Annotated in this window: 46 protein-coding genes and 1 pseudogene (1 of these 47 cut by a window edge); 27 read left to right on the top strand and 20 right to left on the bottom strand. The window is 70.4% G+C overall.

The annotated features are described in order from the left end of the window. From D7Y21_RS12915 to D7Y21_RS12895, 5 genes are all read left to right on the top strand, one after another. Positions 1-722, top strand: partial view of a hypothetical protein gene (locus D7Y21_RS12915; protein WP_120562476.1) — the 3' portion only. It extends 301 nt beyond the left edge of the window; only the last 722 of its 1,023 coding nucleotides appear in the window; its start codon lies beyond the left edge, outside the window; it ends in the stop codon at positions 720-722. 130 nt (positions 723-852) lie between these two features. Further along, on the top strand, positions 853-1,536 hold the full coding sequence (locus D7Y21_RS12910; RefSeq protein ID WP_158619221.1) for a DUF4142 domain-containing protein: 684 nt from the start codon (positions 853-855) through the stop codon (positions 1,534-1,536). Between the two features lie 76 nt (positions 1,537-1,612). Beyond that, positions 1,613-2,584, top strand: coding sequence for a hypothetical protein (locus D7Y21_RS12905; RefSeq protein ID WP_147469265.1), 972 nt, complete (start codon positions 1,613-1,615; stop codon positions 2,582-2,584). 15 nt (positions 2,585-2,599) lie between these two features. Continuing rightward, positions 2,600-3,349, top strand: coding sequence for an ATP-binding cassette domain-containing protein (locus tag D7Y21_RS12900; RefSeq protein WP_121713438.1), 750 nt, complete (start codon positions 2,600-2,602; stop codon positions 3,347-3,349). Beyond that, positions 3,349-4,839 (top strand): glycine betaine ABC transporter substrate-binding protein, encoded by a 1,491-nt coding sequence (locus D7Y21_RS12895; RefSeq protein ID WP_121713436.1) that lies wholly within the window; start codon positions 3,349-3,351, stop codon positions 4,837-4,839. Before D7Y21_RS12900 ends, D7Y21_RS12895 begins: the two co-directional genes overlap by 1 nt. A gap of 3 nt (positions 4,840-4,842) precedes the next feature. Here the strand turns inward: D7Y21_RS12895 and D7Y21_RS12890 are convergent, their stop codons facing one another. Further along, positions 4,843-5,817 carry a COX15/CtaA family protein gene (locus D7Y21_RS12890; RefSeq protein ID WP_121713424.1) on the bottom strand — a complete coding sequence of 325 codons (975 nt, stop codon included), beginning with the start codon at positions 5,815-5,817 and terminating at the stop codon, positions 4,843-4,845. 147 nt (positions 5,818-5,964) lie between these two features. Here D7Y21_RS12890 and D7Y21_RS12885 point away from each other — a divergent pair, with 147 nt between their 5' ends. Beyond that, positions 5,965-7,089 (top strand): hypothetical protein, encoded by a 1,125-nt coding sequence (locus tag D7Y21_RS12885; protein WP_120562471.1) that lies wholly within the window; start codon positions 5,965-5,967, stop codon positions 7,087-7,089. 14 nt (positions 7,090-7,103) lie between these two features. On the opposite strand, the gene D7Y21_RS12880 is transcribed toward D7Y21_RS12885, so the two are convergent. After that, positions 7,104-8,510: an NAD-dependent succinate-semialdehyde dehydrogenase gene (locus tag D7Y21_RS12880; protein WP_121713422.1), complete on the bottom strand. Its 1,407-nt coding sequence runs from the start codon at positions 8,508-8,510 to the stop codon at positions 7,104-7,106. 108 nt (positions 8,511-8,618) lie between these two features. After that, positions 8,619-9,083: an SMI1/KNR4 family protein gene (locus D7Y21_RS12875; protein ID WP_121713420.1), complete on the bottom strand. Its 465-nt coding sequence runs from the start codon at positions 9,081-9,083 to the stop codon at positions 8,619-8,621. 58 nt (positions 9,084-9,141) lie between these two features. Here D7Y21_RS12875 and D7Y21_RS12870 point away from each other — a divergent pair, with 58 nt between their 5' ends. The 8 genes from D7Y21_RS12870 to D7Y21_RS12835 all read left to right on the top strand — a co-directional run bounded on the left by D7Y21_RS12870 (position 9,142) and on the right by D7Y21_RS12835 (position 18,569). Continuing rightward, a complete protein-coding gene (locus D7Y21_RS12870; RefSeq protein ID WP_121713418.1) occupies positions 9,142-9,654 on the top strand; it encodes a hypothetical protein in 513 nt (170 codons plus the stop codon). 139 nt (positions 9,655-9,793) lie between these two features. After that, positions 9,794-10,204, top strand: coding sequence for a biopolymer transporter ExbD (locus D7Y21_RS12865; protein WP_121713416.1), 411 nt, complete (start codon positions 9,794-9,796; stop codon positions 10,202-10,204). Positions 10,205-10,215: 11 nt separating this feature from the next. Then, a complete protein-coding gene (locus D7Y21_RS12860; protein WP_121713414.1) occupies positions 10,216-10,653 on the top strand; it encodes a biopolymer transporter ExbD in 438 nt (145 codons plus the stop codon). A 74-nt stretch (positions 10,654-10,727) separates the two neighbouring features. Next, positions 10,728-11,456 (top strand): phosphatase PAP2 family protein, encoded by a 729-nt coding sequence (locus tag D7Y21_RS12855; protein ID WP_121713413.1) that lies wholly within the window; start codon positions 10,728-10,730, stop codon positions 11,454-11,456. 115 nt (positions 11,457-11,571) lie between these two features. Then, on the top strand, positions 11,572-13,332 hold the full coding sequence (locus D7Y21_RS12850; protein ID WP_121713411.1) for a histone deacetylase: 1,761 nt from the start codon (positions 11,572-11,574) through the stop codon (positions 13,330-13,332). A gap of 26 nt (positions 13,333-13,358) precedes the next feature. Beyond that, positions 13,359-14,027: a DapH/DapD/GlmU-related protein gene (locus D7Y21_RS12845; RefSeq protein WP_120562463.1), complete on the top strand. Its 669-nt coding sequence runs from the start codon at positions 13,359-13,361 to the stop codon at positions 14,025-14,027. Positions 14,028-14,179: 152 nt separating this feature from the next. Then, on the top strand, positions 14,180-16,276 hold the full coding sequence (locus D7Y21_RS12840) for an ATP-binding protein (protein WP_120562630.1): 2,097 nt from the start codon (positions 14,180-14,182) through the stop codon (positions 16,274-16,276). A gap of 208 nt (positions 16,277-16,484) precedes the next feature. Continuing rightward, positions 16,485-18,569, top strand: coding sequence for a neutral/alkaline ceramidase (locus D7Y21_RS12835; protein ID WP_121713409.1), 2,085 nt, complete (start codon positions 16,485-16,487; stop codon positions 18,567-18,569). Positions 18,570-18,575: 6 nt separating this feature from the next. Here the strand turns inward: D7Y21_RS12835 and D7Y21_RS12830 are convergent, their stop codons facing one another. Then, a complete protein-coding gene (locus D7Y21_RS12830) occupies positions 18,576-19,388 on the bottom strand; it encodes a cadherin-like beta sandwich domain-containing protein (RefSeq protein WP_233591473.1) in 813 nt (270 codons plus the stop codon). Positions 19,389-19,582: 194 nt separating this feature from the next. Here D7Y21_RS12830 and D7Y21_RS12825 point away from each other — a divergent pair, with 194 nt between their 5' ends. Beyond that, positions 19,583-20,080, top strand: a complete 498-nt coding sequence (locus tag D7Y21_RS12825; RefSeq protein WP_121713434.1) for a gluconokinase — start codon at positions 19,583-19,585, stop codon at positions 20,078-20,080. 7 nt (positions 20,081-20,087) lie between these two features. Here D7Y21_RS12825 and D7Y21_RS12820 read toward each other — a convergent pair whose 3' ends face one another. Continuing rightward, positions 20,088-20,714 carry a phenylalanine--tRNA ligase beta subunit-related protein gene (locus tag D7Y21_RS12820; protein ID WP_121713407.1) on the bottom strand — a complete coding sequence of 209 codons (627 nt, stop codon included), beginning with the start codon at positions 20,712-20,714 and terminating at the stop codon, positions 20,088-20,090. A gap of 75 nt (positions 20,715-20,789) precedes the next feature. Here D7Y21_RS12820 and D7Y21_RS12815 point away from each other — a divergent pair, with 75 nt between their 5' ends. After that, complete coding sequence (locus tag D7Y21_RS12815) at positions 20,790-21,152, top strand: cupin domain-containing protein (RefSeq protein WP_120562459.1); 363 nt, start codon at positions 20,790-20,792, stop codon at positions 21,150-21,152. A gap of 173 nt (positions 21,153-21,325) precedes the next feature. Beyond that, the gene (locus D7Y21_RS12810; RefSeq protein ID WP_121713405.1) at positions 21,326-22,948 is read left to right on the top strand and encodes an ABC-F family ATP-binding cassette domain-containing protein; all 1,623 of its coding nucleotides are present in this window, start codon (positions 21,326-21,328) and stop codon (positions 22,946-22,948) included. Positions 22,949-23,002: 54 nt separating this feature from the next. Here the strand turns inward: D7Y21_RS12810 and D7Y21_RS41410 are convergent, their stop codons facing one another. The 7 genes from D7Y21_RS41410 to D7Y21_RS12780 all read right to left on the bottom strand — a co-directional run bounded on the left by D7Y21_RS41410 (position 23,003) and on the right by D7Y21_RS12780 (position 34,413). Beyond that, on the bottom strand, positions 23,003-23,227 hold the full coding sequence (locus D7Y21_RS41410; RefSeq protein WP_147469264.1) for a hypothetical protein: 225 nt from the start codon (positions 23,225-23,227) through the stop codon (positions 23,003-23,005). A 297-nt stretch (positions 23,228-23,524) separates the two neighbouring features. Continuing rightward, entirely contained in the window at positions 23,525-23,938 is a 414-nt protein-coding gene (locus tag D7Y21_RS41405; RefSeq protein WP_147443145.1) for a hypothetical protein, read from the bottom strand. A 133-nt stretch (positions 23,939-24,071) separates the two neighbouring features. Further along, positions 24,072-29,936 (bottom strand): RHS repeat-associated core domain-containing protein, encoded by a 5,865-nt coding sequence (locus D7Y21_RS12800; protein WP_158627283.1) that lies wholly within the window; start codon positions 29,934-29,936, stop codon positions 24,072-24,074. A gap of 645 nt (positions 29,937-30,581) precedes the next feature. After that, positions 30,582-30,788 (bottom strand): hypothetical protein, encoded by a 207-nt coding sequence (locus tag D7Y21_RS12795; RefSeq protein ID WP_120562456.1) that lies wholly within the window; start codon positions 30,786-30,788, stop codon positions 30,582-30,584. Positions 30,789-30,790: 2 nt separating this feature from the next. Continuing rightward, a complete protein-coding gene (locus D7Y21_RS12790; RefSeq protein WP_121713399.1) occupies positions 30,791-32,230 on the bottom strand; it encodes an aldehyde dehydrogenase family protein in 1,440 nt (479 codons plus the stop codon). Between the two features lie 27 nt (positions 32,231-32,257). Then, positions 32,258-33,709, bottom strand: coding sequence for an aldehyde dehydrogenase family protein (locus D7Y21_RS12785; protein ID WP_121713397.1), 1,452 nt, complete (start codon positions 33,707-33,709; stop codon positions 32,258-32,260). 32 nt (positions 33,710-33,741) lie between these two features. Then, positions 33,742-34,413, bottom strand: coding sequence for a TetR/AcrR family transcriptional regulator (locus D7Y21_RS12780; protein WP_121713395.1), 672 nt, complete (start codon positions 34,411-34,413; stop codon positions 33,742-33,744). A gap of 125 nt (positions 34,414-34,538) precedes the next feature. On the opposite strand from D7Y21_RS12780, the gene D7Y21_RS12775 reads away from it, so the two are divergent. Next, positions 34,539-35,165: a phospholipase D-like domain-containing protein gene (locus D7Y21_RS12775; RefSeq protein ID WP_121713432.1), complete on the top strand. Its 627-nt coding sequence runs from the start codon at positions 34,539-34,541 to the stop codon at positions 35,163-35,165. 46 nt (positions 35,166-35,211) lie between these two features. Continuing rightward, positions 35,212-36,609, top strand: coding sequence for a sensor histidine kinase (locus tag D7Y21_RS12770; protein WP_120562452.1), 1,398 nt, complete (start codon positions 35,212-35,214; stop codon positions 36,607-36,609). A 14-nt stretch (positions 36,610-36,623) separates the two neighbouring features. On the opposite strand, the gene D7Y21_RS12765 is transcribed toward D7Y21_RS12770, so the two are convergent. Then, a complete protein-coding gene (locus tag D7Y21_RS12765) occupies positions 36,624-36,998 on the bottom strand; it encodes a helix-turn-helix transcriptional regulator (protein ID WP_014393392.1) in 375 nt (124 codons plus the stop codon). 423 nt (positions 36,999-37,421) lie between these two features. Continuing rightward, on the bottom strand, positions 37,422-38,303 hold the full coding sequence (locus tag D7Y21_RS12760; RefSeq protein WP_121713393.1) for a nitronate monooxygenase family protein: 882 nt from the start codon (positions 38,301-38,303) through the stop codon (positions 37,422-37,424). Between the two features lie 238 nt (positions 38,304-38,541). Here D7Y21_RS12760 and D7Y21_RS12755 point away from each other — a divergent pair, with 238 nt between their 5' ends. The 3 genes from D7Y21_RS12755 to D7Y21_RS42655 are packed head-to-tail and all read left to right on the top strand — an operon-like array spanning position 38,542 to position 43,600. After that, the gene (locus D7Y21_RS12755) at positions 38,542-40,722 is read left to right on the top strand and encodes a HEAT repeat domain-containing protein (RefSeq protein ID WP_121713391.1); all 2,181 of its coding nucleotides are present in this window, start codon (positions 38,542-38,544) and stop codon (positions 40,720-40,722) included. A gap of 49 nt (positions 40,723-40,771) precedes the next feature. After that, entirely contained in the window at positions 40,772-41,734 is a 963-nt protein-coding gene (locus D7Y21_RS12750) for a ParA family protein (protein WP_120562449.1), read from the top strand. 9 nt (positions 41,735-41,743) lie between these two features. After that, a complete protein-coding gene (locus D7Y21_RS42655; protein WP_233612079.1) occupies positions 41,744-43,600 on the top strand; it encodes a hypothetical protein in 1,857 nt (618 codons plus the stop codon). 10 nt (positions 43,601-43,610) lie between these two features. Here D7Y21_RS42655 and D7Y21_RS12740 read toward each other — a convergent pair whose 3' ends face one another. From D7Y21_RS12740 to D7Y21_RS12730, 3 genes are read right to left on the bottom strand one after another with little or no spacing between them, the layout of a single operon-like run. Next, a complete protein-coding gene (locus tag D7Y21_RS12740) occupies positions 43,611-44,588 on the bottom strand; it encodes a M48 family metallopeptidase (RefSeq protein WP_233612078.1) in 978 nt (325 codons plus the stop codon). Next, positions 44,588-45,151: an SH3 domain-containing protein gene (locus D7Y21_RS12735; RefSeq protein WP_120562626.1), complete on the bottom strand. Its 564-nt coding sequence runs from the start codon at positions 45,149-45,151 to the stop codon at positions 44,588-44,590. The genes D7Y21_RS12740 and D7Y21_RS12735 overlap by 1 nt, the downstream gene beginning before the upstream one ends. 27 nt (positions 45,152-45,178) lie before the next feature. After that, complete coding sequence (locus D7Y21_RS12730; RefSeq protein WP_121713389.1) at positions 45,179-47,494, bottom strand: CHASE2 domain-containing protein; 2,316 nt, start codon at positions 47,492-47,494, stop codon at positions 45,179-45,181. Positions 47,495-47,776: 282 nt separating this feature from the next. Here D7Y21_RS12730 and D7Y21_RS12725 point away from each other — a divergent pair, with 282 nt between their 5' ends. The 3 genes from D7Y21_RS12725 to D7Y21_RS12715 all read left to right on the top strand — a co-directional run bounded on the left by D7Y21_RS12725 (position 47,777) and on the right by D7Y21_RS12715 (position 50,376). Continuing rightward, complete coding sequence (locus D7Y21_RS12725) at positions 47,777-48,982, top strand: hypothetical protein (protein WP_121713387.1); 1,206 nt, start codon at positions 47,777-47,779, stop codon at positions 48,980-48,982. Further along, positions 48,979-49,749: a ferritin-like domain-containing protein gene (locus D7Y21_RS12720; RefSeq protein ID WP_121713385.1), complete on the top strand. Its 771-nt coding sequence runs from the start codon at positions 48,979-48,981 to the stop codon at positions 49,747-49,749. The genes D7Y21_RS12725 and D7Y21_RS12720 overlap by 4 nt, the downstream gene beginning before the upstream one ends. Positions 49,750-49,845: 96 nt before the next feature. Then, the gene (locus D7Y21_RS12715) at positions 49,846-50,376 is read left to right on the top strand and encodes a TspO/MBR family protein (RefSeq protein ID WP_121713428.1); all 531 of its coding nucleotides are present in this window, start codon (positions 49,846-49,848) and stop codon (positions 50,374-50,376) included. A 24-nt stretch (positions 50,377-50,400) separates the two neighbouring features. Here the strand turns inward: D7Y21_RS12715 and D7Y21_RS12710 are convergent, their stop codons facing one another. Further along, entirely contained in the window at positions 50,401-50,580 is a 180-nt protein-coding gene (locus tag D7Y21_RS12710; RefSeq protein WP_120562445.1) for a hypothetical protein, read from the bottom strand. A gap of 143 nt (positions 50,581-50,723) precedes the next feature. Next, positions 50,724-52,667, bottom strand: a complete 1,944-nt coding sequence (locus D7Y21_RS12705; protein ID WP_120562444.1) for a PAS domain S-box protein — start codon at positions 52,665-52,667, stop codon at positions 50,724-50,726. A gap of 225 nt (positions 52,668-52,892) precedes the next feature. Between D7Y21_RS12705 and D7Y21_RS12700 the strand changes: the two genes are divergently transcribed. Then, positions 52,893-53,621 (top strand): alpha/beta hydrolase, encoded by a 729-nt coding sequence (locus D7Y21_RS12700; RefSeq protein ID WP_121713383.1) that lies wholly within the window; start codon positions 52,893-52,895, stop codon positions 53,619-53,621. 12 nt (positions 53,622-53,633) lie between these two features. Here D7Y21_RS12700 and D7Y21_RS12695 read toward each other — a convergent pair whose 3' ends face one another. Beyond that, positions 53,634-56,240, bottom strand: coding sequence for a M1 family aminopeptidase (locus tag D7Y21_RS12695; RefSeq protein ID WP_121713381.1), 2,607 nt, complete (start codon positions 56,238-56,240; stop codon positions 53,634-53,636). 144 nt (positions 56,241-56,384) lie between these two features. On the opposite strand from D7Y21_RS12695, the pseudogene D7Y21_RS12690 reads away from it, so the two are divergent. Further along, positions 56,385-56,833: pseudogene (locus D7Y21_RS12690) on the top strand (J domain-containing protein); the annotation flags it as partial.

Raw genomic sequence — 56,833 nt, 5'->3', positions numbered from 1 at the left:
CGCTGGGGCTGGGGCCTCCCGGGGCGCGGGTGCCGTCGGCGCGCGTGGTGTGTCAGCGCGTGGAGTGGCGGCCGTACTCGGTCGCGAACGCGGCGCCGCTGGCGGCGGCCTTCGTGGACCTGTGGCGCGGCCTGGGCCGGGGCTCGCGGCTGGAGCGGCTGGGGCTGGAGGTGGACGGCACGGTGGAGGGCTGCGCGCGCGTGTCCCCCTTCGTGGAGGTGGAGCCGGACCGCAAGGGCAACCGCCGCTCCCCGACGCGCCACCCGCTGCCCTCCTTCGAGGCGGCCACGGCGGACGTGCTGCGAGACTGCCGCCTGTGGCTGCGCGCGACGGCGCACGCGCTGACCCGCGAGCCGCCCTTCCTGCGCGAGGTGTACCTGCCCTCCGGCGACGGCGAGCCCCTGCCGCTCCAGGCCAAGGCCGCGAGCGAATCGCTGAGCGCGCTGCTGGAGCGGCGGCTGCGCTGGGCGGAAGGGTGGCTTTCCCCGTCCTCGCTGCTGGAGCTGGAGGTGTCGCGCACGGTGCCCGAGGGCGTGGGCGCCGGAGCCTGCTGGCTCTCCGCGCGCTTCGAGCAGGCGCAGACGGGCGGGATGGCCACCACCGTCACGCTGCTCGACACGCCCACCTTCTCCTCGGATGTGCTGGCGCTCCTGCGCGGCTGGGCCCAGGCCACGGCGCAGGGGCGCGGCGCGGTGGTGCGCGGCCTGTTGCCGGTGGAGTGACGCGGCTTCTTCCCTCGGGCCTCGTACCCGGGGGGAGGGCGCTCAGCCAGGCGGCCCTGGCACCCGGCTTCCGCATCCACACCTTGCCCCCGTCAAACGATCATCCGCGAAGGCGGGGGAGGCAGGGACCATGCGCAAGACGAACTGGAAGACGCGGGCGGTGACGGCGGCGGTCATGACGGGGCTGATGGGCTTCGCGGCCCATGCCGATGACCCGGCCAAGCAGGAAGAGCATGAGACGAAGCGGGGCAAGGCCGTGGGTGAGGCGGCCGCCAAGCGCGTGCAGTACGTGGGCAAGCTGGCCGTCTTCAACAACCGCCAGATCAAACTGGCGCGGCTCGCGGAGCAGCAGGCGTCGGACCCGCAGGTGAAGCAGTTCGCCACCAAGCTGCGCGAGGACCACGAGCAGAGCCAGAGCCGCCTGCGCGACTGGGCCGAGCAGAAGAAGATGGAGGTCAGCGCGCTCACCGACAGCAACATCACCTCCGAGGAGCAGATGGGCACGGGCGGCTCCGGCGTGCAGGAGGGCTACCAGGAGAAGATGCGGGGCACCGGCGAGAAGCTGGGCAAGGCCGTCGACAAGACGACCGAGGAGATCAACGCGCTCCAGGCGAAGCAGGGCCCCGCGTTCGACAAGGCCTTCATGTCGCGCATCGCGGAGGACCAGAAGAAGGGCAAGAGCCTGCTCGAGGAGGGCCACAAGGAGTACAAGAACGACGCCAGCTTCCTGGCGCTCCTGGGCAACGAAGAGCGCGTCGTCAGCGGCAACGAGACGCAGGCGAAGGCGATCGAGAAGCAGCTGAAGAAGCAGTGACCGCGTGTGTAGCGCGGTGGGCGTCGGGCCGACGGGCCGGTTGACTCGGCCGGGTCCGGCGCCTATCCCCTCGCGGATGCGCACGGCACTCGCGGCGATGGGGGTGACATTCGGGGGACTGCTGAGCGCGTGTCTTGCGTCCGCGCCAGTGGCCCACGCGGTCCCGGCCGAGGGCGTGACGCCCTCGGGCCCCTTCGTGGACGACGCGCGCACCCTCTTCGACGGCTGCGTCCCAGTCCCGGACAGCGCCACGTCGCGCACGTACCGCTGCGGCGCGCTCTCCGTGTGGCTGCACGAACAGCCCGGGCTGAGCGAGGCGCAGGCCGTGGACTCCGGCCGTGCCCGCGTCCAGGCTCGGCTGGGCCCGGGCCTCACGGAAGCCCGCGGTGAGCTGCCGCTCGCGGGACAGCCACACCCCTCCCTCCGATTCGAGCAGTGCTCCCGTGAGAACGCCTGCACGGTGGGCGGCTACGTCACGGCGGTGACGCCCTCCGCGGGCCACGTGCGGCAGCTGGGCTGCGTGGTGCGCGACGACGTCCGCGCGGGGCTGGGCCGGTGCCTGGAGCTGTTCGCGTACCTGGCCACGCGGGGCAATCCGGAGGGCGACACGCTGTCGCCGTCGGCGCTCGTCACGCCGCCCCGGCTTCCGTGGCGGGTGCTGTACGTACCGGAGGGCTGCGAGGTCGCGGACGCGACGACGCGCGCGGGGAGGATCCGCTGTGCCGCGTCCACCTTCTCCTGGAGCGTCTTCCTGCCGGTGCTGCCGGGCACGGGCCAGGTGGAGCGCTGGCGCGACCGGAGCGCGGAGGAGCTGCGCGACGCGCTCCCGGGGGCCGGCCCGGTGGAGGTGCGCGACTGCTACGTGGAGGGCCTGGCCACGCGCTGCGTCCGCTTCACCGCGCCCGCACCGGAGGGGGGCGGTGACGTCCAGGTCTGGACCGGCGGCGTGAACTACAAGGGCTGGGGCCTGTTCGCGGCGTGCAGCCTCCCGGCGAGTGCGCCCTTCCTCTTTCCGACCGCCTGCAACGGCGTGTTCGCTCCGCGCTGAAGGGACGTGGCGTTCGTGTTCCTCCTGGAAGGAGTGTCCAAGCGCTTCGGTGCCGCGCAGGCCCTGCACCCGCTGGACTTGGGTCTGCCCAAGGGCGCCACCACGGTGCTCATCGGCCCCAGCGGCTGCGGGAAGTCCACGCTGCTGCGGCTGCTCAACGGCCTGCTCCGGCCCGACACGGGGCGAGTGCTCTTCGACGGACAACCCCTGCCGGAGGCCGCGGACGCATTGCTCGCCGTGCGCCAACGCGTGGGCTACGCGCTCCAGGGCGGAGGCCTGTTCCCGCACCTCACCGGCGCGCGGAACGTCACGCTGATGGCGCGGCACCTGCGCTGGCCGGAGGCGCGGATCCGCGAGCGGCTGGCGCGGTTGGTGGAACTGACGCGCTTCCCGGCGGAGGCGCTGGAGCGCTTCCCGGGAGAGCTCTCCGGAGGCCAGCGGCAGCGCGTGGCGCTGATGCGCGCGCTGATGCTGGACCCGGACGTATTGCTCCTGGATGAACCCCTGGGCGCGTTGGATCCGCTGGTGCGCCATGACCTCCAGACGGACCTGCGCGGCATCTTCGAGCGGCTGGGCAAGACGGTGGTGCTCGTCACGCACGACCTGGCGGAAGCCGCCTTCCTGGGCGACGGCATCGTGCTGATGCGCGAGGGCCAGGTGGTGCAGCAGGGCACGCTGGACGACCTGGAGGCGCGTCCCAAGGATCCGTTCGTCACGCGGTTCATCCAGGCGCAGCGCCCGCTGCCCCTGCGGAGGCAGGGATGATGCGCGCGCTGTCGCTGGCGTGGCTGCTGCTGCTCACCGTCGCGTGCACGAGCACCGAAGGAGGTGACGGGCCCCAGGTGCGCGTGGGGTCCAAGAAATTCACCGAGTCCGTCATCCTCGGGGAGATGGTGACGCAGGTGGCGGAGCACGCTGGCGCGCGGGCAACGCACCGGCGCGAGTTGGGTGGCACCACGGTGTTGTGGGAGGCGCTGCGCCGTGGCGAGCTGGACGCCTATCCCGAGTACACCGGCACGCTGCGGCAGGAACTGCTCGTGGGCCGCGCGCTGCCGGACGACGACGCGCTGAGGAAGGCGCTCGCGGACGAAGGCCTGCGGATGGGCGCGTCGCTGGGCTTCAACAACACCTACGCGCTGGGCATGAAGGAAGCGGAGGCCGAGCGGCTGGGCATCCGCCGCATCTCCGACCTGAAGGCGCACCCGGAGCTGCGCGTGGGCTTCAGCAACGAGTTCATGCAGCGGGGCGACGGCTGGCCCGCGCTGCGCGACGCGTACGGCCTGCCCCAGCGCGACGTGCGCGGCCTGGACCACGACCTGGCGTACCGGGGCATGGAGAGCGGCGCCATCCAGCTCACGGACCTGTACTCCACGGACGCGGAGATCGCCGCCTACGGGCTGCGCGTGCTGGAGGACGACCGGCACCACTTCCCCGCGTACGACGCCGTGCTCCTCTACCGCGCGGACCTGGAGACGCGAGCGCCCCGGGTGGTCCAGGCGCTGCGCCGGCTGGAGGGCTCGCTGACGGAGGCGGAGATGGTCCAGCTCAACGCCCGCGCGCGGCTGGAGCACGTGCCGGAGGCTCGGGTGGCGGCGGACTTCCTCCAGGCTTCACTGGGCCTGACGACGGAGGTGCGCACGGACGGGCGGGGTGCGCGCGTCTGGCAGCGCACGCGCGAGCATTTGTTCCTCGTGGGGCTGTCGTTGATGGCGGCCATCGCGCTGGCCATCCCGCTGGGCGTGGTGGCCGCGCGCCGTCCGCGCCTGGGGCAGGGCGTGCTGGGCCTCTCCAGCGTCATCCAGACGGTGCCGTCGCTGGCGCTGCTGGTGTTCATGATTCCGCTGCTGGGCATCGGCTCGAAGCCGGCCATCGCGGCGCTGTTCCTCTACAGCCTGCTGCCCATCGTGCGGAACACGGCGGCGGGGTTGCAGGGCATCCCGTGGGAGGTGCGCGAATCCGCGGAGGCGCTGGGTCTGCCGTCCGGCGCGAGGCTGTGGCGCATCGAGCTGCCGATGGCGGCGGCGTCCATCCTCGCGGGCATCCAGACGGCGGCGGTCATCAACGTGGGCACCGCCACGCTGGGCGCGCTGGTGGGCGCGGGCGGCTACGGCCAGCCCATCCTCACCGGCATCCGCCTGGACGACGTGGGGCTCATCCTGGAGGGCGCGGTGCCCGCGGCGGTGCTCGCGCTCGCGGTCAGCGGCCTCTTCGAAGCGGTGGCGCGCGTGCTGGTGCCCCGAGGGCTGCGCGGCTGAGCGCTACACCGGCTCCACGCGGGAGGCGGGCTCGGTCGCGGGCTCCAGGCGCGGCGCGTCCTCCGCGAGCCCCGCCGCGCACAGCCGCACCACGCACATCCACACGCAGTCCGCGAGCAGCAGGTGCACCAGCTGCATCGTCACCGGCGCCAGCAGCACCAGGTTGATGATGCCCGCGCACAGCTGCGCCACGTACATGCCGGTGAGCCACGTGGAAGCGCGCCGCACGTCCGGCGAGGGCCGCAGCCGCGCCACCTGACGGCCTCCGAACACCAGCAGCGCGCCCATGGCCACCGCGATGGCCGGGTGGAACATGCGCAGGCGCAAGAGCACGTGCGCCGTCTCCGACAGGTCCTGCTCGAAGCCGTGCGCGAGGCTGGTGGCGGGGAAGAGCGTGTCGCCCAGCGCGGCCACCGCGCCGCTGACGCCCAGCACCAGCATGCCGGCGATGCTCCCGCCGAGCAGCGCGCCCACGACGCCCTGGCCCTGGAGCACCATGCGCGCGCGGCCCTTGGATGACCACACCACCAGCGTCTGCGCGCCCACCAGGAGGAAGGTGTTGGTCAGGTGCACGCCCATCCACACCGCGCGTCCCAGGCGCGCGTCCTGCGCCACGTACTTGAGCAGCACGATGCCCGCGCCCACCAGACCCTCCGTGAGCATGAACACCAGCGCCCAGAACGCCGCGCCGCGGCCCGGGTGGCCCTTGGGGAACTCGCGGCGGGCCCAGACGTAGAGGGCGACGGCGAGCACCGTGGCCAGGCCGCTGGTGACGCGGTGGGTGTACTCGATGAGGGTCTGGATGGTGGGGGCGCGGGGTATCACCTCGCCGTTGCAGACGGGCCAGTGGTCACCGCAGCCCGCGCCGGAGCCGGTGGCGCGCACGAACGCGCCCCAGAGGATGACGCCCAGGGTGTAGAGGAGCACGCCCTGGCTGAACCACTGGAAGCGGCGGGTCGCGGCGGTGGGAAGGGTCATCGTGCCCTCCCAGTACCGCATCCGTTTACAGGGGACCACCGCGTGCCCGTGTCCGCCTGCCCGCCGCGCGCCAATGGCTCAACACCTGCGCTTATGGGGCCACCCACGGCAGTCCCCAACCCGGGGGGAAGTTGTTAGCGTCACCTCGTGCCCCGAGACCGCGAAGCGCCCCCTGCCTCCTCGACCCCTCACGATGCGGCCGAGCGCCTGCGTCGGCTGGAAGCGGCCATCGAGGAGGGACGTGCGCGCAAGGACGCGGCCCTGGAAGGCTGGGTGCGCCGGATGGGCCGCCTGCCCACCGAGAAGGAGCGCGACCGCTGGGAACGGGAGTGGGAGCGCGGCGCGGAGCGGGAGCGCCAGCGGTGGGAGAAGCAGTGGGAGCGCGAGTCGAAGGACGCCCTGCGCCGCGCGGAGCGGCAGGCCAAGCGCGACGCGTACATCTCGCAGCAGCAGGCGCACCGCGATGCGAAGCGCGCGGAGAAGGCGGCGCGGGAGGAGGCCGCGCGAAACCCGGTGGTGGGCGTGGGTCAGCTCGTCGTCGCGCTGGCGTGCGTGGCCACGGTGGTGCGATTGCCGGAGCAGTACTGGTGGCTGGTGTTCGTGGCGCTCGCGTTCTTCAAGGGCGCCGCGAAGCACCTGCGGCCGAGCAACAACCCCCTGCTGACGCGCGTGGAGGAGCCGCCCGCGCCGGTGCTGCCCCAGGCGAAGGTGCCGGAGGCGCCGGCGGATCCGCGCCTGACGCGCGTGGACGCCGTCTGCGAGAAGCTGCTCGCGGAGTTGCGAGCGGGGAAGGGCGTGTTGCAGGAGATGGTGCGCTCGCCGGAGCGCACCGTGCAGGACCTGCGCAAGAGCTGCCACGAGCTCATCCGCCGCGAACGCGAGCTGCGCACGGTGGCGCCGCCGGAGGACGTGCAGCGGCTGGCGGACGAGCGCAAGAAGCTGGAGACGCGCTGGGCCGCGGAGGAGGACGTGGTGGTGCGCGACCGGCTGCGCGCGGCGTTGCAGGTGCTGGATGAGCAGGTGCGCCAGCGCGCGGAGCTGACGAAGGCGGCGGACCGGCTGGAGGCCGAGTTCACGCGGCTCGCGTACACCCTGGAGAACCTCTACGCCCAGGTGCTGCGGGTGCGCTCGGCGGACGCGGCGGACGCGGACGTGGCCGGCGCGGGCCTGCGCCACAGCGTGGAGCAACTGGGCGCGGAGGTGGACGCGGTGACGTCCGCGCTGGAAGAGGTGCACGGCGCGCCCGTGGATGGCCGGGTGCGCACGCGCTGAAGGGCGGTGCGGGGCTATTCGCCCGCGTGCTTCGACGGCGGCGGTGCGCCGGACGCGCCGGTGATGCGGACGGTCTTCGCGTTGACGAACTCGCGGATGCCCAGGTCGGCCAGCTCGCGGCCGTGGCCGGAGTGCTTCACGCCGCCGAAGGGCAGGCGCGCATCGGAGGCGACGAGCGCGTTGACGAACACCATGCCGGCCTCGATGCCGTCGATGAGCCGGCGCTGCTCGTTCGCGTCCTGGGTCCACACGCTGGCGCCCAGGCCGAAGGGCGTCGCGTTGGCCAGCTCGATGGCGTGCTCCAGGTCGCGGGCGCGCAGCAGCGTGGCCACGGGGCCGAAGAGCTCGTCGTGGAAGGCGGGGGCCTTGGGCGGCGGATCCGCCAGGACGGTGGGCGGGTAGAAGTTGCCGGGGCCGCCCTGGGGCTTGCCGCCGAGCAGCAGCCGGGTGCCGGCCTTGACGCTCTCCTGCACCTGGGCGTGCAGCCCTTCGAGGATGCCGGGCGTGGCGAGCGGACCGACGTCGGTCTTCGGATCCATGGGGTCGCCGACCACCATGGTCTTCATGCGTTCGACGAAGCGGCGTTCGAACTCCTGGGCGATGGGTTCGGTGACGATGAAGCGCTTGGCGGCGATGCAGGACTGGCCGTTGTTGATGAGGCGCGCGGACACGGCGGTGTGCACGGCCTTGTCCAGGTCCGCGCTGGGCATGACGATGAACGGGTCGCTGCCGCCCAGCTCCAGGACGACCTTCTTGATGGCACGGCCCGCGGCGGCGCCGACCGCGCGGCCGGCGCCCTCGCTGCCGGTGAGGGTGACGGCCTTCACGCGAGGGTCTTCGATGACGCGGTTCACGTCCGACGTCTCGATGAACAGTGATTGGAAGGCGCCTTCAGGGAAGCCGGCGGTGCGGAAGATTTCTTCGATTGCGATGGCGCACTGGGGCACGTTGCTGGCGTGTTTGAGGAGGCCCACGTTGCCGGCCATGAGGGCGGGGGCGGCGAAGCGCACGACCTGCCAGAAGGGGAAGTTCCACGGCATGATGGCCAGGACGGGGCCCAGGGGCTGGTAGCGCACGAAGGCGGTGTCACCGTCCACGTCGATGGGCGTGTCGCGCAGGAGCTTCTCCGCGCGGGTGACGTAGTAGCGGCACGCGGTGGCGCTCTTGATGGACTCGGCCTTGGCGGCCTCCAGGGGCTTGCCCATCTCCTCCGTCATCATGCGGCCGAAGCGGCCGGCCTCGACTTCGAGGATCTCAGCGGCGCGGCGCATCCAGCGGGCGCGGTCAGCGAAGGACGTCTCGCGGTAGGAGCGGAACGTGTCCGCGGCCCGTTGCAGCTTGCGCTCCAGTTCCTCGGACGAGAGCACGTCGAACGTGCGCAGCGTCTTGCCGGTGGTGGGGCTGATGGTGGCGATGGCCATGTGCGGGTGCCTCCCGGTGAGAACGTCACCGGGTGATAACAGGCCACACCCCCGTGACAATGCCTCCCGGGTCCGAGCGTCCAGGGGCGTACGCCGGACGCCGGTGACTCAGGACTCCAGGACGGTAGGCGACAGCGCATCCGACTGGAGCGCAGAGATGAAGGTGTCGAGGTCTTCCGCCAGCAAATGGACGCTGTTCGTGCCCGGCCGGGCATGCGCGTCCCAATAGAACACCTGGCCCGCTGTGGCACCGGTCACGGACAGGCACACCTTGTCCGCGCCCTCCGTCGTCGCGATGGGGAGCAGCTCTGGGGGGATGCGATCCCGGAAGACCTCCAGGTTCCAGTCCAGGTTGCAGGCTTCGATGGGGTCGTTGAGCCCGAAGAAGAAGTGGACCCGGCCGAACGGATTCCCTGGCAGACCCTGGAGCTTGAAGAGGTCGCGCTCCGGCCGGCCACCATTGCTGGTCAGCAGGAACTCACGAAGCGGGAGTGGGAGCGCGAACCCATATCGCTGCTCGAACGCATCCAGGTCCGCGTTGCTCAGCAATGGTCCACCCTCAGTCGTTCGCATGACCTTGGCCTCGCCTGAGCGTCCTCACTTCTGCTCCAGGTATCCTGCCGAAGGAACCATGACCTATCAGAACGAGTGGCGACCCCGATTCTCCGTTTCACCGCACAGGTCGAGCTATGTCGTGGACGGCCGCCCGGTGGCGGTAGACAACTTGAGCGTCCGCACCATGAACTTCGGCCAGCATTGGCGGACGCCGGGCATCGTCGAGGTGCGCTACGAAGTCATCCTGCCCGGCGCCTACGCCGTGGCGCTGCTCGAACAGGACTGGGTCGAAGTGGTGGAGGATGGTCAGCGCTTTCTCTCGCCGGAACATCCATTGGATCAGGCGCTGCGTGCCCTCGGCTGGCCAGAGCCGGCACGAGCGCTCGCGGACCCTGCGACGGCCCATCTGCTCATCGACTTCTTCGCTCACGAGTTGCTGTTGCGCTGGTTCGACGACGGCGTGCCCACGGCGGCCCCTGGCTTCGTGCTCAACACCGTCGACGAGTTCCGCATGGCTGGTACCGACGTCTGGATCGCGGGCCGAGCGCGCCCCGAGCTCCCTGGAGTGAACCATGCCTTTCAGGACTGATGAGGAACGACCCATCGTCGTCTCTGCCCGGCATCCGTGACCGAATCATGACCGAACCACCGGGTGCCCACGGCCAACGGCATCCAGGCCCCGTGGTCCCATGGCTTCCGACTCGCAGGAGCTCGCGCGGAGGCTGTGCATGGGAATGGCCGTGGGAGGCAGGGGCGGAGTGAAGGCCGACATCAACGTCACCCCATTGGTGGACGTGGTGCTGGTGCTGTTGATCATCTTCATGGTCGTGACGCCGCTGGCCCAGCAGGACAAGGACGTCACCTTGCCCACCGCTCAGGGCGAGCCTCGCGAGAAGCCCGAGCCACTGGTCTTCTCCCTCACCGCCGACAAGGCGCTGTACGTCGGCAAAGAGGCCTTCCCGGACGCCGCGCGCTTCCAGGAACGCGTTCAGCAGGAGCTGCGCGCCCAGCCTGACCGCAAGCTGCTCCTCAAGGCCGATGAGACGCTGACCTGCGGCGACGTGCTCGGGGTGCTGCAACAGTCGCGGGACGCGGGTGCGCTGAAAGTGTCCCTGGGTGTCTCCATGCGGAAGAACTGAGGAGGACCGCCATGCACGCAAGACGCCCATTCGTGGTGAAACCCCCATCCGGTATCCAGTCGGACATCAACATCACGCCGCTCGTGGACGTGGTCCTCGTGCTGTTGATCATCTTCATGGTCGTGACCCCGCTCATGCGCGGGGAGTTCCAGCTCCAGCTCCCGTCCGCGCAGGCCACCCCGACCGAAGAGCCCCCGACGTCGAAGGAGCTGGCCCCCGGCCTCGTGCGCCTCACCGCGGACGGCACGCTCCTCCTGGAGGGCGAGCCCGTGAGCGAAGCCGACTTCGTGCCGCGCCTGCGCGTCTTCCTGGAGGCCCGCCCCAAGGGCCAGCGCGGCCTGTTCTTCCAGCCGGACGCGCGGGCCCCCTACACCCGGCTCATTGTGGCCCTCGACGGGGCGAAGGCCGCCGGGGCCGAGGCCCTGGGCCTGTCCGTCCAGAACCCCTGAGCACCTGGAGCCTGTCCGACACTCGCCGCGAAAAGCCCGTGGCCAGCCCGCACCCGCTGTCCTAAGTCACATCCATGTCACGAGGGCCATGGCGGTGGGTGTCGGGTTGGGACGTGATGGTGACGCGGCCCCTGGGGCTGCTCCTGCTCGTGGTCGCGTGCGTCCTGGGCTTCGTCGTCCTGTCGGACGAGGTGCATGAAGGCGAAACGCAGGACATCGACGAGCGCATCGTGCGCTCCCTGCGCCGTGACGAAGACCCCGCGCTCCCCCGAGGCCCGTGGTGGCTCGCGGAGACCGCTCGCGACGTGACGTCCCTGGGCGGCTTCCCCGTCCTGGCGCTCCTCACCGCGGCCGTGTGCGGCTTCCTCGTGGTGGCCCGCCGCTACCGCACCAGCCTCTTCGTGCTGTCCGCCATCGTCGGCGGGTGGATCCTCAACGCGCTGCTCAAGAACCTGTTCCACCGCCCGCGCCCCTCGGTGGTGCCCCACCTCACCGAGACGATGTCCACCAGCTTCCCCAGCGGCCACGCCATGCTGTCCGCCATCACCTACCTCACGCTGGGCGCGCTGCTGGCCCAGTTCGCTGAACACCGCCGCGTGAAGGTCTATCTCCTCTCCGTGGCCCTGGTGCTCTCCGTCCTCGTGGGCTGCACCCGCGTGTACCTGGGCGTGCACTACCCCACGGACGTGCTCGGCGGCTGGGTGGCCGGGCTCGCGTGGGCCCTGTTCGTCACCGTCGCCGCCCGCACCGTGCGCCGCCGCAGCCCCGCCCTTCGGGAAGAGGCCCAGCGCCCCGTGGAATGAGCCTTGCGCCCACGGCCCCCACGCAGGATGAAGGGGCCACCACCCTTTTCGACCCACCTCCCGTGTCCCTCGTCCCCGTGAACAACCGCCACTCCCTGCCGCCCGCGAGGCGCGGATGATCCAAGCGTGGCTGTGGAAGCTGGGCCTGGGACGCGGCCGGGTGCACGTCTTCTACGACGAGGCCTACCGCCTCCCCCTCACCGGCATCGAGTCCTCCGTGGGCATCGAGCCGCGCGGGACCGACTTCACCACCTGGTACCTGCTGGAGGCCGGCGTGGTGCGCGCCGCGGACGTGCGCCACCCCGTGCCCGTGTCCTACGCGCAGCTCTCGCGCGTGCACGACGCCCGCTACCTGGAGTCCCTCTCCGACCCCGCGACCCTCGCGCGCATCTACGCCACCGACCCGTCCGAGGTCCCCGTGGACGCGCTCCTGGACAGCGTGCGGCTCGTGTGCGGCGGGACGCTGGGCGCGGCCCGGCTGGCGCTCGCGCGGCAGGGGCCCGTGGTCAACATGGCCGGCGGCTTCCACCACGCGCGCCCGGACAAGGGCGGCGGCTTCTGCACCGTCAACGACATCGCCGTGGCCGTGGCGGACCTGCGCGCCTCCGGCTTCGACGGCTCCGTGGCCGTGCTGGACCTGGACGCGCACCCGCCGGATGGCACCGCGGCGTGTCTCGCCGGACAGCCCAAGGTGTGGATCGGCTCCGTGTCCGGCAGCGACTGGGGTGTGCTGCCCCCCGGCGTGGACGAAACACGCGTGCCGGACGGCTGCGACGACGTCACCTACGTGCAGAAGGTGAAGGACCTGCTCGCGCGCATGCCCCCTTCCGACATCACCTTCGTCATCGCTGGCGGGGACGTGCTGTCCGGGGACCGCTTCGGGCGCGTGGGCATCACGCTCCAGGGGGCGCGCAAGCGCGACGTGGCCATCGCCGCCGCGCTGCGGGGACAGGCCAGCGTGTGGCTGCCCGGTGGCGGCTACCACGCGGAGTCCTGGAAGCTGTTCGCGGGCACCGTGCTGGTGCTCGCGGGCCTGGGCCACCAGCGCATCACCGCGCGCTACGACCCGCTGAGCGCGCGCTTCCAGCGCATCGCGCACCTGTTGGATCCGGAGAAGGCGAACACCGCCGGGAAGGTGCCGCACTGGGAGCCCTTCTCGCTGGAGGACCTGGAGGGCCCGCTGCGGCTGGGGCCGGAGGTGCAGCCGCGCGTGCTGGGCCACTACACCGCGCAGGGCATCGAGTACGCGCTCTTCCGCTACGGCCTGCTGTCGTACGTGGAGCGCCTGGGCTACAGCCGCCTGCGCGTGCAGGTGGCCTCCACCGGCGGCACCGGCGACCGCATCATGGTGCTGGGCCACGCGGGCGGCCGCGAGCACCTGCTGTCGGACTCGGTGGTGGAGAAGAAGGAGCTCCAGGGCGAGACCTTCCTCTTCGCCAACTGGCTGTCCCTGCGCCACCCCCGCGCGCGCTTCAGCGACAAGCGCCCGCAGCTGCCCGGCCAGGAGGTGCCCGGCCTGGGCCTGTCGCGTGAGACGACGGAGGTGCTGCTCGCCATGGCCCAGCGACTGAGCCTGGCCGGCGTGGCCTTCCGGCCCATGTGGTACCACCTGGCCGTCGTCGCGCGCGGCCGCTTCCACTTCTCCACCCCGGAGCGTCAGGGCCGCTTCGAGGCGCTGATGCGCGACCTGTCCTCGCTGTCGCTCGTGGAGGCCACACGCGCCGTGGCCGAAGGGCGCGTGCGCCTGGATGGCCAGCCGTATCCGTGGGAGCCGGACGACATGCTCTGCCGCCTGTCACCCGTGTCCCTGGACGCGGAGGCCGTGGCGATGGAGCGCGAGCGCTGCCACTTCACCGTGGTGCCCGCGTCCGGTTGAAGCCGGGCCCGTGGTAGTCAGGACACGTGGACCTGGACGCGCAACGCCGTGAACAACACAAGCTGCGGCTGTCGTGGATGCCGTGGCTCTACTTCAGCCTCAAGCCGCGCCACCGCGAATGGGCGGAGGCCTGGCAGCGCGAGGTGCAGGACCGCCTGCGCGCGCTGGAGACAGTTGATATCGCCGAAGGATGTTTCATCGCCCCGGAGGCGCGCATCTTCGCGGAGCCCGGCCGCACCGTTCGCATCGGGCCGGGGTGCAGCATCGGCGCGGACGCCTTCGTGCACGGGCCGGTGGTGCTGGAACCGCGCGTCAGCCTCAACGCGCGCGTCAGCCTGGACGGCGGCACGTGCGGCATCCGCATCGGCGAGGGCAGCCGCATCGCCAGCGGCGCCACGCTCTACGCCTTCGACCACGGCCTCGCGCCGGACCGCCCCGTGCGCGAGCAGCCCGTCACCTCGAAGGGCATCGTGATCGGCCAGGACGTCTGGGTGGGCGCCAACGCGGGTATCACCGACGGTGTCACCGTGGGTGACCACGCGGTGATTGGCATGGGCGCCGTCGTCACCCGCGACGTGCCCCCGTGGGCCATCGTCGGGGGCGTGCCTGCACGCCTGCTCGGGGATCGCCGTCAACGCCCCCGTTCCGGAATTCCCGGGGGGTGGGAGCCTCCAGACTCCGAGGGAAACCCCTGAGTCCCGGGTGGGTCCATTGACTTTGAAACATTCGAGCGCCCTATGCTTCAGGTCGCGGTGAGACGGAAAGAGGGGTCGGGCCCGGACGCACCGGGTGGGTTTCCCTCCAATCCAGATTTCATTCCGTTTCATCCGTGATGAAGGAGGCCGCGGTGACGCAGGAGCAACGCGAAACGGGGAGCGCCGCTGCTCTGGGGCAGTCATCCGTGGCGGGCGACCTCGTGGACACGCGTCGCTTCCAGCGCGCCGGGTCGCTCTTGCGCGAGGCGCTCTTCGAACTGGACGCGGCGGGCCGCCTCGTCCTGGCGACCCCCGCCTGGGAGAGACTGGTCGGAGCGCCCGTGCACGCGTGGCTGGGCCGCGCGCTGGTGGAGCTGTTCCATCCGGAGGACCGGGACCAGGCGCGCGTGCTGCTGCGCACGGCGCTGGCGCGCACGGACGTGCCCTCGCGGCTGGAGCTGCGGCTGTCGGGCGGCACGCAGCCGCGCTGGGTGGAGCTGTCCGCGACGGGCGATCCGGAGCACCTGGGCGGCGTGCTGGGCACGCTGGTGGACGTCACCCCGCGCCGTCTGGCGGAGGAGGCCGCCGCCACTCGCGAGCGCTACCTGGGCGCGATGGTGGAGGTGCAGCGGCAGCTGCTCGCGCCGGAGGCCTCCGGGGATGTGTACAACTCCATCCTGGAGCCTTTGGGCCGCGTCGCGGGCGCCAGCCGCGCCTACGTCTTCGAGTTCCATCGCGACGCCTCCGGCCGGATGCTCCAGTCCCAGCGCGCGGAGTGGTGCGCGCCCGGCATCTCGCGCGAACTGGACAACCCTGACACGCAGGCGTGGCCCATCGATCAGGCCTTCACGCTGCACCAACTGGAGCAGCTCCACCGGGGCGAGGCCGTGCAGGGCTCGCCGGAGGACTTCGGCGCGGACAACGCGCCCGTGCTGCTGGCGCAGGGCATCCGTTCGCTGCTGGTGCTGCCCCTGGTGGTGCACGGCGAGCCGTTCGGCTTCATCGGCTTCGACAACTGCGACGACTCGCGGCCCTGGTCGCACGTGGAGGTGAATCTGCTCTCCGGCGCGGCCGGCGCGCTGTCGCTGGCGCTGGAGCAGCACACCACGGACGCGCTGCGCGTGCGCACGGAGACGGCACTGCGCCGCACGGAGGCCGGCTTCCACCTGCTCATCGAAGGGTTCCCGGACCCCGTGGTGGTGCACACGACGGACGGCATGCTCCTGTCGGTGAACCCGGCCATGGCCAACTACCTGGGCTACCAGGACCCCGCGCAGCTGTTGGGCCGGCACCTGCTGGGCCTGGTGCGGCGCGAGGACCAGGAGGTCGCACGCCGCCACCTGGAGGAGGCGCAGGACGGGGCGCTGGCGGCCCGCTCGCACGAAGTGCCGCTGGTGCGCCGCGACGGGCAGGTGGTGAGCGCGGACCTGGTGACGCTGGGTGTGCTCTTCGACGGCGTGCCCGCGCGGGTGACGGTGGCGCGCGACTTCACCGAGCGCAAGCACATGCAGGCGCAGCTCATGCTGGGGGACCGGCTGGCCTCCATGGGCATGCTGGCCGCGGGCATCGCGCATGAGCTGAACAACCCGCTGTCCTACGTGCTCTCCAACCTGGAGTTCCTGCACCGCGCGCTGGGCCCCATGCCCCGGCCCCTGGGCGCCGAGGAGCTGCTGGAGTACCAGCAGGTGCTGGATGACGCGCGCGAGGGCTCCGAGCGGATGCGCCAGATCGTCCGCCAGCTCAAGGTCTTCTCCCGCGTGGACGACGCGCACGAGGAGGCGGTGGACCTGCACCGCGTGCTGGACTCCGTGGCGCAGATGGCGGCCAGTGAAATCCGGCCGCGCGCCCGGCTGGTGAAGCAGTACGGCGTCGTGCCGACGGTGCGCGCCAACGAGGGCAAGCTGTTCCAGGTGTTCCTCAACCTGGTCATCAACGCCGCGCACGCGATTCCCGAAGGCTTCACGGACGAGCACGAAATCCGTCTCATCAGCCGCGTGGACGACGACGGCCGGGTGGTGGTGGAGGTGCGCGACACGGGCCGGGGCATCGCGCCGGAGCTGCTGCGCCGCATCTTCGACCCCTTCTTCACCACCAAGGCGCCGGGCCAGGGCACCGGCCTGGGCCTGTCCATCTGCGACACCATCGTGCGCGCGCTGGGCGGCACCATCGCCGCGGAGTCCACGCCGGGGAACGGCGCCACCTTCCGCGTCACCCTGCACGTCGCCGCGCGGCCCGCACGCGTGGCCTGAGCAGGCCCGCATTCCGCGTCCATGCGGCGGAGCGGGCCGCCCGTCCGCTGCCTCGAAATGGACTGAATCCGCCGCGCTCCCGTGTTCGAGTGTGGAGCGTCGGACGGCCTGCCCTCGCGTGCGCTGCCCTCCAGGGGGCAACGGCGACACGCTTGGGACCCGCCCCGCCGCCGGGGGCCTTCCCTTCCGAAAGGCCGTGGAGGATGTCATGCACACGCTGAACGGCCGCCTCGCTCCCGTGCTCGGGTTGCTGCTGGGCTGCGTGCTGGCGCTGGGGCCGGGCGCTTCCAGCGCGCAGGAGGGGACGCCGCAGGCTCCAGCTCCAGTGGAAGCTCCGGCGAACGGGTGCGCGGGCTCCGCGAACTTCCTCATCGGCGCGGCGCGCTCGGACATCACCGGCCCCGCGGCGGAGGTGGGGATGATGGGCTACGGGCAGGTGGGCCAGAAGACGGAGGGCATCCACCTGCGGCTGTTCTCGCGGGCGTTCGTCATCGCCTCGCCGTGCAACGGCCGCCGCGTGGCCTTCGTCAGCGCGGACCTGGGCATGGTGTTCCAGGCGGTGAAGCAGCAGGTGGTGGAGCGGCTGCGCTCGAAGCTGGGCGACACGTTCTCCGACGACAACGTGCTGCTCAGCGCCACGCACACGCACTCCGGGCCGGGCGGCTTCAGCCACTACACGTTCTACAACCTGACCACCTTCGGCTTCGTGCCCCAGAACTTCGAAGCCATCGTCTCCGGCATCACGGACTCCATCATCCGCGCCAACGCACGCCTGGCCGAGGGCTCGCTGCGGCTGTCCTCGGGCGACCTGCACGGCGCCAGCATCAACCGCTCACCGGAAGCCTACCTGCGCAACCCGGAGTCCGAGCGCGTCCGCTATCCCGACAACGTGGACAACCGCATGACGCTGCTGCGGATGACGGGAGCGGATGGGCGCGAGCTGGGGCTCGTCAACTGGTTCGCCGTGCACGCCACGTCCTTCGGCAACACGAACACGTACATCAGCGGCGACAACAAGGGGCTCGCGGCGCACACGTTCGAGGTGGAGAAGGGAGGACGGACGCCTGGAGGCCCGGACTCCTTCGTCGCGGCGTTCGCGAACTCGAATGAAGGCGACGTCACGCCCAACATCCTGGGCGGCACGAACGGCGGCGGCGCGAACGACTTCGAGGACGCGGCCCTGTCCGCGAAGAAGCAGTACGACTTCGCCGAGCACCTGTGGTCCACCGCCGGGATGCCGGTGATGGGCGGCGTGGACTACCGGCACGCCTACGTGAAGATGGACGCGGTGGACGTCGCGCCCGCGTTCGCGGACGGCAGCGCGCACCGCACCTGTCCCGCGGCCATTGGACTGTCCATGCTGGCGGGCGCGGAGGACGGGCCCGGCTTCGGTTCGGAAGGGGCCACGTGCGAGTCCGTGCACGACGTGTGGAGCCAGTTCACCTGCGCCGCCGTCACCACGCCCTGCCAGGGGGAGAAGCCCATCGTCCTGGAGATGGGCACCATGAAGCCCTACCCGTGGTCCCCGGAGGTGCTGCCCCTGCAGGTGGTGACGGTGGGGCCGCTGGCGCTGGTGGCGGTGCCCTTCGAAATGACCACCATGGCGGGCCGCCGGCTGCGCGACACGGTGCGCGCGCAGCTCCAAAGCACGGGCGTGACGGACGTGGTCATCGCGGGACCGGCCAACGCCTATTCGGGCTACGTGGCCACGCGCGAGGAGTACGCGCGCCAGGACTACGAGGGTGCGTCCACGCACTTTGGCCCGTGGACGCTGGCGGCGCTGCAGCAGTCCTTCACGGGGCTCGCGGCCAGCTTGCGCGACGGGACATCCGTGCCGCCCGGCCCCCCGCCGCGCGACCTGCGCAAGGCGGTGGTGGGGTTGCAGCCCGGCGTGGTGTTCGACGACAAGCTGCTCTGGGTGGACTTCGGCGCCGTCGCGGAGGAGGCGAAGGCGTCCTACGCGCGGGGCGACACGGCGAGCGTCACCTTCTGGGGCGGCCATCCGCGCAATGACCTGAAGCTGGGCGGCACCTTCCTTCGCGTACAGCGGCGGGAGGCGGATGGCACGTGGCGGGACGTGGCGAACGACGGGGACGGCGTCGCGCTGTACCACTGGCAGCGCGAGTACTGCGTGCCCACGCTCGCGTGCTCGCAGGTGCGAATCACGTGGCCCATTTCCAGGGACACGCAGCCGGGCACGTACCGGCTGGTGCATGAGGGGAACTGGAAGTCCGGCTGGGACGGGCGCATCCACCCGTACTCGGGAAGCTCGCGCCCGTTCACCGTGAAGTAGCGCGCGTCAGTCGCAGGAGCCGTCCGGGTTGCAGCGCTTGTCGCACTTCTTGCAGGACTCGCCGCCCTTGCCGCACTGGTTCTTGTTGGGCGCGGGGATGCAGCTGTTGCCTTCGCAGCAGCCGCCGCAGGTGGACGGGTCGCACTTGCAGAAGCCGTTGATGCACGCGAGCCCCGGTCCGCACGCGGTGCCACTGAGGCCGCAGACGCACTTGCCCCCGGCGCAGCGGCTGGCGTTGATGTCGCAGGCCGGGCCGGTGCCGCAGCCGCAGGTGCCCCGGTCGGTGCAGGTGTCCGCGCGGATCGAATCGCAGACCTCGCACGCGACGCCGCCCACGCCGCAGGTGCGGAAGGTGCGGGACGTGCACACGCCTTCGCGGCAGCAGCCGTCCGGGCAGTCCACGCAGAAGGTGCCGCCGTTCGACGCGGTCAGCCGCACGGTGACCTCCACCTCGTAGCCGTCGCGCACGGTGGCGGTGGCCTCGCCGGTGGCGACCGTGGCGTCGTCGCGCAGGCCATCCACGCGGACGGTGGCCTGGGTGCCATTGGCCGCGCCGTCCAGGAGGACGCGGAACGTCTCACCGTTCACGAGCGCGCGGCTGGAGTCCTCGGGCAGCAGCGAGGTGGGCACGGAGGCGCCGTCCGCGGTGGCGGAGATGCGCAGCCGGGTGAGGTTGAGGGAGGGCTCGAACTGGGCGGTGACGAAGAGCGCGGTGCCGGCCGCGGCGGCGGGGTCACGGCAGGCGGCCAGGGACACCAGCGCGAGCAGGCCGCTGCACAGAAGGAGCCGGGCGAGTGTCCGGCCGGGGGTTGCTCCCACGGAAGTCATGATGGCGCGGGAGGGTAATGGTTCCTCCTTCGCGAAGTGGAAGTCATGTTGGACGCGGGGGTGATGGCGTTGGACAGCGGACGCTCACGTCCGGTGTGTCACCGGCCGTGCATCTCGCGTGGCGCCCGAGGCAAGAAGGCCGCAGCATGCGGGAGCGCGCGAGACCCGAGGGAGGCGGCAACGGCATGGTGGTCATCGTCATGGGCGTTTCAGGCACCGGGAAGTCCACGGTGGGCCGGGCGCTCGCGGACCGGCTGGGGTGGACGTTCGTGGACGCGGACGACCTGCACTCGGTGGAGAACCGCCGGAAGATGGCCGCGGGCACGCCGCTGACGGACGTGGACCGGCAGCCCTGGCTGGAGCTCCTGCGCGCGAGGATGGAGAAGGCGCTGGAGGCGGACGAGGACCTGGTGCTGGCGTTCTCCGGCCTCAAGGCCTTCTACCGGGCGAGGCTCACCGTGGACTCCGCGCGCGAGCGCTGGGTGTACCTGCACGCGCCCGCGTCCGTCATCCTCGAGCGGATCCAGAAGCGCGTGGGGCACTTCATGCCGGCGTCGCTGCTCCAGAGCCAGTTGGAGACGATGGAGGTGCCCGAAGACGCGTTCACCGTGGACGTGACGCCGCCGCCCGAGGAGATCGTCGAGCGCATCGTGACGGGGCTGGCGTTGACGCCCCGGGTGTAGAGCGCTTTCAGCGCACGGGCTCGACGGTGGCGCCCAGGCGCTCCAGCAGCTCGCGGTACCAGGTGAAGGCGCGCTCGGTGTGGCCCTTCAGCTCCTTCGTGCCCCACAGCAGCGTGAGCGTGCGGCGCGTGGTGGCGTCCGTCTTGGTGCGCTGGGCGTCCTTCACCGCGTTGGCGCACGGGCCCTGCGCGTCGAAGAGGCACAGCAGGCCCTCCAGGTCGATGGTCTGCCCGGAGGCGTTGAAGACGTAGCGGTCGCCCTGGATGGCGGTGGAGACGCGGAACGGGGCCTGGGCCTTGTCCAGGTCCACCACGCTGATGGGCAGGCCGCTGTGCAGCGACACGGCGTTACAGGCGTCCACCGCGGCGTTGATGGTGCCCAGGGTGCCGTCGCCGGAGGCCCGCACCAGGTACTCGGACGCGGGCTTGCCCCGGCCCGTGGGCTTGTAGCCGCCGTGGCGGAGCAGGTCGCGCACGGCGCCCCGGACGGCGTCGTCACTCTGGACGGGCGCGGTGGCGCCGGGCTTCAGCAGGGCCTGCAGCCAGTCGGGCGCGGGCAGGTCCCCCAGGGGGGCGGGCCACGAGGAGGTGAAGGCGATGAGGTCGAGGAGGGGATGGGGGTCGACGGTCAGCACGGCGGCACTCTACGCCACGCGCTGGTAGGGTAGGGATGGCTGCTGTTCCCCTTCGTCCCCTCCTGGAGCATCCGCATGCCCACGCTCATCCCGAAGCCCATCCGTGTGACGGCCGTGGGCAACAAGCCGAAGCTCATCGACGAGTACGTGGGCCGGGTGAACTCCAAGACGTCCAACATCAGCGTGGCCCACATGCGCAGCCCCGGTGGGTGGGAGGAGCCGGGCCAGACGCCCGAGTTCCGTGAAATCACCCTGGTGCTCGCGGGCACGCTGCGGGTGGAGCACAAGGGCGGGGTGATGGACGTGCACGCCGGTCAGACGGTGGTGTGCGAGCCCGGCGAGTGGGTCCGCTACAGCACTCCCGAGGAGGACGGCGCGGAGTACGTGGCCATCTGCACCCCGGCGTTCTCCCCGGGAACCGTGCACCGGGACCACTGAGGCCCGCGTTCCAGGGTCCAGGTTCCAAGCCGGGCGGAATCCCGGGCGGGGGCCTGCCTGCCCGGCCGCGCGGAAGGACCGGAAGCCGTCGGGGGTTCGGAAGCATCCCTCCGGCGGGCGGCTCATGGCATAAGGGCGCGCCGCCTGATTCCCCGGGCCCTTTCGGTACGCACATGATCCGTCTCGACAACATCGGTAAGCAACACGGTCAGCAGATCCTCTTCATCGAGGCGTCGGCCGCGCTCCACAAGGGCGAAAAGGTGGGCCTGGTGGGCCCCAACGGCGCGGGCAAGACGACGCTGTTCCGGATGATGACCGGCCAGGAGTACCCGGACGAGGGACAGGTCTCCATCGACCGTGGCGTCACCATTGGCTACTTCAGCCAGGACGTCGGTGAGATGAACGGCCGCAGCGCGGTGTCTGAAGTGATGGACGGCGCGGGCCCGGTGAGCACCGTGGCGGCGGAGATGAAGCATCTGGAAGCCGCCATGGGTGACCCGGACCAGGCGGACAACATGGAGAAGCTCGTCGAGCGCTACGGCGTCGTGCAGGGCCGGTTCGAGGAGCTGGGCGGGTACGCGCTGGAGGGCCGCGCGCGGGAAATCCTCGCGGGCCTGGGCTTCAGCGAAGAGATGATGGACGGCGACGTGGGCAAGCTGTCGGGCGGCTGGAAGATGCGCGTGGCTTTGGCGCGCATCCTGCTGATGCGGCCGGACGCCATGTTCCTGGACGAGCCCTCCAACCACCTGGACCTGGAGTCGCTCATCTGGCTGGAGGGCTTCCTCAAGGGGTACGAGGGCGGCCTGCTGATGACGTCGCACGATCGCGAGTTCATGAACCGCATCGTGACGAAGGTGGTGGAGATCGACGGCGGTTCGCTGACGACGTACTCGGGCAACTACGACTTCTACGAGGGCCAGCGCGCGCAGAACGAGGCGCAGCAGCAGGCGCAGTACGAGCGTCAGCAGGCGATGCTCGCGAAGGAGATCAAGTTCATCGAGCGGTTCAAGGCCCGCGCGTCGCATGCGGCGCAGGTGCAGAGCCGGGTGAAGAAGCTGGAGAAGATTGAGAAGGTGGAGCCGCCGAAGCGCCGCTCCACGGTGCTCTTCGAGTTCCAGCCGCCGCCGCGTTCCGGTGACGACGTGGTGAACCTGAAGCGCGTGTCCAAGGGCTACGGCAAGCGGACCATCTACGACGGCCTGGACTTCCTGGTGCGCCGCGCGGAGCGCTGGTGCGTGATGGGCGTGAACGGCGCGGGCAAGTCCACGTTGCTGAAGCTGGTGACGGGCACGACGCAGCCGGATGAAGGCACGGTGGCGTTGGGTGGCAGCGTGAAGATGGGTTACTTCGCGCAGCACGCCATGGACCTGCTGGACGGAGAGAAGACGGTCTTCGAGCAGCTGTCGGACGCGTTCCCCCGGGCGGGGCAGGGCTCGTTGAGGGCGCTGGCGGGCTGCTTCGGCTTCAGCGGCGACGAGGTGGAGAAGAAGTGCCGGGTGTTGTCGGGTGGAGAGAAGGCGCGTCTGGTGATGGCGCAGATGCTCTACGACCCGCCGAACTTCCTGGTGCTGGACGAGCCCACGAACCACCTGGACATGGGCACGAAGGAGATGCTGATCACGGCGCTGTCGCGCTACGAGGGCACGATGTTGTTCGTGTCCCACGACCGGCACTTCCTGGGAGCGCTGTCCAACCGCGTGCTGGAGCTGACGCCGGACGGCATCCACAAGTACGGCGGCGGCTACACGGAGTACGTCGCGCGTACGGGCCAGGAAGCCCCGGGTCTGCGCAGCTGAGACGTACCGGACGCCCAGAGCGTGAAAGCGCTCTGGGCGACGCTGCCGTTGGGCTCAATCTTCGACTTGCGTCCAGTCGGCAGGGCCTACTGAAAACTCAAACTTCGCCTGCCGCATGGCTTCCTCAAGGCTTGGATGCCATGTGTCACCGAGTGGCAGTTCGTTGGCGCCCAGGCGGAACCGGTAGAAGGCGTCGTCTGCGCTGGTGATTTCAATCGACGCGACGGTTTCGCCTATTGATTTCATTGTTTGTGAAGAGATGGTGGCAGTGAGCCTCATGCGCCGGCCTCGAACTGCCGGAGCGCCTCGAGTTCTGCCGCCGTGGCCGCAAGAAGGGCGTCGAAGTCGTTCGGCTTTGACTGGATGGCCTCGTACTCCTCCGCAATGCCATGGTTCGCAAGAGCCGCGCTAGATGGCTCCTGCGAACCTTGGCCACGCGGTAGTCGTCCCCTAGCGCCGGCGCACTCGTTGTCGGTCAGCTTTCGATCTGCCTCGTCCAGGATACTCATGGCTTGCTGTTCGCGAACGTGAGGATCCTGAAGGTATCGAGTCTGGGACCGAGTTCCATCATGAATCTCAGTGAAAGCCGTTTGTGATGTCGATCATCTTGTGAGGAGAGAAGGACTTGATCGCCATCAGGAGCATCCAGCCGGTTCCTCCGTCCGATGGGGCGATTTGTCTGCAGCAGATGCGAAGCACTGAGTCACTGAGGGTCCAGTCTTCGCACTGCTTTTCTCCCACCTCGCGGTTGGTGGAGGTGGGAGAGCCAAGAACGGAAACTGCCTCATCGTGGAGGGCCTTGAACGCCGTTGCGCAGCGCGCTTCCCGGCGAACGACCGAGGCCCCAAAGTTCTCAAGCTTTTCGTCAGAGGAAAACAAGTAGGTCACCTTCGCCGGGTACCCACTCAATGTGAGGTTTTGTCCGAGCGCTTCCGCTTCGGCTCGTGTCATGCCATGGCGGAGTCGAGTCAATAGGGCAATGGATTGCATGGGCTGCGCTTGAGAGGGAGCGTTGAGTGACGCATCGGGTAATGATGCTTCTGGCGGGACTGGACTCGTCGAGTTCATCCAATGCACGGTCAAAAAACCTCCTGTGGCTCCAGCCAGGAGAAGCCAGGACGTCCTATGGGTTGGCATTGAAAACCTCGTCCAGGAAGGCCGTTGTCATGCCCTGGGCCTCCATTTCAACTTCAAGGAAGTCAAGCCCCTCGAAAGAGGCCTTGTATGGGTTTTGTGAGAACTGGGTGTCGTGCCACATCTCGTGGAACAAGACTTCCTCGACGGAGCGCCCAGACCCGAGGGCGAGGCGAGTGTCGATGGTGCTCACGAAGGCTTGAGGGGCGAGATAGCGCTGGATTCCGTCTGGCCGCGCGGAGCATGCGTTTCCCATCCGGCGTGAATGGCCCGGAGTGCGATTCCCTTCACGATCTCGCATCTGGCTCCCTTGACTGAAGCTGAACTCATGCGGGCTGTTCTCCAGCGTGTCAATGGCGAAGCTGCCCAGCTCCGTGGCCTTGATGTTGTTGAACGCGGACTGTAGCGCAGGGGCGATGGAGACGATGCGCCGTCCATCAGGATCGATGAACTGGTGGGGCTGGTTCGCGGCGTAGGCGTAGAGGTTGGAATCTCCGCCTGCGAAGCGGATGGGGTCCTTGGCCGTCCACCGACCCGTTTCAGCGTCGTAGTCCCGAGCCCCGAAGCGGGTCAGCTTCGTGTCCCGGTCATAGAGGCCGCCCGCGAAGCCAAAGGGCTGGAAGCCGGGATTTGAATCCGCGACGACGTTGCCCCAGACGTCGAACTCCATGCGCTGCACCACCGCCCCATTCCGGGTGTCGACGACGAGGCGCGGGCTTCCCAGCGGGTCCGTGAGGATGCGGTAGGTGATGCCTCCCTTGAGCATGAAGTCGGGGGAATGCCCCCGAGTGCCATGGACGAAGCGGCTGACGACATTCCCCGCACCATCGAGTTCCGCGATGACACGCCGCCCCTCGTAGAGGAAGCCCTGGATGAGCGTGCCATCCACCTTCTTGCCGACACGCCTCGACGCGGCGTCGAGCACGTACTCGAGCTGCCTGCCGCCGGCGAGCTCGACATGCACCAGCGCGCCCAGCGCGTCATATGCGTACTGGGTGGTGTACGTTCCCTCCGTGCGCATCTGAAGGTCCCCGTTGGCGCCGTAGCTGTAGGTCTTGCTCCCAAAGGACAGCAGCCGGTCCTGGGCGTCATGGGTGGCTGTCTGCAACGTGTCCCGGAGGACGGAGGTGCGGTTGCCATTGGCGTCGTAGGTGTTCGCCTCCAGCAGGACTCCGTCGCGGGTGACGGACGCCAGCCGTCCCGCCTCGTCATGGGTGAAGACGTCCGAATGGACAGTGGTTCCCTCGGTTTCAGTCCGCCGGACGATGCGGCCCATCACGTCGCGCTCCAGCTGGTAGGACAGCAGCGGGACGTTCCCGGCAGCGGCGGACCAGGACTCCAGCTCTCCGTAACCGTTGGAGGTCTCAGTGGTGGAGACCGCTCCAAGGCGTGTTCCCGCGAGCAGGCCATTGTCGTCGCGCCGTGACAGCGTCAGCGCTCCCGCTGAGACGAGCAGCCCGTCCAGGTCATAGGCATACGCCACGGGTGACCCACCATTGACGGACGCTGTCGCGATCCGGAAGTCCGTGTCATGGCTGTACTGGAGCGCCCCTGTCACGGCTCCCTTCCAGGAAACCCCGGTCAGCAGCGGACCGTCGTGGCTGAATTCGAGCCCCACCCCGGAGGTGCTCGCGAGCGAGCGGAGACGACCTGCTCCGTCATGGCCACTCGTTACGCGCGTGCCTGGGATGTCCAGGGTGGCGAGTCTGCCCGCGGCATCGTAGGCGAATGACACGGTGCCACCTGGTTGCCGGAGTTCGGTGAGGGAGTCATCCAGGTCGTAGGTGTAGCCGGATGAGAAGGCGCTCCCTCCGGGAGGTGCATAGGACGCCAGTGCCTCCATGGCCGTGTACTGGAATGCGTGTGCGGGCCGTCCGGGTGGCGTCACCGAGGCGGGGGCGTCCCCTGTCTCATAGGTGAGCCCCGTGACACGGTTTCCAGGAAGCATGCTGGACGTGATGCGACCTGCCTCGTCCCTTGTGAGGACGGTGGCGCGGTCCAGCCCATCTGTTACAGAGCGCAAGGCACCCTCCGCTCCATACGTGAACGTCCTCCTCCGGCTCCCCTGGACGACGGAACCGGGACGGCCCTCCTCGTCGTAGGTGAACTCCACCGGAAGCAGGCCCGGTGTCTCGGCCGTGTGGATGCGTCCCTGCGCGTCCAGTGTGAGGACAGACACCTTGCCCATGGGGCTGGTGGAGAGGAGACGTCTTCCAGCGGCCTCGTAGCGCAAGGTGGTGGTCCGGCCATTCACCGTCACCGTGTCCGTCTGCGTACCCACGTCCAGCAGCGTGCCCTGGGGCAGGAGGGTCACCTCCCGCTGGTGGGTGGACGTGGAGGTCAACCCGCTCGGCAGCTTCACGGTGCGCGATGCCACGAGCGGTGACTGCATGCCCAGGCGGGGCTCCGGTATCTCCACCACCGTGGTGACCCTGCCATCCGGTGCGGTGTAGACCGTGGTGCCATTGGGCGAGCGCAGCGTCGTCCACGCCGTTCCATCAGACGCGGTGGTGATGCGCCGCTGGACGCCGGACTCCAGGTCTTCCACCTGGTATCTCCGGGTGCGCCCCATCGCGGTGGTGAGCACCACCAGGTAGCCCTTGTCCAACCGCGTCCGTTCGAGGGCCTTGAATCCTCCCGAGGGCTGGGCGTCCTTCGTCAGCCAGCCTTCCGGGCTGTATTCGAACAGGTGCATCCCGCCGCGTTCGTCTCGCAGGGACGAGAGCAGTCCGCCGTCCTGGTAGGTCAATGCCACGCTCTCCCTGCCTGGCCGGGCGAGGGAGGCGAGCAATCCATCGGGCCCTGTCTGCAACACGGTGCGCTGGCCGTGGGGCGCGAGGATGGCCGTGGGTGCCCCTGTCACGTCCCGTTCAATCCGGGTGATGAGGCCGGACCCGTCCGCGACGGACACCAACCGCGCGTTCTCGTCGTAGGTGAAGCGGTGGCGGACCGAGAGCGTCCAGGCCTCCAGGGTGCAGAGGTGACGCCCCTGCCAACCAAAGCCATACAGCTCGCTGCCGTCGGGGGAGGGCACGAGGTCATCGACCTGGCCACAGGGTGTCTCCAACGTCCCTACCGGATACTGGGGCGGCGCGGGCGCGGTGACGACCGGTGCTTCGGGTCCCCCTCCGGCGAAGACAAAGAGGTTGCCGTCCAATGAGACCCTGCGGACGACGAACTGGGACGCGTCCCCCACAAGGAGGCTGCCATCGAGGGTCACGGCGAGCCCCTTGGGCGCTGTCAGACTGGCGAGGGGCCCTTCCTTGGAAGGATCTCCTCCGCATCCGCCGTTGTTGATGGCCCATGCGCTGCCATCCGGGAGGAGGCGGTGCAGAAGGCATCGGTGAGAAGACGACGTGTAGAGGCTGCCGTCAGGGCCGAGGGCCAGGCCCCAGAGCCAGCCTCGCGGTGATTCGTCGTACAGATTCTGCCTGCGGCTCCTTCTGCCGGTGCGCAGCTCCTCCTCGTCCAGTGAGTAGAGCAGCGTGAACAGTCTGCCCTCCGTATCGACACGGCGCAGACGGCGGTTGCCTGCGTCCACGAAGAAGAGGACGCCTTCAGGGCCCACGACCAGTGCACGGGGCGTATCCAGGCGCGATGCGATCGCCAGTCTGCCTTCTCCCGCGTTGCCACGAGCGCCCGTGCCCGCGACCGTGGAGATGATGCCGTCTGGCGTGACGCGACGGATGCGGTGGTTGTCGGTATCCGCGAGGTAGATGCTGCCGTCCGGCCCCACCGCGACACCCGCGGGCGCATTCAGGTTCGCCAGGGTCGCGGGACCTCCGTCGCCGCCGTCCGCCGCGAGTCCTGTGCCCGCCACCGTGGAAATGAGTCCGTCCGGCGTGACCCGGCGGATGCGGTGGTTGCCCGTGTCCGCGATGTACAGCGCTCCGTCTGGGCCCACGGCCAGCGCCTCGGGAGAGGCCAGGCTGGCGATGAGCGCCCTGCCACCATCTCCCGTCGCGCCCTTCACCCCGTTGCCCGCCACCGTGGAGATGACTCCATTGGGCTTCACCTGCCGGATGCGGTGGTTGCCCGTATCCGCGATGTAGACCGTTCCGTCCGCCGCGACGGCGACCCCCTGGGGCGCGGCGAGGCGCGCCTGCTTCGCTGGGCCGTGGTCTCCACTAAAGGTGGGCGTCGCGGTGGTCAGCACCCGGGGCGTCTTGCCCAGGGATTCCCGCCCGGGAAGGGCTCCTCCCTGGCCCGGGTAGAGGGTGCTGCGCCACGGGTCGTAGGCATGATGCGCATCCAGGCTCCAGCCTCCCAGTTGGCTGAAGTCCGGCAGGGACACCACCGTGGCGGTGTGGAACTGCCACAGCGTCAGGTCCCGGCCGTCAGGGCCCTCGAACCGGGTGCTTCTATCTCCATACCGGGCCCAGGCCTGGGACTGATCATCCGGGCTCGCGTAGTAGCTCAACCCGTAGACGTAGCCGATCCGGATGCGGGCGGTCTGTTCTCCCCAGACCTGCCGGCCAAAGGCATCCAGGCCATCCCATACGAAGCGGTAGCTCTGGTTCGGACGCGCGGGGAAGGTTCGAGCGAAGGCCTGTCCCGCGACGTTCACGATGAGGACGATGTTCTTCAGGCTCGCGGGGACGTGACCTCCGCTCAGCGGGATCCGGAGGGCCCGGTTGGCGGTGCGAGCGGCGGCCCGGTCACTGCGGTAGTAGAGCTGGAATGGCGTCCCGGGGATGGGCAGGGCCTCTCCCAGCGTCTGGTTCTGGCATTCGATGATGCTGCCGCTTTCGCAGTCGGGCTGGGCCTCCGGTGTCTCAGCATGTGGCTCGGGTTGCTGGGGCTCTTGCGCATCCGGTGGAGGCCCAAAAGGCCAGTTATAGTCATACGGAGTGAAGTGAGTGACGGGCACCCGCCACAGGCTCTTTCCCACGGCATACAGGGCAGCCAGGCGCGCACGCTCCGCATCGGTGAAGCCCAAGGCCGTCAGTTGCTCGCGGTCGTCTGGTGCGCCGTCTCCGTCCGCATCCACTTGAGCGATGCCGTCGCGTTTCCCCACGATCGCGATGACCCGCCCATTGTCCGAGGCGCGCCAGCGCCCCTGTTGCCGGTCGTAGTAGCCGGAGGGCACGACGAGCCCCGCTGGAAAGGCCAGGAAGTTGTCCACGTATCCCTGGACTGGCGGGCTGAAGCGCACCTCGGTGGCGCCTGCCTCCAGCGCTTCGTCCACACTCAGCTCCACGGCGTAGGTGTAGCCGCTGGTGGCGGGCAGCAAGCCGGGCATGGCCGCGGGGCCCTCGGTCCCGACGGTGTACTCGGTCGCGCGCACGTGAAACGGCCCCGTCAGGGGAACACGGGTCCCGTCGCGCAGGAGCATCTCCGCCTGGGTTCCGGGAGCGAACAGCAGGGTGGCCTGACGGCTGCCGGCGCTGTCCTCCACCACGCTGCCCCGCGCGACCTGGAACTCCGCTGCTCCCGGCGTGATGGCCGTGACGCTGGAGTCCAAGGCCGTCAACACCACATCTGGAAGCGGAGCGAATTCGCGCCACGGAACATCCACCTGTCGCTGGACGGGCAGGAATCCTGGCTTCTCCACTTCAATCGTGAGTGCTCCACCGCCATTCACGGCGAGCGAATACTCACCTTGAGCATTCGTGAGCGTATGGCCTTGCTCGGGGTGCGCGAGAACACCGATGCGAGCAGCCACGATGGGCTGCCCATTCCTTCCCAACACCTTCCCGCGAATGACGGCAACCCGGCGTGGATCCAAGGCACCTTCGGTCACGTCCACCTGAGCCGGGTTCGGACCCTTGTAGAGAAACTCGATGGAGGCGCCGAAGTCCGTCGGGACGGTGGGGGCAATGGCCGCGGGCGCCTGCACTTCGCCTCCATCCATGCCGGCATCGCCTGAGAGTCCGCCATCCGCTCCGCCACAAGGAGCGGAAAGGCAGGCCTCGTCGGGATGAGAGGGAGCATCCTGTCCAGAGCATCCCCATGGACCCGCTCCCAACAACAGCAAGAAGCCATGCCATGGCCATAGGACTGGCCTGGAACGAGTTTGCCTTTTCATCCATCTCCCCCCGAAAGACTGAGCCGGCCCATAGCCTGTCGGTCGTCAGCCAGGCAGGTCAACGAGGGGATGGGATGGGTTGTCTGTCCTTGCGGAGTGGCTCAACCTGCCCGCCAGTCGCACCGGGCCCCGTTCCTTCCGGGACCCGACACTTTTGGCTCTCACCGCGCGGAAAAAGCGAAGGCCTCCTGCCAGCCGGAGTGCCAGGAAATGAGAGACGAGCTGCTTCGGCGGTGACACGGAGTGCGTTGCCCGCACGGGCCACGAAAGCCCGGGCTTGCGCGGTCAGGCAATCCCAAGCTCTTCGAGGAGGGGCTGGAGGACTGGCCCCATTCCATGACGCTCGCAGCCATCGCGCAACTCAGCGACATCCAGGTGTTGCCGATTGCGTTCCAGGAAATCCCAAGAGGCCGACCATGCGCTCGGCAATCTGGAGCGTACGCTCCCGTCGCTTGGCACTGAGTGTGTCGCTCACTTGGGCGTACCCGGGCTGGGCTCATGCGTGCGCGCAGGCGTGATGTAGCGCATCCGCTCCTTGAGGCTCAGCGCGAGCAGTACGCGTTCCCGAGGAGTCATCGCGGCCAGTCGCTCGAACTGAGCCCTCCGCGCCGCATCCGCGCTCTTGCTGGGGCGCTGTCCGTAGAGGCCACGAGGCGGCGGTGTGTCGTCGGAGTTCATTCCTATTCGAACAGCTTGCTCGCGAGCCGTGCCAGGCGCTGGGCCTTGCCCCGGTAGGGCGGGAAGAAGAGGTTCGTGAAGGACGTGCGGCCCTGACGTACCACCGCGCGCTCGTGGCTGAAGGCCTTGAAGCCCGCCTCGCCGTGATACGCACCCAGGCCGCTCTGGCCCACGCCTCCGAAGGGCAGGTGCGGGTTCACGTTGTGCAACACCACGTTGTTCACCACCGTGCCGCCCGCGCTCGTCTCCTTCAGCAGGCGCTCCACCGTGGCCTCTTCGTGGCTGAAGACATACATGGCCAGCGGCTTGCCCCCCGCGCGCACCTGCGTCACCACTTCATCCAGTGACTCGAAGCGCAGCACCGGCAACAGCGGCCCGAAAATCTCCTCGTCCATCACCGCCGTCTCCGGCGTCACGTCCGCCAGCACTGTCGGCGCGATGTAGCGCGTCTCCGCGTGCACGCCGCCTCCCGCCACCACCCGCGCCCCTCCCGCCACGGACTCGTCCAGCAGCCGGCACACGCGCTTGTACGCGCCGTCATCCACCATCCGGCAGAAGTCCGGCGTCGCCCGCCGCGCCTCCTCCGTCTTCCCGTAGAAGCGCTCCAGCGCGGCCTTCATCCCGGACAGCAGCGCCTCTTCCTTCGACGCATGCACCCAGACGTGGTCTGGCGCGATGCACGTCTGCCCCGCGTTCAGGAACTTCCCCCACACAATCCGCTCCGCCGCCGCGTCCACATCCGCTGACGCATCCACGATGACCGGCGACTTCCCGCCCAGCTCCAGCGTCACTCCCGCCAGGTGCCTCGCCGCCGCCTCCATCACCCTCCGCCCCACGCGCGGCCCGCCCGTGAAGAAGAAGTGATCGAACGGCAGCCGCAACAACGCCTCGCCCACCTCCGCGCCGCCCTCCACCAGCGACACCTCGTCCTGCGGAAACACGTCCCGTAGCAGCTGCGCCAGGAAGCGCGCCGTGCCCGGCGTCTTCTCACTGGGCTTGCACAGCACCGCGTTGCCCGCCGCCACCGCCGCCACCAGCGGCGACACCAGCAGGTGGAACGGGTAGTTCCACGGCGCCAGGATGAGCACCACGCCCTTGGGCTCCGGGTGCACCTCGCTCTTCGTGCCCGCGAGCAGCAGCGGCGCCCCCACCTTGCGCGGCTTCATCCACGCCTTCAGGTGCTTCTGCACGTGAGCCAGCTCCAGCAGCACGGGCAATATCTCCGTCGCCTCCACCTCCGCGGGTGGCTTGCGGAAGTCCTCGTGCAGCGCGTCCGCCAGCTCCTCACGCCGCTCCAACAGCAGCGCCTTGAGCTTCTCCAGCCGCGCGAGGCGCTCCTTCGGCCCTGTCTTCGCCAGCTCCCAGCGGCGTGCCTGGAGGCGGTCGAACACCGCCTGCAGGTCTCCCGGGACCAGGGCTTCCTCCACTGACACCACGCGCATGCCGGTTCCTCTCTCCCACCCCGGGACCTACTCCAGCATCCGGGTCGCCTTGGAAGCCCATTCCTGGGTCTTTCCCCGATACGGCGGGAAGAACACCGCGGCCAGCGACTTCATCCACTGAACCATCACGGCCCGCTCGTGGCTGAACGTCTTGAAGCCGTAGTGCCCGTGGTAGCTCCCCAACCCGCTCATTCCCACCCCGCCGAACGGCAGGTTCGGGTTCGCTACGTGGATGAGCACGTTGTTCACCACGACTCCGCCGGACGTCGTGTGCTGGAGCACCTCCTCCACCATCTTCGAGTCCTGCGAGAACACGTAAAGCGCCAGCGGCTTCCCGCCTTCGTTGATGTGCGCGTAGACCTCCTCGCGCCGCTCGTACGTCAGCACCGGCAACACCGGCCCGAAGATTTCCGCCTCCATGATGGGCATCTTCGTCGTCACCCCGGACAACACCGTGGGTGCCACGTACCGCGACGGCCCGTCCGCCGTGCCGCCCGCCTCCACCTTCGCCCCCTCGGCGACCGTGCGGTCGAGCACCTCCTTGAGCCGCCTCCACGCCGCCGGGTCCACCACCCGAGCGAAGTCCGGGCTCGCCTGACGCTCGGCCTCCGTCGCGCCGTAGAAGCGCGTCAGCACCGCCTTGAACGCCTCCAGGAATGCCTGCTGCTTCGACGCCGGCACGTAGATGTAGTCCGGCGCCACGCACGTCTGGCCCGCGTTGACGAACTTGCCCCACGCCAGCGCCTCCGCCGCCGCCTTCAGGTTCGCCGACTCATCGATGATGACCGGCGACTTGCCACCCAGCTCCAGCGTCACGCTGGACAGGAACTTCGTCGCCGCCGCCATCACCTTGCGGCCGATGTTCGGGTTGCCCGTGAAGAAGAAGTGGTCGAACGGGTGCTGGAGCAGCACCTCCGCCACCTCCGCGCCACCCTCGAACACCGCCACCTCGTTCTCCGGATAGATGTCCCGCACCAGCTTCGCCAGGAAGCGCGACGTGTGCGGCGTCTTCTCACTGGGCTTGATCATCACCGCGTTGCCCGCGGCGATGGCCGCGATGAGCGGCGCCGCTACCAACTGGAACGGGTAGTTCCACGGCGACAGGATGACCACCACGCCCTTCGCCTCGAAGCGCACGTGGCTGGACGCGCCCTTGAGCGTCAGCGGCGTCGCCACCCGCTTGGGCTTCATCCACGACTTCAGGTGCTTCACCGTGTGGTTCAGCTCCTCCAGCGTCGGGTGGATCTCCGTCAGCTCCACCTCCATCGCCGGCTTGCGGAAGTCCTGGTGGATGGCCTCCGCCAGCTGCTCGCGCCGCGCGATGATGGCCTCGCGCAGCTTGCGCAGCCTGGCGATGCGCTCCGCGGGAGTGCTGCGCGACAGGTTCCAGCGGTTCGCGCGCTGCGACTCGAACACCGCGCGGATGCGGTCCACTTCGACCGTGGCCTGGGGGAGGAGGGACGCGACGGCTTCCAGCATGACGGGCTCCGTTTCAAGAAAGACGCAAAGGGTCAGCGGGCCTCGAGCCCGCGAAGAAGGGTGGTGATGGCCGCCGTCAGCTCGGCGGAGAAGTCCACGCGCAGGGGCGCCATGTGCGGCAGCGTCAGCACCTCGCGCGCCACGGGAGCGATGTCCGCCATCTGCCGCAGGCCCGTCATCAGCGCGTGCACATGGCGGATGAGCTGGACCGCGGACTCCGGCGTGAGGGAGGGCAGCCGCGCCTGGAGCAGCGCCGCCGTCGTCCCCATGGACACGAGCACGCGCTCCTTGAATGCCTGTGCCTGCGCCACCGTGACGTTCTGCTCCAGCACCGTCTGCGCCCGCGCGAGCAGCCGCGTGAAGGTCTCTTCACCCTCCAGCGACTCGGCCACCGTGCGCGCCAGCTGGTGGCCCGTCCACGTGCCGTCTTCGGCCAGGCGTCCGTTCAGCTTCGCGAACCACGCGGTGAGCAGGTCGTCCAGGAGCGCCAGGAACAGCGCCTCCTTCGTCGGGAAGTAGAGGAACACCGTCCCCTTCGCCAGGCCCGTGCGCGCCGCGACGTCCGCCATCTTCACCTCGGCGAACGACGTGGCCTCGAACAGCGCCCGCGCCGCGTCCAGCAGCTCGCGCCGCCGCGCTTCCTTGTCCTCGTCCCGCCGCGCCCGCAGTGGAACGACCCGCTTCGCGGCCAGTGCTTCCACCATGACCCGGAGTTAAATGACCGTCGGTCATTGGTCAAGCCGGCGCCTGGGTCTCCTTCCACCGCAGGACGTTCGCGAGGGGAGGGGGATGGTGTCGTGTAATCCCGTGTGCGACGCTGGGTGACATGATGAGGCCCATCGACGCGGAGCTGCTGTCGGGGAGCGCGCTGTACCAGGAGGTGGTGCTGCGCAAGCTGGCCCACGCGCGCGAGTCGGTGTGGATGGCCACCGCCAACGTGAAGGCCATGTATGTGGAGCGCGCGAAGGGGGCGTTCGTGCCGCTGCTGGAGGTGTTGGACGGGCTGGCCGCCCGGGGCGTGGCGCTGCGGCTGTTGCACGCGGAGCTGCCCAGCCGGCCGTTCCGGGCCGCGTTCGACGCGCGCTCCCGGCTGGTGAAGGGGGGGCTGGAACTGAAGGTGTGCCCGCGCGTCCACTTCAAGGCGGTGGTGGTGGACGGCGCCTGGGTCTACCTGGGGAGCGCCAACCTCACCGGCGCGGGCCTGGGCGCCAAGGGCGACGATGTCCGCAACTTCGAGATGGGTTTCGTGACGGAGGACTTCGACACCATCGACCGGACCACGGCCCTCTTCGAGGCCGTGTGGAGCGGCGCCGAGTGCCGGGGATGTCGGCTTCGAGCGGTGTGTCCTGACCCCATCTTGCCCTCCGGCGGCGGACAGGCGAAGAAACGGGGACGGGACGCGGTGCGCTTGGGGAAGTCCCGCCGGCTGCGACGTCCACGGGAGGACTCGACATGAAGCTGCACTTCGCGCCGCGCAACGCGCCCTGGGGGACCAGCGCGGGGTGACGCCTCCAACCTCCAGTGCGTGGGACGACGCGAACGCGGATGTCCGGGCCCGCCGTCGGGTCCGGCGGCGCACGTATTGGTGGTGCGCGCTGATCATCACGCTGGGCTCGCTCGCGCACCCGCTGATTCTCGGCGGCTTCCGCGCGGACTTCCTCGCGGCGCACCTGGCCTGGGCCGTGGCGTTCCTCGCGCTGGGGACCGCGGTCGGCGCGGGGTGGCTGCGCCCGCCCTTCAGCGGCATCGCGGCGGGCACCGTCAGCCTGACGGCGCTCACCGTGAGCATCCAGCTCACCGGTGGCCTGGAGAGCCCGCTGTTCCCCGCCTTCTACACGGTGCCCCTCCTGGTCACCGTCTTCGTCCCGGGCCAGCGCCTGCCGGTGTGGTCCGCCATCGGGGGCACGCTGGTGGCGGTGGGGCTGATGACGTGGCTGTCGCACGTGCCCTGGGCGGTGTTCGTCAGCCAGTGCCTCAGCCTCGTCTTCGTGTTCGCGGTGTCCGCGCACGGCGCGGAGGCCTTCCGCAAGCTGCGCGCGGCCGAGCGCAACGCGCACCTGGAGCGCGTGGAGGCCCTGCGCCAGCTGGCGGAGAGCGAGTCTCGCCGCGCCCGCGTGGAGCGCCAGCGCGCGGAGGTGGAGCGGCTGGTGGTGGTGGGGCAGCTGGCCGCGGGCGTGGCCCATGAGGTGAACAACCCGCTCGCGTACGTGAAGTCGAACCTGCACTACCTCCAGGAGGAATGGGCGCACGGCGCGCCCGACGACCTGGAGGACGTGCGGCGCGTGCTGGACGAGACGCAGCAGGGCGTGCTGCGCATCCAGCAGATCGTCACCGACCTGCGCCTGTTCTCCCGCGAGGCCCCCGACGAGCTGGAGTCCTGCGACGTCGCGCAGGCGCTGGCCGAGGCGCAGCGGCTGGCCTCGGTGCGCCTGCGCAGCCTGGGCCTGGTGGAGCGCGACGTGGCGCAGGAGCTCTTCCCCGCGCGCGTCACGGCCCGCCACCTGGTGCAGGTGCTGGTGAACCTGCTGCTCAACGCCGCGGACGCGCTGGAGGCCGCCCGCTCCAGCAAGCCCGCGCACGTGATGCTGCGCGCGCGCATGGAGGACGGCCGCGTGCGGGTGGAGGTGGAGGACAACGGGCCGGGCATCCCCGAGGCCGCGCTGTCGCGCCTCTTCGAGCCCTTCTTCACCACGAAGCCGCCCGGCAAGGGCACCGGCCTGGGCCTGGCGCTTTGCCGCGACTACGTGGCGCGCGCGGGCGGCACCCTGGACGCGGAGAACCGCGCGGAAGGCGGTGCGCGCTTCATCCTCCGGCTGCCCGTCGCCGGCACCGCATCCCCCCCTGTCCACCGCGAAGCGCCGGCGCCCGTGGACGCGAACGCGGAGCCCGCGGCCGAGTAGCCCCTCTCAGCGCTTCATCGCTCCAGCGCGTGCGCCACCTGCCCCAAGAGGCGCAGGCGCGGGGAGTCCAGCTTGCGCACGGTGCGCATCAGGCGCCGCACCTCCGGACGCTCGCGGTACTCCGGCGGATCCTCCGCGAGCTGCGGCGCGCCGTCCTCCGTCACCGCCGCCGTCGCGCTCAACCCGAGCAGCACGTCCGACGAGCAGCTCAGCACGAGGCAGAGCTTCCGCAGCGTCCGCACGCTGGGCAGCATGTGCCCGCGCTCCAAACGGCCGTACACCTCGGTGGCGATGCCGACGCGCTCGGCGACATCGGCCTGCGTCAGCTCCAGCCGCTGCCGGGCCACTCGCACCGCGTTTCCAATGAGGGTTGCCAGTCGCTGTTCCATGGCGTGCAAAACCTGTCGAAAGAGGAGCTTCTCCCCCCGCTTTTCAGACGGAGAGGTACCGGGGAGAAGTCGCTGCCTTGCGTGACCTCGTGAGACACAGATTACGAGTGGGGTCTGACATCCCCGGGCGTTCGGACAGGGCCCGCAAACCCTCGACAATCCGCCGTTTCCGCCGTTCTCACGCGCGCGTTTGGCAAGGCTTCCCGGGTGTTTTTTCTTGCGCGTCACGCGCGCCGAACCGGGGTGGTAGGCGCGCACGCCTCCGCCCCTCCCAAGACGTCACGGGAAGGCCGTGAGAGGTCGCCCGACGTGGCAGGTTGCTTCGTGCGATTCGCGACGACTTCGCGGGTCCGGGGAGACCGCGCGCTTCCGGCGGAGTGGGCCGGAAGCGGGGCTCGACACCCGGGCTGCTTCAGTGCTGCTTCAGGATTCGGACGGCAGCGCGGCGCGGGCTTCGGAGTACTCGCGCACCATGCGTTCGACGACGGTGGCGGCGGGCAGCACGTCCTTCACGAAGGCCACGCCCTGGCCCGCGCTCCAGGTGTCCTTCCACGCCTTGCCCTGGCCCGCGCGGAAGCGCTCCAGCGCGCTCTTGATGAAGTTGCCGTGCACGCCCGTGACCTCCTTCGTGTACTCCAGGTCCTCGGGCCCTGAGTCCACCAGTGCCTGCTTGTAGTCAGGCGCGGCGCCGGCCTCCACCGTGGCCAGGAAGCGCGTGCCCACGTACGCGCCATCCATGCCCAGCGCGAGCGTGGCGGCCAGGTGGCGCCCCGTGGACAGTGCGCCCGCGAGCACCACCGGCACGCCCAATTCCGCCTTGAGCCACGGGCCCAGCACCATGGGGCTCAGGTTGCCCGCGTGGCCGCCCGCGCCGCTGCCCACCGCGACGAGCGCGTCCACGCCGGCCTTCACGGCCTTCTCCGCGTGGCGCAGTGAAATCACGTCGCTCCACACCTTGCCGCCGTACGCGTGCACGCGCTCCACGATGGGCGTGGGGTCGCCCAGGCTGGTGATGACCAGCGGCACCTTGCGCTCCACCGTCGCGGCCACGTCCTCCTCCAGGCGCTCGGCCCACTTGAGGATGAGGTTCACGCCGAAGGGCACGTCCTTCGGGAACGTGTCGAGGAAGTTCCGGTACGCCTGCGCGGTGCGGTAGTTGAGCGACGGCACCGCCCCGATGGCGCCCGCGCGTCCGGCGGCTTCCAGCAGCGCCGCGTTGGACACCAGGAACATGGGGGCGGCGATGATGGGATAGCGGATGCCCAACATCCGGGTGACCGCGGTATCGATGCGCGAAGGGGCCATGCGCGCATTGGAGCATGCGTGCGCGCGGGCGCGAGGCCGAAAAATCGGCCTGGGCGGCGTTGTCAATCACAGCGTGCCCCGGCGGGGGAAAACCCCTGGTGTTTCCGTGGTTTACGTAGCACGTAGGGCTGACATAAGGTGCCTGCCCCGGCGGCGAGCCGGGATACCGGGGAGTCCCTTCGGTGAAGCGAACCGGGGAGCGCCGCCGAGCGCCTTCGCGGGGAGGCCAGAGCCAGTCGTGAGTGACGAGCGTCCGGACGCGCTGCTCAAGAGCGCACTCGAAAAGATCGTCTACTTCGAGGCCCGTGCGCAGCAGTTGCATGGCGAGCTGGCGTCCGCACGCGACGAGCTTTCGCACCTCAAGGAGGACCTGGCGGAGGGGCACCAGCGTGAGCTGGACCTGCGCCGGGAGGTGGCCTCGATGGAGGTGAAGAGCGCCCGCGCGCAGGCCGAGCGCGAGGAGTTGTCCCGGCTCAACCACGCGCTGCGGCTGGAGCGCGACCAGCTGATGGCGAAGCTGCTGGACGCGAGCCGGATCCACTCCTCCGGGCAGGCCCGCGCCATGGCGGAGGATGACGCCGACGAGCTGGGGTTCGACCTGGCGTCGTTCATCTCCCAGCTGCGCAGCGAGGTGATCCTCCGCGGGGACGTGCCCGCGATGCGCGCGCCCTTCAACGGGCCGGCGGTGCCGCTGAAGTCCTCCGAGCCGAGCGTGCCGTGGGCGGAGCGTCCCGCGCCGGCCATTCCGTCCCGGGCTTCGATGGTGTCGTCGGGCGCGGCGGAGTCGGGGCTGTCGCCGGTGGCGCGCGAGGCGCAGCGGCTGCAGAGCGAGGGCCGCCTGCGGGTGAGCCCGGAGCAGATGGCGGAGCTGTCCGGGCATTCGGGCAGCACCACGGACGAGACGCTGTTCGGGTTCTCCGTGCGGGAGCTGTCGGCGGCGGACGCGGCGGCCCGGGTGCGGGCGGCGGAGCGGCTGAAGGCGCTGGCGCATCCGGCGGCGGCGCCCGCGCTGGCGGCGGCCCTGCACGCGGAGACGGACGCGACGGCGCAGGTGGCGCTGGTGCAGGCGTTCGCGGGGCTGTGCCGGGAGGAGGGCGCGTCGGTGGTGTCGCCGCTCCTGTCGTCGCCGGTGCCGGAGGTGCGCATCGCGGCGTTGAAGGCGCTGCTGGTGCTGGCGCCGAAGGACGCGGCGCCGCACCTGGCGCAGGCGATGAAGGACTCGGACCGGTCGGTGCGCCGGCGCGCGTCGCTGCTGGCCCTGGGGTTGGAGGGGGAGACGGCGCGGCGGCTGGGCGAGGACGCGATCCACGACACGGATCCGGAGGTCCGCGCGCTGGCGGCGCTGGCGCTGGGCGCGGGCCGGGGCGAGAACGCCCGGACGCTGCTGTTGGGTGCGCTGGACGACGGCGAGGCGCGCGTGCGCAAGGCGGCGGCGCAGAGCCTGTCGCGCATCCTGGGGCACGACGTGTCCGCGGTGGTCGCGCTGGATGATGCGCACCGGCGCCGGGAGATCCGCCGGCTAGCGACGCTGCCCGTGAGGCCCGTGCGCGCGACGCTGGACGTGAAGCCCGTGCGCGCGGCCCCCGTGGTCGCGGAGGCTCGGCCCGTCGCGGTGAATGCCGCGCAGCCCGTCGCGGTGAATGCCGCGCAGCCCGTCGCGGTGAATGCCACACAGCCCGTGGCGGTGAATGTCGCGCAGCCCGTCGCGGTGAATGCCGCGCAGCCCGTGGCGGTGGTGCAGGTCGCGCAGTCCGTCGCGGTGAATGGTGCGCAGCCTGTGGCGGTGGCGCATGTGCAGCCTGTGGCCGCGATGGGCGCGCCGCGGGTGAGCGCCCCGGTCGCGGCGCCGCAGCCCCTCCCTTCGATTCCCGAACACATGGCCGTGCCGGTGTCTCTCGCGGACGTCGCCGCGAACACCTCGCAGTGGACCGCCACGCCGATGGCCGCCCCCGCGCTCGCGGTCGCCACCGTGGGCGCGGCCCGCTCCGCACCCGCTGTGATGCACGGTGCGGCTCCGGCGCCTGCCCGGGTCGCGAACGGTGGGCCCGTGTCCTTCGCTTCGGGCCCTGCCGCGCCGCCGTCGCGCCCGGTGGCCCCTGCTCCTCCCGCAGTGCCCGCGCAGCCCGCCGTGCGGCGGACGCCCGTGCAGGCCGCGCTGGTCGCCATGGGCGCGCCTCCTCCCGCCCGGGCTCCGGCGCCTGCCGCCCCGCCGCCGGTTCCTCCCAAGCGCGGCCCGTCTCCCGTGGAAGCGCTGTGTGGGGCGATGTTGCAGGAGGTGCGGGTCGCTGTCCGAGGACGCTCGCTCGCCGAGCTGACGTCCGGGCTGTCCGCTCCGGCGGAGCTGGCCCAGGAGGCTGTTGCCCTGCTGGTGGCCCGAGGGGCCATCGTGCGAAGGGGGCACAAATACTTCGCCGCTTGAGGCAAGGTGCAACCCGCCCAGGCCTCACACGTCATCCGAAGGGTCGTTCATGGAAGCGCCGACGTACAGCTCGAAGCAGGTAGCCGAGATGCTCGGCGTGACTCCGAAGTCCATCCCCGCGGAGCTGCGCAAGGACGCCTACGGCCCGGAAGACGTGTGGGAGCTGCGCACGACGCTCAACAAGTTCCCGCCCACCGCGGGCCTGCGCAGACAGCTCTTCCTCAACTTCAAGGGCGGCACCGGCAAGACGTCCCTGTCCACGTCCTACGCGTGGCGCCTGGCGGAGCTGGGCTACGCCGTCCTCCTCATCGACCTGGACAGCCAGGGCCACGCCACCAAGTGCCTGGGCTACGAGGGCGAGGACTTCGAGAAGACGCTGCTGGACGTGCTCGTCCGCAAGACGCCGCTCGCGCAGGTGGTGCAGAAGTCCACCCTGCCCAACCTGGACTTCATCCCGTCCAACCTGAGCATGTCCACGGTGGACCTGGCGCTGATGCCCATGGCCGGCCGTGAGTTCAAGCTGCGCAACGCGCTCAAGGACGTGGAGGCGCAGTACGACTTCATCGTCTTCGACGCGCCGCCGTCCTTCGGCCTGCTCAACCTGAACGCGCTGATGGCCGCGAACGACCTGTTCGTGCCGGTGCTCGCGGACTTCCTGTCCTTCCACGGCCTCAAGCTGCTGTTCGAAACGGTGCAGAGCCTGGAGGAGGACCTGAACCACGTGCTGGACCACGTGTTCATCGTGGTGAACTCCTTCAACGCCACCTTCAAGCTGGCGAAGGAGGCGCTGGAGGCGCTCCAGACGCACTACCCCGAGTACCTGCTGCCCACCATCATCCGGCAGTGCACCAAGTTCGCGCAGGCCTCCAGCGAGGGCCGCCCGGTGTTCGTGGCGGACCCCACGTCCAAGGGCGCCAACGACATCCAGGCCATGCTGGACAACGTGCTGCCTCGCCTGGTGGCCGCGCACGCCGCGGCGGTGAAGGCCGGCACCGCGACGAAAGCCGGCTGAGATTTCCCCATGAAGAAAGCCTTCGAACAGAACGTGTCCCGCGCGAAGCCGCGCCTCCGCCTGGGGGCGCTGACGGGTGCCCTCGACCCGGCCGACCCCACGGGGACCGCCGCCGCCACGCCGGAGCCCGCCGCGCCGGAAGCGACTGCGCCCGTCGCGGAGTCGCCGGACCTGTCCTCCGAGGTGCGCTCGCGCATCGAACGCCGCGCCGGCCCGCGCCCCACCGCCGCCGAGGCGATGGAGGCCGCGCTGAACGCCCCGCCCAGGCACACCGCGCCGCCCCAGGCCGCGCAGGGGCTGCCGGCGGTGACGGCGCCCTCGTTCTCGCCGGTGTCCCACGCGCTGTCCGCGCTGGTGTCCCCGGAGGCGCGCCGCGAGGAGGAAGAGGCTCCGCCCGCGCCGTGGCTGGACGCTGACTCGCAGGAGACCGCGCCCGGCTGGACCGTGGCGCAGGAGTCCGCGCCCGAGGAGTCCGTCTGGGACGCGGACGCGGTGTCGCCGGTGTCGCACCGCGAGGTGGCGGAGGCCGTCGCCGCGTCCGCGTGGAACGTGTCCGTCGCGCAGCAGCGGGAGGCCGCGGTGGAGGCCTTCGGCCAGGAGCCCCTGGGCGCCGAGCCGACGCCCACGCACGTGGAGCCGCCCCCGCCCGCCGCCGCGCGCTGGGATGCGCTGACGGCGCGTCCGGAAGCCGCCACGCACGTGGACGCGACGCGCGTGGCGCCCCTGGCCCACTCCGTGACGCACACCGAGGCGCTGCGCGGCGAAGTGACCCGCCTGGAGCCGCAGGCCGCGACGCACGGGGGAGCCGCCTCCGCGCCGGTGCCTCCCCAGGCTGATGCCCGCGCGCCTGTCGCGAACATGGCGCCGCACGCCGAAGCCGCTCGCGCGCCCGTCGCGGGCCCGGCTGTGTACGCCGAAGCCCCTCGCGCCGACACTCGGGGCGCGCCGGTCACGTTCGCCTCGCCGCCCCCGGTGATGGCGCAGGCGGAAGCCCCCCGGGGCGCCCCGGTCACCTTCGCGGGCCCGCCTCCCGGAGTACAGTTCGATGGACGGATGGGCGTTCAGGCCCTCCGCATGCCTTCCGAGGCCGAGCCCATGACGACGTACGCTGCCGTCCAGGCCTCCACCGTCACCACCACCGAGACGGTGGCCCGACATGAAGCCGCGCCCGCCCCCGTCGAGGTGCAGACGCCCGCGCCTCCCCGCGAGGACGACTCCGAATCCCGCCGTGAGAAGCTCAAGGCCCGCCTCAAGGCCGTGCGCGAGAACCCGCGCCCGGAGCCGCTGCCCGCCACCGTCGCGGAAGCCGGCCAGCGCGCCGTGGAGCGCATCACCCACCTCCAGGCGGAGCTCACCAAGGTCAAGGCGGCCAACCTCACGCTCACCCAGGACCTCGAGGTCGCCCGCCGTCAGGCGGAGAAGGCCACCGAGGAGGCCCGCCTGCGCATGGACGAGGCCCGCCGCCTGTCCGCGGAGATGGAGGGCCGCGTGAAGCTGCTCGCCGACCTGGAGCGCGAGCTGGCCTCCCTGGAAGGCGAGCGCGACGAAGCGCTCCTGTCCCTCCAGGAGTCCCGTCAGGCCCTCCAGGCCGCGGCGAAGGAGCACGAAGCGCTGGAGCAGGTCGTCACGAAGGGCAAGCTGGCCCTGGCCGACAGCCTGGCGGAAGAGGAGCGCCTCGCCGTGGAGCTGGAGGGCGCCAAGGACGAGTCCTCCTCCCTGCGCCGCGCAGTGGAGACGCTCCAGGGCGAGCGCGACGTGCTGGCCCAGCAGGTCGCGTCCCTCACCGCCGAGCGCGCCGAGCTGCTGGAGGCGCGCAAGGCCCTGGAGTCCGTGCACCGCGCCTTGAGCCAGGCCACGGTGCGCTGAAGGCCTTCGCCTACTTCGCGTCCTTCGCCACGCCCGTGGGCTTCTTCCCGGGCCCCACGGTGGCGGTGAAGGACGCGGGCAGGGCAGGGCGCTGGAGCGACGCGACGTCCACCCGCGCGAGCGGATCCGCGTTCTCCCGCCGCCCCTGGAGCAGGTCGGCGATCCGCTCCTGGCGCTCCTCCTTCTTCGGGTGGTTCTCCCAGAAGCCGCCGCCCCCGGACGTCCGCTCGAGCAGCCGCGAGAACTCCCTGGGGTCGTAGCCCGCGGACAGCAGCAGCTCCACCGCGAGCGTGTCCGCCGCCAGCTCCTCGTCCTTGCGGTTGCCCTTGCCGAAGGCGTCCACGGTCCCTTCGACCATCTCCCCCATCAGCCCCGTGTCCGAGTCCAGGTCCAGCCGGCCGTCCAGCTGGCTCGCGCTCTTCAGCTTCGACACCACGGCGCCCGTCACCGCGGCGCCCTTGCACGTGCTCACCTTCACGGAGACGTACTGGTGCAGCGCGTGCTTGAGCACGACGTGGGCAATCTCATGCGCCAGCACGCCCGCGAGCTGCGCCTCGTTCTCCACGCCCTGGAGCAGCCCGTGCGTGACGAACACGTAGCCCGCGGGCGCGGACAGGGCGTTGAAGCGCTTCGTGTCCTTGAGCACGCCGAACGTCCAGCGCAGCTCCGGCCGGGGGGACTGCATCGCCAGGTTGCGGCCCACCGTGTTGACGTAGGTGTTCAGCCGCTCCTCCGACGCGCCCGACAGCATCAGCCCGCCGCCCTGCTGCGCCCAGTGGATGGCCAGCGCGCTGCCCAGCGCGTACTCCTCCTGGATGGCTGGCTCCACCTTCAGCTTGTCGCAGGACTCCATCTTCTCCGCCGCGGCCGCCACCCGGTTCGCGTCCTCGCCCAGGTTCGCGGCCCTCAGGCCCTTCGCCATCTGGGCACAGGACGTGAGGCACAGCCCCAGGCCCGCCACCGCCAGCATCCCCATGCGCGAGCGCATCACTTCACCGCCTTCTTCGCCTGGGGACCCAGCTTCGTGTTGGGCGCCACCACCGGGAACAGCCCGGCCTGCTTCACGTGCGCGTCGATCTCCACGGGCGTGACCTTGAGGGCCAGGGCCTCCAGCGCCTTGATTTGCGACACCGCGACCGCGTAGTCGCCGCCCTTCTCCTTGCCGTACTTCTCCGCGCCGGGGCTCAGCGCCTTTACCGCCGCGCCGCTGGACACGAAGGCGGCAGGGTCGATGGTGCGCGTCTTGCCGTCCTTGGACACCAGCTCCATGTCGGGCGGCTTCGTGGACAGGTTCGTCTGGAACACGTAGCCGGCCTTGCCTCCGGGCTCCGTCACCTGGTGCCACTGCGCGTTCTTCGGGTCCGCGCCCTTCCACGTCACCTGCTGCCCGGGTTGGAGCACCGCCACCACGTCCGCCGTGGGCACCGCGCTCTTGAGGACGCGCGTGTTGCGCGCCTTCACGTAGAGCTTCTCGTCCTTCTTCACCGCCCACGCGGCCGTCGCCGGCAGCCCCAGCGCCAGCAGCACGATGCCCCAGGTCCATCGTCTCATCGTCATCCTCCCCACCCTGATACGCCGTCACTTCTCCAGATTCGCGACACCATCGAACTTCTCCGGAGGCGTCTCCATGTATTCGCGGCAGCGCTCCAGCAGCTTCGCCGTGGGCCCGTCCTCCGGCGACCGAGCGGCCTCCGCCTCCAGCACCGCCGCGGCCTCCGCGAAGCGGGCCTCGCGGTACAGCCCCAGGGCCTCGTGGTAGCGCGCCACCGTGTGCTGGGTGGACGCGTCCAGCTGTCCCTTGAGCGCGAGCAGCTCGTACACCGTGACGGCCTCCGTCTTGCCCGCCACCCGCACCCGGTCCAGCTCGCGCACCTCGATGTGCTCGCGCGCCAGTTCGTACGTGCGCGGGCCAATCATGATGACCGACCCGTAGGCCTTGTTCGCGCCCTCCAGGCGCGCGGCCAGGTTCATGCCGTCGCCAATGGCCGTGTAGCTGAAGAGCTGGTCGCTGCCGAAGTTGCCCACGAAGTTCACCGCGCTGTTCACGCCGATGCGCGTGTACACGTCCGGGAACCCCTTCTCGCTGAAGTCCACGCGCAGCGCCTCCACCGCCGCCTTCGCCGCCAGGGCGCCCCGGCACGCGCGCACGGCGTGGTCCTCCTGGGCCATGGGCGCGCCGAAGAGGCACACCACCGCGTCGCCGATGTACTTGTCCAGGCACCCGCCCTCGCGCAGCAGCGCCCCGCTCACCGTCGTGAGGTACGTGTTGAGGATGCGCACCAGCTGGCGCGGGTCCTCCTTGAAGCGCTCGCTGAAGGTGGAGAAGCCGCGGATGTCGCTGAAGAACGCGGTGATCTCCTTGTTCTCCCCATCCAGGCGCGGCAGTTGCCGCGAGCGGATCATCTGCTCCACCAGCTTCGGCTCCATGAAGCGGTTGAACGCCTGCCGGATGAACTGCGTCTCGCGGTTGGCCACCAGGTGGTTGAACGCCAGCGCCGCCACGCTCGCGCCCACGCCCGCCAGCGCGGGCATCGCCATCAGCACGTGCGTGTGCGCCGTCTTGAGCAGCATGCCGGTGAGCACGTGCAGTCCCACCACCAGCGCCACCGGCCAGGCCACCTCCAGCGGCGTCCAGCGCGCCGTCATGAGGAGCACCGCGGACAGCAGGGCCACGAAGAACGTCAGGCCCAGGTCCACGACCAGGGGCGTGCGGGTGATGAACGTTCCCGACAGCAGTGTGTCCACCACCGTGGCCTGCTTCACCAGACCAGGCTGCGTGGAGGAGAAGGGCGTGGCCTTGATGTCGTTGAGGCCCACCGACGTGCCGCCGATGACGACAACCTTGTCCTGGAAGGTGTCCGCGGGCAGCTCCAGGTCTTCGCCCCTGGAGCGGTGGATCCAATCTTTCAGCACCCGGATGAGGGGCACCGGCGGGAAGCGCTCGTCCAGCGGGCCTCCGTAGTCCAGCGCGGCGAAGCCGTCCGGGTCCACGTGCCACGTGCGCTCGCCAATGCGGAGGGTGCGGCCGGAGAACGTGACCTCCTTCGCACCCAGCAGGTCCGCCATCATGCGCACCGGCAGCGTCACGTAGGTGTTGGTGCCGTCCGTGTACGCGAAGCGCGTGCGGCGGATGGAGCCGTCCCCGTCCGCCTCCGTTTCCACCAGGCCGAACCCGTTCACCGCGCCCACCAGCGCGGACGTCGGAGGCACCGGGTAGCGCTCTGGCGGAAGCGCGGGCAACGGATCTCCATCTGTCCGGCTCGCGGGGAAGGCGAGCGCCCGCGCCAGGGCCTCGGGCGCCAGCACGGGCGTGGCCGGGGTTGGTGCGTCCTCGAACTCCTCGGGGAAGGAGTCGTCCTCCGGAGGGCTGGCGGGAGCAGCCTCTGGAGCGGTCAGCGGCACGGGGGCCGAGAAGTCCGCGCGAGCGAGCGGCTCCGCCGTGCCGCTGCTCGCCATGCCCAGGTAGAAGGGGAGGCCGGTCTCACGCAGCACCTGCGCGAAGCCAAGGTCGGCGGACTCGTCGGCCGTCCGCTCGTCCATCACCGCGTCGAACAGCACGGCCCTGGCTCCCGCGGCCTTCAGCTCCTGCGCGATGCGCGCCCACAGCGTGCGCGTGTACGGCCAGTTGCCGAAGTTGATCTGAAGCTGCGAGTTCTTGCTGATGGCATCGATGGTGCTCTGGTCGATGGCCACCACGACCACCTGCTTCGATTCTTTCCGGCCGCCAGTGAACCGGACCAGGGCCTCGTCGTAGGCGATGTGCTCCGTGCTCTCGAGGACCTCCGCCCACTCGCACGCCCACGCGGCGAGTGTGGCCATCAGCGCGATCCCCATCATCACGCGTCCGTGATGGCGCCAGCGCTCCTGGATCATCTTCCACGTCTCACCCGCCACGGCCCCTCCCCACGAGGTCGACGGCGCGACGCTACTCCGGGAAGCGGTCCCCAGGCACGCGGGAGGGCCGATACAACGGGTCCTTCAGCCAGGAGGAGCCGGAGAGGCCCGTGAAGCAGTCGGCCCTGCGAGCCGTCGCAGCCCCTGGCGTCCGCCGGCCGACGCCTGCACGTCTGTTGCCGTTGGATGAAGGCCCCCAACCTTCATGCCCATGGGACCCGAGGCGGTGAAGCCCACCGCCCGCGTTTCAATGCCCTGTCCCTGCCCTGAAGGAGTCACCCCGTGGCCCTGGACCTGTTCAAAGAAAAAGGCGTCCCCGTGGAGCGCCAGTCCTTCACCTGGAAGGACCTCGTGCGGCGGCCCTACAGCAAGATGGACGACGACGCGTTCACCCGGACGCGTGTCATCCTGATGAACGGCATCGAAGCGGATGCCCTGCGCATGAAGCACATCTTCGCGCGGCTCAGCCTGGAGCTGCGTCCGCACCTGGCGCTGGTGCGCCGCGCGGAGCACCACCAGCAGACGCTGGTGAACTGGCTCACGCCGCCGGACCAGAAGGTCATCGAAACCACGCTCGGCTTCGAGCAGCTCGCCATTGAAGTCACGGCCAGCGTGGCCATCCACGAGCCCGACCCCTATCTGGCCCAGACGTACCGGTTCGGGATGCTGGAGGACTTCGACCACCTGTACCGCTACTCCGCGCTCTATGACCGGCTGGAGGGCCAGGACCCCAACAACATCACCCAGTCCTATACGGACATCATCCCGGGCCGCCCCACGGCCGTGGAGCACCGCCATCCGCTGGATGACCTGCGCCGCCCGTATGACCGCAAGGCCGCGGATCCGCTGTCCAAGCTGCACGCGATGACCATCACCGCGGCCGAGTTCCAGACGCACGACTACTACATGACCGTGGGCCCCACGTTCGCGGACCCCGTCGCGCGGCAGCTCTACGCGGAGATCGCCTCCATCGAGGAGCAGCACGTCACCCAGTACGGCTCGCTGATGGACCCCGGCGAGTCCCTGCTGGAGAAGTGGATGCTCCACGAGGCCATGGAGGTCTACAACTACTCCTCGTGCCTCGCGTACGAAACGAACCCGCGCATCAAGGAGGTGTGGCAGCGGTTCGTGGACTACGAGCTGGGACACCTCCACTACGTGATGGAGCTGTTCAAGAGCATGGAGCAGCGTGACCCCGCGGAGGTGCTGCCCCGCACGCTGCCGGAGCCCATCGCGTTCAAGGAGCACCGCGAGTTCGTGCGCAAGGTCCTCTCTCAGGAGGTGGACATGCGCTCCGACGGCACCGAGTACGTGGACAAGTCGCAGCTGCCGCCGGGTCACCGCACGCTCGTGTACCAGTCCCAGCTGAACTCGGAAGGGTCGCCCTCGGAGACGGCGGCGGCTGGATACAAATGGAGGCCGGGCACGGAGCTCGCCGCGAAGGCGGAGCGCATGGGCTCGGTGCTCGAGGGGAGGAGGCTGCAATGAGCAAGGAAAACATCGCCAACGTCGGCGCGAACCGCACCGGCATCAAGACGTCGCCCATCGACAGCAAGGACATCATCGCCCAGGCGCGGAAGGCCGAGCCCAGCAGCCCGGGCGACGCGCAGGCCATCGCGGAGGTGCGCAAGCAATACACACGCGAAGCCGCGGACGGCCTGGGCAGCGTGCCACCGCCCGCGAGCCTCAAGGGCATGGCGAAGACCGCGGTGGACATGCTCAAGGGCGGCAAGCCCACCGTGCTCATCGACAAGCTGGGGGAGCGGCTCGCCTTCGAGCGCAGCGGCGTCCGGCTCTACGAGGGCGCGCTCTCCAAGCTGGAGGTCTTCGGCAGCTGGGAGGGCGGACCGTCGCGGGAGCTGCTCACGAAGATCCTCGAGGACGAGCTCAGCCACTTCGCGCTCCTGATGGAGGCCATGGAGAAGCTGGGCGCGGACCCCACGGCGATGACGCCGTCGGCGGACCTCACCTCGGTCATCTCCATGGGCGTGCCCGCGGCCATCTCCGACGCGCGCACCAACCTGCGGCAGGCCATGCAGGCGCTGCTGGTGGCGGAGCTGACGGACAACGCGAGCTGGGAGCTGCTCATCGACCTGGCGCGCGGCCTGGGCCATGACTCGCTCGCGGACCGCTTCACGCTGGCGCTCGACGCGGAGGCCGAGCACCTGGCGCTGGTGAAGGGCTGGCTGGCGGCGGGCGTGGCCACGGAGGCGCGCGCGTCCATGGACTCCGCGGCCGTCCCCGCGCAGCCCTGAGGACAGCCGGGCAGGCAGGCGGACATGGCAGGCCGTTGTGCGAGGACACAGCTTGTGGGCTCGCACGACGGCTTCGTCACGTCCGGGAGGAACGACATGCAGCTCAGCGAGCTGGGAGGCTCCGAGGGCCTGGAACACAACGCCACGCTCAACCGTGAATCGCTGGTGGCGCTGGGGGCCTTCAGCGCGCTCACCGCGGGCGCGGTCTTGCTCAACGCGCGCAGCACCCGCGAGGCCGTGGAGGGCCGCTGGTACAAGCACTTGAAGAAGCCGCCCTACCAGCCGCCGCGGCAGGCCTTCGGGCCGGTGTGGACGGCGCTCTACGGGCTCATCGCCGTCTCCGGCTGGCGCATCTGGGGCTCACCCGCGGGAGCGGAGCGCTCGCGCGCGCTGGGCCTGTGGTTCATGCAGCTGGGGCTCAACGCCGCGTGGTCCCACCTGTTCTTCCGCAAGCGCCAGCTCAAGGCCGCGGCGGTGGAGAACTGGGCCCTCTTGGGCAGCATCGCGGCGTATACCGCCGCCGCCAGCCGCGTGGACCGCAAGGCGCCGTGGTTCATGGCCCCGTATCTGGGCTGGGTGTCCTTCGCCAACGTGCTGTCGACCGACATCGCCCGGCGCAATGCCTGACGCCGGGCGCTCTCTCCTCGCGCGTCAGTTGCGCATGCGCGAGGGGCGGGCCGCGTTGAAGGCCAGCACGGCGGCGAAGTAGCGCGCCTGGTCCTCCGAGGTGCAGCGCACCTCCTGGATGCGTCCGCCGACCTTCACCCGGACAATCCACCCCTCGTTGTCCTGGCTGACAGGGGACTCGCTCGTCATCGTCATGTTTTCCATGGGTCTTCTCCCTCCCGTGCGCCCCTATGAGCAGGGGGCGTGCCAGGGCTGGGAAGCGTGGGATTCCAGCCCCTTGCATGCAGCCTTCGTCCGGGGCGGAGAGGCGGGGCTGAAGTTCTTTCAGGCAGGGGGCGATCGCGGCTTCAGTGGAAGTGGCGATCAGGCCACACCTGCGGGAGGGCGGGCCGCACGGAGGCGAGTGTCGGCAGCGCGACGTAGAAGGTGGACCCCCGGCCCGGAACGCTCTCCACCCAGATGCGGCCGCCGTGGCGCTCCACGATGTCGCGGCTGATGTAGAGGCCCAGGCCCAGTCCGCCGTAGGAGCGGGTGGATGCGTTGCGCGCGCGGAAGTAGCGGTCGAAGAGTTGCTGCTGCTGGTCCTCCGGGATGCCGATGCCCGGGTCCGTCACGGACAGCACCGCGACGTCGTCCGTCTGGGACAGCCGCACGCGGATGGTGCCGCCGTCCGGGCTGTACTTGAGCGCGTTCTCCAGCAGGTTGGAGACGACCTGCTCCAGCCGGAACGTGTCGCCGTGGACGGAGATGGGCTCTCGGGGGGATTCGAAGTCGAAGGTGTGGTTGCCCTTCTGGCCTTCCATGCCGGCGAGCGTTTGCTCCACCAGCAGGTCGAAGCGGGTGGCCTCCGGATGCAGGGCCAGCCGGCCGGCCTCGATGCGCGAGGCGTCCAGCAGGTCGTTGATGAGGCCGGTGAGGCGCGTGAGCTGGTGGCGTGCGTGGCGCAGCACGCTGGGGTCCAGGTTCTCGCCGCGCTCCAGGCGGCGCTCCAGCGTGGCCAGGCGCAGGCTCAGGGGCGTCAGCGGCGTCTTCAATTCGTGGCTCGCGATGGAGAGGAAGTCGTCGCGCACGCGGACGGCCTCCTGGGCCTCGCGGTACAGGTGCGCGCGCTCTTCTTCCGCGCGCCTGCGCTCGGTGATGTCCTCGATGAGGACACCCACGCCCAGGACGCGGCCGTCGGGGGTGCGCACGGGATAGAAGCTGCCCCGGAAGCAGCGCCGGGGGCCGGGGACGCCCAGGTCCTCGTCGGAGGTGGTCTCCTGGCCCACCATGGGCTCACCGGTGCGCAGCACGTAGCGGGGTCCCTGCTCCGCGATGGCGCCCGGCTCTCCGAGCAGCTCCGGCAGCGTGTGGCCCGGGTGGTCCTCCGCCGGGATGCCGTTGATGCGCGCGAGCGTTTCGTTGACGCGCACGTAGCGCAGGTTCGTGTCCAGGAAGCCGATGCCCACCGGCGCGCTGCGCACGAGCAGGTCCAGCTGGGCCATGTTCTCCTCGCGCTCGGCCTCCACACGGCGGCGCTCGGTGATGTCCTCCACGATGCCGACGCCGCCCTCCACGCTGCCGTCCTCGGCGTAGCAGGGGGCGAAGCGTACGCGCACGGGCGTCACCTTGCCGGTGGTGAGCGAGCGGTAGTCGCCTTCGTAGTCGCAGGGGCGGCCGGCCAGTGACTCGCGCACGCAGGTCATGATGCGCTCGTCGCGCAGCGTGAGGAGGTGCAGGCCCACCAGGTTGCGCTTCGACGTGCCGATGAGGCTCGAGAAGAGGTCATTGCACGCGGTGATGACGGGGTTGCGGTCAAAGTGGAAGATGCCCAGGGGCGCGTTCTCCACGAGCAGCCGGTAGAGCCGGTCCACCGTCTCCTGATGCGAGGCCGCGCCGGGGCCGCCGGGGATGTGCTCCACCGGCTCCTCCAGCGAGTCGATGACCTCGTGCATCCGGCGCAGCGTGAAGACGATGCGCTCATCTCCGTCCAGGCCGGTGGCGCCCACGGTGACTTCCACCTGCAGCTCCACGCCGTCCCGCCGCCGGGCGAAGACGCGCGTGGGCCGCCCGCCGAGCGCCTTGCGGCGCGACAGCAGGTAGCGCGGCAGGCTGAGGCCGTGGAAGTGGTGCAGGCGAGGCGGGAAGAGGTCGGTGATGGGCCTGCCCACGAGCTGCTCGCGGTCCCAGCCCAGCAGCCGCTCCGTCGCCGCGTTGACGTGCAGGATGAACTCATCCGGGCCGCACGCGATGATGGGGTCCACCGCGGCGTCCAAGATGGCTTCCAGCTCCCGTGCGGCTCCTCCGGCCATGCTTCGCTCCTGGTGGGAACCGGCACGCGTCTTTTTCCGCCGCGTGGCCGGCCCTGCCGGGAGGTGGGGTCTCCCCGGCGTTGGCGGGCGCGCGTCTTGGCGCCCGTGCGCGTTCCCTTTGACTACAGGTACACACTGTGGGCCGGAGCGGCGCGGTGAAGCCGGAGGGCAGGACGCTGACAGCGCCCCTGGAGGCCGGGCGAGCGGGCGGGTACAGGAGAGAGCATGCGCGAATCCCGGACCGCCGCCGTGCTGCTCGCCGTGTCATTGCTGGGGATGGGCTGTGCCGGCACCCGGGGTGCGCCACCGACGGTGCCGAGCCCGCTCGTCTACAAGAGCGAGGCGGTGGGCGCTCCGAAGCCCGAGGCGCTGCTCGTGGCGCTGCACTTCTCCGGTTCCACGCCCGCGTTCTGGGATGAGCCCATCCAGTCGCTGGGCATCCCGGTGCGCACGCTGCTGCCCCAGGGCCCGAGGCCTCGCCGCGACGGCTTCACGTGGTTCCAGGCCGACCACGAGGAGAAGACGTGGGAGGGGAAGACGGAGGACGTGGAGCGCATGGCGGAGCGGCTCGCGGAGTTGATCCGCGAGGTCCGGGCGGCGCACCCGGAGCTCCGCCGCGTCGTGGTGACGGGGTTCTCCTACGGGGGAGACCTGGCATGGATGCTGGCCATCCGGCACCCGGAGCTGGTGGACGCGGCGGTGCCCATGGGGACGCGGCTGCTGGGTGACCCGGGACAGGAGCCGCCTGTGTCGCGGAAGGTGCTGGTGCTCCAGGGCGAGCAGGACGCCATCATCCCCGTACAACACACGCGCGAGCGGGTTGAGGCGCTGAAGGGCCGGGGCGTCCCCATCGACGTGAGGACCTACCCGGACCTGGGCCACGACGTGTCGCCCGCGTTGCTCGAGGACTGGCGCGCGTTCCTGCGCCAGTCGTTGCGGGGGCGGGCCGACTGAAGTCGTGGCTGCCTAGCGTCGGCGCTTGGGCTGCGTCCGGCCGCGCTTCGCCGCTTGCTTGCGCACGGGCTTCCGCGCGGGGGCAGCCGGCTGCGCGTTGAGCGTGAGCGTCTCCAGCTTCTCGCGCAGGGTGCGTGTCTCCTGCTTGAGCGCGTCCAGTTCCTCGCGCAGCGACGCGACTTCACGGGCCTGGGGCGCGCCTTCGCGCAGGGCGCGCACGGCTTCGCGGGCATAGCGGCGTGTGCGCGGGTCGCTGAAGGTCGTGCCCTCCAGCGCGGGCAGCAGGCGGCGGTCGCCCAGCGTGGAGGCCGCGTCGCAGACCGCCAGTTGCACGCGGAACTGCGGGTCACGCAATAGCTGCGCGAACAGGTCCACCGCTTCGCGCTTGCGGTTCGCCACCTCCGCCAGCTTCGCCACGGTGCTCACGGCCGCGCGGCGCAGGAACGCGGGCTGGCCGTACGCGGTGCGTGCCACGGCCACCGGGAACGCGGCGGGGTCCTGCGTCTCCGCGAGCCCGTCCATCGCGCCCGCGCCAATGACATCCTGGAACGACGGCCTCGCGGCGGCGGCCTCCAGCAGGGGCAGCGCATCTGGCGCGCGCACGCGTCCGAGTGCCCGAGCGGCCTCCGCCTCCACGAAGTAGCTGGCGTCTCCGGCCTTCAGCAGCGCGCGCAGGCTCCCGGCCGCCTCCACGTCGTGGCGGAACTCGCCCAGCGCGGCGACGACGGCGCGGCGCACGCGCGGGTGCTCGGTGGCGACCGCGTCCAACAGCAGCGCGCGGGCCTCCGGCGTGCGGATGCGGCCCAGCGCCTTCGCGCACGCGGCGCGGGTGGCCCAGAACCGCTTCGCGTCCTTCAGCGCGCGGCCCAGCGCCTCCACCGACCGCAGGCCTCCGTCCTTCCCCAGCGCGTGCGCGGCCTCTGTGCGCGCGCGGGCCTCCGGGGCATTCGCCAGCTCCTCGCGCCACAGCCCCACGGCCTTGTCCACGTCCAGCGTGCCCAGCACGTCGCGGCGCGGATCCACGCGCACCTGCGTGGGCGCGGCGGGGCAGGGCAGGTGGAAGCGGTGCTCCGCGTCCGTGAGCTCCAACCGGTGGCGCGTGTCCTCGCCGTTCACCATGACGGCCACCTCCAGCGGGAGGCGGAAGACAGGCGTGCCCGAGTCCGTGCGCTGCGTCTGGCGCACGGTGATGCGCAGGCGCGCGTCGTCCGCCTCGTAGCGGACCTCCACCTTCAGCTCCGGGTGGCCGGGGGAGAAGACGTACTGGTCGAAGACGGGGTCCAGGTTGTGGCCGGTGGCCTCCTCGAAGGCGCGCGCCAGGTCCACCGTCTCCACCACGCCGTGGCGGTGGGACGCGACGTAGTGGCGCAGGGCGCGCACGAAGAGGTCATCCCCCACGCGGCGGCGCAGCTCGTGGAGCACCAGTCCGCCCTTCTCGTAGAGGTGGCGGTCGAACAGGTCCATGGGCGCCTGGAACTTCCGGGCGACGATGGGGCGCGCGTAACGCTCGCGCGTCTCGGAGAGATAGGCCTCCAGGTCGAGCGCCCGGTGGTGGTCGGCCTCGTCCCGGGTGTCGCCGCGCTCCTTCCAGAGCACCTCGAAGTAGGTGGCGAAGCCCTCGTTGAGCCAGCCGTGGGGCCAGTCGCGGCAGGTGAGCAGGTCGCCGAACCACTGGTGCGCCAGCTCGTGGGAGATGAGCGGCTCGGCGTTGTAGTCCAGGTGCGCCCGCGCGTCGTGCAGCACGGTGTCCACCAGCGTGGTGGCGGTGGTGTGCTCCATGCCGCCGAGGATGAACTCCGTGACGAACACCTGCGCGTAGCCGCTCCACGGGTAGGGCTCACCGGTGATGGATTCGTACGCGGCAATCATCCCTGGCGTGCGCGCCACGCACCGGAGCGCGTCCTCGCGGCGACCCTTGGGGAACAGGTAGCGCAGCGGCGTGGTGCCGGCGGTGTCGGTGGCCTCGTCGAACTCGCCCACCACCAGCGTGACGAGGTAGGGCGCGTGCGGCTGTGCCATGCGGTGGTGCTGGGTGCGCCGCTCGCCGGTGGTGACGTCGCTGACGAGCACGCCGTTGGACAGCGACGTCATGTTCGCCGGGAAGGTGGCGATGACCTCCGACGTGGCCTTCTGCGCGGGCGTGTCCAGGCAGGGGAACCAGCATCTCGCGTCGATGTCCTGGCCCTGCGTCCACGCCTGGAGCGGACGGTCGGGGTAGCCCGCGTCGGGGCCCCAGAAGTAGAGGCCGCGGCGGGGGCGGGCGCGGTAGGTGAGCGCGATGTCGCACGCCTGGCCCGCGTCGAGCGCGCGAGGCAGCTCCACGCGCACGTGCGCGCCGGAGTTGGAGAAGGGGACGGAGCGGCCGTCGACGCGAGCCTCGGTGACGTCCAGGTCCACGGCGTCGAAGGTGACGGTGGACACGGTGCGGACGGCGGACACGCGGGTGGTGCAGGTGCCGGCCAGGGCGCGCTGGGCGAAGTCCAGGTCCAGCTCGATGCGCACGTGCTCGGCGCGCACGGGCCGGGGCGCGGCGTAGTGCTCGGTGGCGCCGGGGAGGCTGAACGGATGCGGGTCGGAGGACCCGGCGGCGGCGTGGGCGTGGCGGTGGCAGCAGCGCATAGGGGAAGGTGACTCTTCCGCAAGCCCGCCCCGGGGTCGAGCCGCTTTGAACCGGGTCTTGTCTGAATTCCTGGAGACGGACCCGGCAGGTTGGGAGGGGAACGGATGGGGCCGGGGGCGTGAAGGCCCTAAGATGGGAGGACCGTGCAGGCCGTTCTCTACTTCTCCGACAAGCAGGTCCGCGAGAAGCTCTTCTCGTTCGTGGACGCGGCGCAGGGGCTGCTGCTGGTGGCGGGAGTGCGCCACGGCGCGGCGATGACGCGTCCACCGCAGGCGCGCGAGCCCTTCGCGGCGCTGGAGGACCTGTTCGGGCACGTGCTGGCGCAGGTCATCGTGGCGGATGAAGGCACCACGGAAGGCATGTGGCGGGATCCGCTGGGGGACCTGGGCGACCGGCTCTACCCGGACGACAAGAAGCGCGCGTACGCGGCGGCCACGGGCTACGTGCTGCTGGAGGGCGGCAAGCCGCGCGCGGTGGTGCGCAAGCACGCCAGTCCCGCTGAAGACCTGTGGTTCCTCCAGGAGGCCCTGAGCCGCCTGTCTCAGAGCATCCCCGCGCCCGACCCGGAGAAGCGCCCCGGCCACCGCCGCCC

This window comes from Corallococcus sp. AB045 (genome assembly GCF_003668895.1).
Lineage (GTDB): Bacteria > Myxococcota > Myxococcia > Myxococcales > Myxococcaceae > Corallococcus > Corallococcus coralloides.
This window is presented reverse-complemented; position numbering and strand designations above follow the sequence as displayed.

What these genes read in the sequence shown, in the direction of transcription:
- D7Y21_RS12785 (WP_121713397.1), bottom strand. Translation starts at nt 33,709, where the DNA reads ATGCTGGAAGCCGTCGCGTCCCTCCTCCCCCAGGCCACGGTCGAAGTG.
- D7Y21_RS12710 (WP_120562445.1), bottom strand. Translation starts at nt 50,580, where the DNA reads ATGGAAAACATGACGATGACGAGCGAGTCCCCTGTCAGCCAGGACAAC.
- D7Y21_RS12775 (WP_121713432.1), top strand. Translation starts at nt 34,539, where the DNA reads ATGAGGCCCATCGACGCGGAGCTGCTGTCGGGGAGCGCGCTGTACCAG.
- D7Y21_RS12735 (WP_120562626.1), bottom strand. Translation starts at nt 45,151, where the DNA reads ATGAGACGATGGACCTGGGGCATCGTGCTGCTGGCGCTGGGGCTGCCG.
- D7Y21_RS12910 (WP_158619221.1), top strand. Translation starts at nt 853, where the DNA reads ATGCGCAAGACGAACTGGAAGACGCGGGCGGTGACGGCGGCGGTCATG.
- D7Y21_RS12720 (WP_121713385.1), top strand. Translation starts at nt 48,979, where the DNA reads ATGAGCAAGGAAAACATCGCCAACGTCGGCGCGAACCGCACCGGCATC.
- D7Y21_RS41410 (WP_147469264.1), bottom strand. Translation starts at nt 23,227, where the DNA reads ATGAGGCTCACTGCCACCATCTCTTCACAAACAATGAAATCAATAGGC.
- D7Y21_RS12890 (WP_121713424.1), bottom strand. Translation starts at nt 5,817, where the DNA reads ATGACCCTTCCCACCGCCGCGACCCGCCGCTTCCAGTGGTTCAGCCAG.
- D7Y21_RS12760 (WP_121713393.1), bottom strand. Translation starts at nt 38,303, where the DNA reads ATGGCCCCTTCGCGCATCGATACCGCGGTCACCCGGATGTTGGGCATC.
- D7Y21_RS12815 (WP_120562459.1), top strand. Translation starts at nt 20,790, where the DNA reads ATGCCCACGCTCATCCCGAAGCCCATCCGTGTGACGGCCGTGGGCAAC.
- D7Y21_RS12880 (WP_121713422.1), bottom strand. Translation starts at nt 8,510, where the DNA reads ATGGCCATCGCCACCATCAGCCCCACCACCGGCAAGACGCTGCGCACG.
- D7Y21_RS12780 (WP_121713395.1), bottom strand. Translation starts at nt 34,413, where the DNA reads ATGGTGGAAGCACTGGCCGCGAAGCGGGTCGTTCCACTGCGGGCGCGG.
- D7Y21_RS12795 (WP_120562456.1), bottom strand. Translation starts at nt 30,788, where the DNA reads ATGAACTCCGACGACACACCGCCGCCTCGTGGCCTCTACGGACAGCGC.
- D7Y21_RS12860 (WP_121713414.1), top strand. Translation starts at nt 10,216, where the DNA reads ATGCACGCAAGACGCCCATTCGTGGTGAAACCCCCATCCGGTATCCAG.
- D7Y21_RS12750 (WP_120562449.1), top strand. Translation starts at nt 40,772, where the DNA reads ATGGAAGCGCCGACGTACAGCTCGAAGCAGGTAGCCGAGATGCTCGGC.
- D7Y21_RS12895 (WP_121713436.1), top strand. Translation starts at nt 3,349, where the DNA reads ATGCGCGCGCTGTCGCTGGCGTGGCTGCTGCTGCTCACCGTCGCGTGC.
- D7Y21_RS12790 (WP_121713399.1), bottom strand. Translation starts at nt 32,230, where the DNA reads ATGCGCGTGGTGTCAGTGGAGGAAGCCCTGGTCCCGGGAGACCTGCAG.
- D7Y21_RS12865 (WP_121713416.1), top strand. Translation starts at nt 9,794, where the DNA reads ATGGGAATGGCCGTGGGAGGCAGGGGCGGAGTGAAGGCCGACATCAAC.
- D7Y21_RS41405 (WP_147443145.1), bottom strand. Translation starts at nt 23,938, where the DNA reads ATGCAATCCATTGCCCTATTGACTCGACTCCGCCATGGCATGACACGA.
- D7Y21_RS12850 (WP_121713411.1), top strand. Translation starts at nt 11,572, where the DNA reads ATGATCCAAGCGTGGCTGTGGAAGCTGGGCCTGGGACGCGGCCGGGTG.
- D7Y21_RS12765 (WP_014393392.1), bottom strand. Translation starts at nt 36,998, where the DNA reads ATGGAACAGCGACTGGCAACCCTCATTGGAAACGCGGTGCGAGTGGCC.
- D7Y21_RS12870 (WP_121713418.1), top strand. Translation starts at nt 9,142, where the DNA reads ATGACCTATCAGAACGAGTGGCGACCCCGATTCTCCGTTTCACCGCAC.
- D7Y21_RS12825 (WP_121713434.1), top strand. Translation starts at nt 19,583, where the DNA reads ATGGTGGTCATCGTCATGGGCGTTTCAGGCACCGGGAAGTCCACGGTG.
- D7Y21_RS12810 (WP_121713405.1), top strand. Translation starts at nt 21,326, where the DNA reads ATGATCCGTCTCGACAACATCGGTAAGCAACACGGTCAGCAGATCCTC.
- D7Y21_RS12740 (WP_233612078.1), bottom strand. Translation starts at nt 44,588, where the DNA reads ATGCGCTCGCGCATGGGGATGCTGGCGGTGGCGGGCCTGGGGCTGTGC.
- D7Y21_RS12715 (WP_121713428.1), top strand. Translation starts at nt 49,846, where the DNA reads ATGCAGCTCAGCGAGCTGGGAGGCTCCGAGGGCCTGGAACACAACGCC.
- D7Y21_RS12695 (WP_121713381.1), bottom strand. Translation starts at nt 56,240, where the DNA reads ATGCGCTGCTGCCACCGCCACGCCCACGCCGCCGCCGGGTCCTCCGAC.
- D7Y21_RS12835 (WP_121713409.1), top strand. Translation starts at nt 16,485, where the DNA reads ATGCACACGCTGAACGGCCGCCTCGCTCCCGTGCTCGGGTTGCTGCTG.
- D7Y21_RS12705 (WP_120562444.1), bottom strand. Translation starts at nt 52,667, where the DNA reads ATGGCCGGAGGAGCCGCACGGGAGCTGGAAGCCATCTTGGACGCCGCG.
- D7Y21_RS12855 (WP_121713413.1), top strand. Translation starts at nt 10,728, where the DNA reads ATGTCACGAGGGCCATGGCGGTGGGTGTCGGGTTGGGACGTGATGGTG.
- D7Y21_RS12905 (WP_147469265.1), top strand. Translation starts at nt 1,613, where the DNA reads ATGCGCACGGCACTCGCGGCGATGGGGGTGACATTCGGGGGACTGCTG.
- D7Y21_RS12800 (WP_158627283.1), bottom strand. Translation starts at nt 29,936, where the DNA reads ATGGATGGAGGCGAAGTGCAGGCGCCCGCGGCCATTGCCCCCACCGTC.
- D7Y21_RS42655 (WP_233612079.1), top strand. Translation starts at nt 41,744, where the DNA reads ATGAAGAAAGCCTTCGAACAGAACGTGTCCCGCGCGAAGCCGCGCCTC.
- D7Y21_RS12875 (WP_121713420.1), bottom strand. Translation starts at nt 9,083, where the DNA reads ATGCGAACGACTGAGGGTGGACCATTGCTGAGCAACGCGGACCTGGAT.
- D7Y21_RS12700 (WP_121713383.1), top strand. Translation starts at nt 52,893, where the DNA reads ATGCGCGAATCCCGGACCGCCGCCGTGCTGCTCGCCGTGTCATTGCTG.